Source organism: Sagittula marina, from assembly GCF_014196795.1.
Classification (GTDB): domain Bacteria; phylum Pseudomonadota; class Alphaproteobacteria; order Rhodobacterales; family Rhodobacteraceae; genus Sagittula; species Sagittula marina.
Genome location: NZ_JACIEJ010000009.1, coordinates 55,100 through 111,888, shown reverse-complemented (window position 1 = coordinate 111,888; position 56,789 = coordinate 55,100). Strand labels below are relative to the sequence as shown.

Here is a 56,789-nt window from a genome sequence, read left to right as displayed (position 1 = left end):
CTGGGATCGTACAGCATCATGGCACGCGGGTGCTGGTCGACGCGATCCAGAAACATCTCAAAGGTCGCGCCGTCATGCAGGTCCTCGCCGGGATGGATCTCGTAACACAGGTGGATCCCATGCGCGTCCGCCATGTCCAAAAGCGGCCGCCAGCGCTTTGCCAACTCATCGAAGGCCATCTCGACCAGCCCTTCGGGGCGTTGCGGCCACGGGTAGATGTAAGGCCACGCCAGCGCGCCGGAAAATGTCGGCAGCGCGGTCAGGCCCAGATGCGCCGACGCCCGGATCGCCTTTTGCATCTGATCGACGGCCCATGCCTGACGCTTGGCAGGATTGCCATGCACCGAAGGCGCGGCAAAGCCGTCAAAGGCGGCATCATAGGCCGGATGCACCGCCACCAGTTGCCCTTGCAAATGTGTCGATAGCTCGGTGACGGCGACGCCATTGTCCCGCGCCTTGCCCGCCCATTCATCACAATAGGTCTTGCTCTCCGCAGCGGTGTCGAGATCGAAAAGCCGGGCATCCCATGATGGCACCTGAACCCCTGCATAGCCACAGTCAGCGGCCCAGCGGGTGATCCCGTCCCAGCTGTTGAAAGGTGCGTCATCGCTCGCGAATTGCGCCAGAAACAGCGCTGGCCCCTTAATTGTCTTCAAGATGTCCTCCTCACGCCAGTCTCCCCACCGGCGACGATGAAATCGTTTACATGGCAGCCTGACAAAGGATGCAATCGTTTACAACAGATTTATTTCGGGCGATGTTAAGCGGCCATTCGAAGGGAAGATGATGGACAGTAAAATCGCCACGATTCAGGACGTTGCGCGTGTCGCTGGCGTATCGACTGCAACCGTCAGTCGTACGATTTCCAAACCCGATGTCGTGGCCAAGGCCACGCGTGAGGCCGTTTTGAGCGCCGTTGCGGAGACGGGATATCGCGTCAACACCACGGCGTCGAATCTGCGACGGCAGCGCACCGGCACCGTTCTTGTGCTCTTGCCCAACATCGCAAACCCGTTTTTCTCTCAGATCCTCGCCGGGCTGGCATCCGTTCTGACGCCTGCGGAATACAGCATGCTCATTGCAGACACGCAGACCGGGCCCGATGCCGATCAACGCCTGACGCACTACCTCACCTCCGGGCAGGCCGATGGGCTTGTCGTTCTGGACGGCACCCTGTCGCCAGAGACGTTGTCAGGCCCGCTGGTCCCCCCGGCCGTGCTGGTGTGTGAATGGATGGGAAGCACCCTGCCATCGGTCCGCGTGGAAAACGCCCGCGGCGCGGCGCTGGCCGTCAATCATCTTGCAGACCTCGGACACCGCAAGATTGGCCATGTCACCGGCCCCCCGGGCAACGTCCTGACAGAAACCCGGCGCGATGGGTTCTGCCGCGCTCTTGCCGACCGTGGTTTGCCCGTCCACGACGACTGGATTCTCGAAGGCGATTTCACCATGGATTCCGGCGCCGCCGCGGCCCGGGCATGGTGTCACCTCGAAGACCGCCCCACCGCTTTGTTCCTGTCATCGGACGAGATGGCGATTGGCTGCATGGGCGCGCTTCAAAGCCGTGGCATCCGTGTGCCGGAAGACGTCTCCATCGTGGGTTTCGACAATATCGAAATCGCCCAGCATCTGTCCCCCGGCCTTACCACCATCCGTCAGCCGCGCACGGATATTGGCGTCCGGGCCGCCGAAATATTGATGGACATGATCGCCAGCAAAACCAAGGACGGACAGTCTGAAATCATCACCGTGCACCTCATTCCGCGTGGCAGCACCGGCCCCGCTCCTGAATAGGTCGCGACCGTCGGGCTGCCTCAACAAGGTTGCGCGTTAAATTACAATGTCAGCCCGGCAATACGCCCGGTGTTGCGAATGTGCGCGCGCATGGCATCTGCGGCGTCGGACGCGCAGCCTGCCTGCAAGGCAGAATAGATGTCCCGATGCTCCGCGATGGAGGCTTCCATGCGATCAACTTCTGTTCGCGGAATGGGCGCGCGCTGGCTCTCGGTCAGCATGTCGGTGATGGACTGGTAAAAAGCGCGCAACATGCCATTTGGGCAGGCTTCGGCGATCTGCGCATGAAAGGCCAGGTCCGCTGCCACGTGGCTCACCAGATCGCCGGAACGCCACGCCTCTTCAAAGCGCGTCGCCGCAGCGTTCAATCGGGCCAACTGGTCATCGGTCATCTGCGGCGCAGCCAGCCGACACAGCTCCACTTCGACCACCAGCCGGGTCTGGAACACCTCGAGCAGCGAAAAGCTATTGCCAAACCGCCACGCCATCGGGGCTTTGGTATCCTTCTCGCCAACCACGAAGGTTCCGCGCGCGGGCAATGTCCGGATCAAGCCGAGGGTTTCGAGCGTCAACAAAGCCTCGCGCAAGGACGGGCGTGAGACGCCCAGCCGGTCAGCCAGAACGCGCTGCGACGGAAGCTTGGCATCCGGCGGGAACTCCCCGCTTCGAATCATTTCCTGGATCCGCCGGGTGATGACCTCGGTCACCGGCAGTTTCCCGTAGTCTTGCTGCATCGGCCTTGTCCAATCTTTGTGCAGTTGTCGGAGCGTCGTGCGCTTTCTTTCATTTCTTCATTGCATATCGCATGGACTCACGCCAGCGTGTCCTTACCGGTAAGACTGGTCTGACCAGTTTAAGCGCCAAAATAAGGTGCACTATCGCAATCAGGGAGATAAAATGTTCAAGACCATCATAAGCACAAGCCTGCTGACACTCGGCCTTGCGTCCACAGCGCTGGCCCAGGACGCGCTGGAAATCGGCGCGAACATCGGCAACGTCCCGTGGGAATTCCAGGACGAGGCCGGCAATTTCACGGGGTTCGAAGTCGACCTTGCCAACACCGTTGCCGAAAAGCTGGGCCGCGACGTTGAAATCGTGAACATCCCGTTCAACGGCCTGTTCTCTGCCGTGCAGTCGGGCCGCATCGACATGGCGATGTCATCCATCACCATCACCGACGAACGCCTGCAATCGGTTAGCTTTGCACAGCCCTATTACGACAGCGATCAATCCTTGACCGTGGCGACAGGCGGACCTGCCTCGCTGGACGAGATGGGCGACAAGATCGTTGGCGTCGACACCGGATCGACGGGCGACATGTGGGCCACCGAACACGCCGAGGACTATGGCTTTGCCGACATCCGCCGCTACGAAGGCCTGGCCCCCGCCATGCTGGACCTGCAAGCGGGCCGGATCGACGGCTACATCTCGGACATTCCGGCGTTGCAATACTACGTCAAGGACAAGCCCGGCCTTGACGTCGTGCAACGCATCGCCACCGGTGAAAAGTACTCCTTCATGTTTGCCAAGGACGCGGAGCTGGCCTCCGACGTCAATGCCCTGCTGACCGACCTCAAGGAGGACGGCACGCTGGCCGATCTGCACGAAAAATGGTTCGGGGCTGCGCCCGAGGCCGAAACCTCGACCGTGACCGTGCTCGACATGCCTGCCGCGAAATAACCCTTGCGGGCCCGGCGACTGTCCGGGCCCCAGACAAAGGACCGACATGGACCTCTTTGAAACCTTTCTGAATTTCGATGTGCTGGCACGCACCTGGCCAATGTTGGTCAAGGGGTTGTGGCTGACGCTGAAGCTTGGCGTGGCGAGCATCCTCGCCGGTCTGGTGCTGGGGCTGATCCTGTGTCTGACGCGGCTGTATGCCATCGCGCCGCTTCGCTGGTTGACCCGAGCCTACATCGACATCTTTCGCTCCATCCCCCTTCTGGTTCTGCTGATCGTTGTCTACTACGCCCTGCCCTTCGTCGGTGTGCGCCTGTCGGCCTTCGTCTCTGCGATGGCCGCGCTGACATTGGTGTCGGGCGCCTACACCGCCGAGATCTTCCGCGCCGGAATCGAAGCCGTGCCAAAAGGTCAGTTCGAAGCCTCTGCCGCACTGGGCCTCAACCATCGCCAGACGATGACCGATGTGATCCTGCCACAGTCGATCCGCGTTGTGATCCCGCCGCTGACCAACAACTCTATCAACGTGATCAAGGACACCGCCTTGGCGTCGGTGGTCGCCATGCCTGACCTTCTCAAGCAGGCGACGCAGGCGCAGGCCCTGACGGCGAACCCGACGCCGCTGATTGGTGCTGCTGCGATTTACCTCGCGTTTCTGCTGCCGGCTGTGCTGCTGGTGTCCCGGCTCGAACGCCGAATGAACCGGGGACAGGTGTAATGGCCGGATACATTAGCATAAAAAACCTGCAGAAATACTATGGCACCTTCCACGCGCTCAAGGGCATCGACCTCGAAATCGCCCAAGGCGAAGTCGTCTGCGTGATCGGTCCGTCAGGGTCTGGGAAATCCACCCTGATCCGCTGCATCAACCGGCTTGAACCCTTTTCGAACGACAGCGCGATCACCGTGGATGGCGTGCCCGTTGTGCCCGGTCGCAGCCTCGCCAAGGTCAGGGCCGAGGTCGGCATGGTCTTTCAGAACTTCAACCTGTTCCCGCATCTGACCGTGCGCGAAAACATCATGCTCGCCCCACGCCGGGTGCGCGGCACCCCTCGGGCCGAAGCGCAGGGGCTTGCGGATCGGCTTCTGGCGCGCGTTGGCCTGTCCGAGCAGGGCGACAAGTACCCCAGCGGCCTGTCCGGCGGACAGCAACAGCGTGTGGCGATCGCGCGCGCGCTGGCAATGGAACCGCAGGTGCTGCTCTTTGACGAGCCCACGTCCGCCCTCGACCCCGAAATGGTGGGCGAAGTCCTGGACGTGATGCGCGACCTCGCGCGCACCGGTGTCACCATGGTCGTCGTCACGCACGAGATGGGGTTTGCCCGTCAGGTTGCCGACCGCGTCATCTTCATGGACGGAGGCGCCGTCGTCGAAGCCGCCCCGCCCGAAACGCTATTTTCCGCCCCTGTCGAACAGCGGACGCGGAATTTCCTGCACGCCGTGCTGGACCACTAATACAAAGGACCCTCCCATGCCCCAAGATCATCTGGATATGGCCCATGTCAGAGGCCAATTCCCCGCGCTGGCCAAGGACTGGGCATTTTTCGACAATGCCGGTGGCTCGCAGACCCTTCAGACGGTGATTGACCGCATCACCGAATTCCTGACCCATCGCGATGTGCAGATCGGTGGCAGCTACGAAATCTCGCGCGCCGCCGCCGAGGCGTTGATGGACGGCCGCCGCGCCGCGCAGACGCTGGTGAATGCCACCCGCCCCGAAGAGATCGTCTTTGGCCCCTCCACCACCGTGCTGATGCAGACCCTTGTCGCCGCCATGCGCAGCCAGTTCCAACCCGGCGACGAAGTCATCGTGACCCACGCGGACCATGAATCCAACATCGGTCCCTGGCTGCGGCTGGAAGAATTCGGCGTCAAGATCGTCGTCTGGCCCTTCGATACCGCCAGCGGCAGCCTGCGCCTTGAGGATCTGGAGCCGCTGATGACTGAGCGGACCAGGCTGGTCTGCGTGCATCACGTCTCCAACATCCTCGGCCAGATCAACGACGTGGCCGCGATTGCCGAGGCCGTGCATTGCCATGGCGCCAAGATCGTCGTGGACGGGGTCGCCTACGCGCCGCACCGCGCCATCGACGTGACCGGATGGGACGTGGATTACTACATCTTCAGCCTTTACAAGTGCTACGGTCCACACACCGCGATCATGTACGGGAAATACGACCTGCTGGCGTCTCTCGACGGGCTGTATCACTACTTCTACGGCAAGGACAAAGTCCCCGGCAAACTCGAACCCGGCAATCCGAACTATGAACTGGCCTATTCGACAACCGCCGTGGTCGCGTATCTGTCTGCCTTGGGCGGCGGAGAGGACCGCGAGGCGCTGGAACGTGGTTTCGAGGCCGTGGCCTTGCAGGAACAGGTCCTCACCGATCACCTGTTGGCATGGCTACGCGGGCGCAACGACTGTCAGATCATTGGCGCGGCGACCAACCCCGACAACAGCCGCGTGCCGACCATTGCCTTCCGCTTTGACGGATTGAATTCAGAGGCAATCTGCCGTGCGATGGACGCCCATCGCGTCGCGATCCGGCATGGCGATTTCCATTCGCGCAGATTGGCTGAGATGCTCGGCGAAACGCACGACGGCGGTGTGCTGCGCGTCTCCATGGTTCATTACAACACGGTGGCCGAAATTGACCGACTGACTGCCGCGCTCGATCAGATTGTGCGCGAAATGTCGAAGCAGACCGCGTAAGGACCGGACCAGCCGCACCGTCATAGCGGCGGCAAATGCCTGACGGGGCGGGCTTATCGCCGGTTGCACAAGCCCGCCACCGCTTCGACGTCGGCATCGTTTTCCCGGCCTAGACCCCGCCCACAAGGCGCGCCGCATCAAGGATGGAAAAGACCGGCCTGGCGGTGGCCGCCCGAATGGCCTCGGCGTAGGGCGGCAGGTTGCCGCATTCCAGAACGATGGCCGCGATTTCCGGACTGGCCCGCAGCAAGGCCAGGGCGCTCTCACAGACCTCCCGCTGCATCTCTGCCGTATCAAAGGTCGCGCGCTGACTGGTCTTTGGGGCCAAAAACGTGCCTGTAAACAACGGACTGTCCTGCATTCCCGCGATGCGCACGTCATCAGGCGTGACGCCCGCGGCGCGGATCGCGTCCGGCCCCAGTGCCGTGGCGGAGGCGGTCAGCACCCCCACCGGACGCCCGCCAACCATCTGGCGCACCGTGGGCAGCAGGCTAAGCCCCGACAGCAGCACCGGCACGGGAAGGCTTGCCGCGATGTCGCGCTGCACCGTGATGAGGAACCCGCAGGTGGAGGTGATGAGGCAAGCGCCCTCGTCCACCAGTGCGTGCGCGGCATCACGAAAACCTGCGACCAGCTCCGGCGCGGGTCGCCCGTCCTTGACGATGTCAGGGCTGCCCGCCCCCGGCACCACGCGCACGCGGGCCGGCAGATGGTAGCTTTCGACGTTGCCCGCGTCCCCGACGATGCGGGGAAATCGGGTGTCGAGACTGAGAATCCCGATAAAACGGGCCATGAAACACCTATCAGACAGCGTGACGCGCACCCGGCCGGTGCGCGCCCCGCCGTGTTATTGCCGTGCCTGTACGGTCTCGGGCAGCCAGGTGGCAAGCCCCGGAAAGGCAACCAGAATGCCCACCATCACGACCATGATCAGAAACATCGGAATGGCCGTGCGGGCGATGTAGCTCATGTCGTGCCGGGTCATGCCTTGCAGAACAAAGAGGTTAAAGCCAACCGGCGGCGTGATCTGCGCCATCTCAACCACGACAACGATGAAAATTCCGAACCAGATCAGGTCAATGCCCGCGGCCCGGATCATCGGCTCGATGATCGCCATGGTCAGCACCACCGCAGAGATCCCGTCAAGGAACATGCCGATGATGATGTAGAAAACGGTCAGGGCTGCGATCAGCGCCACCGGGGACAGGTTCCACGCACTGATCACCTCTGCCAGGGCGCGCGGCACGCCGGTAAAGCCCATCGCCAGCGTCAGAAAGCTCGCCCCCATCAGGATCAGCGCAATCATGGCAGAGGTCCGCGTGGCGCCGGTCAGGCTTTGGCGGAAGGCCTCCCAATCCAGCGACCCTTGCATCGCGGCCAGAACCAGCGCGCCAATGACGCCAAAGGCCGCCGCTTCGGTCGCCGTGGCAATACCAAGGTACATCGAGCCGATGACAATCGCGATCAGGGCAATGACCGGGATCAGCAGGGTCGAGGTGCGCAGCTTTTCGGTGAAGGTGGTGTCCGGTTCCGGATCGGGGGCCTGATCCTTGCGGATCATCGACCAGATGGCGATGTAGGCCATGAACATGGTTGCCAGCACGATGCCCGGAATGACCCCGGCCATGAACAGGCTGGTGACGCTTTGCTGCACGGTGACCCCATAGACGATCAGCGTCAGCGAGGGCGGGATCATCAGGCCCAGCGTCGCCGCCCCGGCCAGGGTCCCCACGATCATGAATTCCGGGTAGCCACGTTTGCGCAGCTCCGGGATCGACATCTTGCCCACGGTGGTCAGCGTCGCCGCCGAGGACCCGGACACCGCCGCAAAGACCGTGCAGCCCACCACGTTGGAATGCAGCAGGCCGCCGGGAAAGCGCGCCAGCCACGGCGCGAGCCCCTTGAACATGTCTTCGGACAGCCGGGTGCGGTACAGGATTTCGCCCATCCAGATGAACAGCGGCAGTGAGGTCAGCGTCCAGCTCGAAGCAGAGGTCCAGACCGTGATGCTCATGGAGCTGCCGGGATTGCGCGGGGTGAAACCGATCATGCCCATATAGGCGACACCCATCAGCGCCAGCCCCACCCAAAGCCCCGACCCAAGCAGAAAGAACAGCACGAACAGAAAGACGCCGATCTTCAGCCCCACGGCGTCACGGTCAAAGCCGGTCATCAGTGTGACGGCGGCGTAGATCACCAAGGCGCTCAGCGCAAAGAGCATCAGACGCGGCTTTATGGATTTCAGCGCGTCTTGCAGCATCGGCTTGGTCGGCGCGTCGACGCCAAGCCCGTCGCGAAAGAGAATGGACAGCAGGCTGTCGAGCATGGCGATGGCCAGCAACACGGCCCCGGCCGCCATGGCAAGCTGCGGAATCCACAGGGGCGTGCCGTCCTGACCCTGGCTGACGTCATTGATCTTGTGGCTTAAAAAGGGTGTCTCAACCGCATACCACGCAAAAAACAAGGCGATCACGGCACCGACGGTGTAGCACCAGATCTCAAAGCCCCTGCGCCAGCGACCACTGCGCTCGATCACCATGCCAACGCGAATGTGTTCGTTGTGGCGAAACGTGTCCGCGAGCGCCAGAAACGACGCCGCCGCCATGGCATATCCCGCGTAATTGGCCCCACCGGGAAACAGGACGCCCAGCCAGCGACTGACCATCTGCGCCACCACAAGGCACAGGATCGCGATGAGCGACAGCGAGGCTCCGAGGCGGGACAGGGTGTAAATACGGTCGAAGGTTTGGCGCATGAGCAACCTTTACGTGTCGGACCCCGGTGGAACGGCGATCGCATGTGTCATGGAATGTCACACCGAAGCGAAGCCCGCCAAGGGAGGCTCCGCCCCGGTGTCGCGCCGGATCAGTCAGCCTTGTAGGCGTCGATGATCGTCTGGCCTTTCTCGCCGGTGGTTTCGAGCCACTCCGATGTCATGGTCTCACCGATCTCCTTGAGCTTGGCCGTCACCGCGTCGCTGGGCGGGTTCACGTCCATACCATTGGAGGCGAGCGTGTCCACGAAACCGCCTGCAAGCTCCGCCGCCTTTTCGGTGCCACGGGCCTGCGCCTTTTCGGCTTCGTCGGTCAGGCAGGTGCGCACCTCGTCTGACAGGCCCTCAAAAGCGTCCTTGCTGGCGAACACCGTGTTGCGCGGCAGCCAGGCCTTGACGTCGTAGAAGTTGGTCATGTCTTCCCAGACGCTTTCGTCCACACCGGTGGAGCCGGAGGAAATCATCGAGGACACAACGCCCGTGGCCAGCGCCTGTTTCAGGTCGGCGGCTTCGATCTGGGTCGGAACCATGCCGGACAGCTCTGCCACCCGTGCGGTGATCGAGTTGTAGGCGCGGAACTTCACACCCTCCATTTCCGACGGCTCGGAAACGGGCTTGGAGAAATACAGACCCTGCGGCGGCCACGGCACGGAATACAGCGGTACGATGTTCTGATCGGCCAGGACCTCGCTCAGGGTGGGCAGCGCCGCCTCGCGCAGCTTCTCGGACGCCTCGAAGGACGTGGCCAGAAACGGCACGGAATCATAGGCAAAGATCGCGTCTTCGTTGGCGTGAGCGGACAGCAGGCGCTCGCCGATCTGGGCCTCTCCCAGCTGAACGGCGCGCTTGATCTCGTCGCCCTTGAACAGCGAGCCGCCAGCGTGGATCACGATTTCCAGCTCACCGCCCGTGCACTCTGCGACCGCGTCAGCAAAGGTCTGCGCGTTCTCGGTGTGGTAGTTGGAGGCCGGGTAAGCCATCGGCATGTCCCATGTCTCGGCGGTGGCAGCACCGGCCAGGACGGTGGTCGCGGCGAGGATGGAAAGTGATGTGAATTTCATGGCGGGTCTCTCTGTTGTTGTTTTGGTGGTCGGGCACGCCTTGTCGACGCTTTCCCTGTTGTTTTGGCACTTCACAGTCGGGGTTTGGCAGATCGGCGCCTCACGCGACATATGAAACGTGTCGACCACCATGACATGACAGGATGCGAGATCAACCCGGTGCGATCTAATCGGGCAGCCTGACGGGCGCGCGTTCTGGATACAGATCGCCCGGCCCGGGGTTTTGCGCGGACGTCTGGCCGCCGAAATGAGTCATTATGCCCCAAACCGCGTTCAAACCGGTCTGAACCGCCCCCTCGACCCAGGCGGGCGTCCAGCTGACCCCGTCGCCCGCCAGAAAAAGCCCCTTTTCCTGATCCGGCAGCGCGTCTTGCATGAAATGCCCGTAAATGCGGCGATTGTACCGATAGTGTCCGGGCAAAGCGCCCTTGAAGGCTCCGAGGAAGTTCTCGTCGGCCTCCCAGCTGACGCAGATCGGCGCGCCCCGAATGTGCCGTGCGATATCGACGCCGGGGTAGATCTTGGCCAAAGCCTTCAGCGCCAGATCGACACGCTTTTCGTCCGACAGCGGCAGGACCTTCAGCGCATCGGTCATCCACGAATAACTCAGGCAGATGACGCTGGGCTGATCCGGCCCGTTGTCAAAGAAATAGGTGCCCCGCGTGTGGCGGTCGGTCAGCGTCATGGACATGAGAGGACGCCCCGTGGCCGGGTCGATGTCGTTCCAGAAGGGACGGTCCACCATGACGAATGTCTTGGCCGACTGCATGTAGCGCGTGCGGTCGAGCGCCATCCAGATCTTCTGCGCGAACAGCGCCTCTTCGACGTCGATAGCGGTGGTCAGCAAGTGGGTCTGACAGGTGGCCAGCACGGCGGCATAGCTGTCCTCGTTGCCCCATTGGTCGCTGACTCGGATCATGTCACCCGCGCGGCTGAGCGCGGTTGCGCGGCTGCGCGTCGCCCCACCGTTGAGCTGCGCAAGCGTCGTGCCCTGGGGCCAATGGGCGCAATCGGGGGCGGTGTGCCACAGCTTGTGCAGCATCTGTTCGACGCCGCCAACGACGTAGCGCTGCTCATCATCCAGCCCCAGCAGGTTGACCCGCAGGATTTCCAGCATGGAATTCGGGAAGTCGCTGTCCCAGCCGCCAGTGCCAAAGCCCACCTGGCCAAAGACTTCACGATGCTGGAAATCCAGCTTCTGGAAGGCGTCGGAATGGGCAACGAAATCATAAAAGGTCCGCTCATCCCAGTCCGCCACCAGCGGATCCCAGATCGACTTGATCGCGGCGATATCCTTGGCCTTGATCGCCGCCTGCAACTCGGGGAACGCCGCCTGATTGGCGAGCGCCTCGTCATACGCGGCGGCAATGTCGCGGTAGAGCGGGGGCAGATCCTGCAATGTTCGCGCGAAATGCGTCTCGCCCTCCAGATCGATCACGGTCGATCCCGACGCGGGGGTCAGCGGGTTGGGAAAGGGCCGCGTCTCGCATCCTGTCAGGTCGAGGTAATGGTAAAACCCCTTGGACGACACCGGGAAGCGCATTCCGCCCAGTTCCGCGATGACGCCATTGGTGCCCTCGAACGGCTTGGAGCGCAGCCGCCCCCCGAACCGCGCGGATTCGTAGAACACCGGGCGCAGGCCCATTTTCATCAGCTCGAAGCCTGCAATCACCCCGGCCGCACCCGCGCCAATGATCGCCACAGGTTCGCCAAGCGCATCCTTCGGGATCGTGCCCGTCCCGGCGGGATGGGTGATCCAATCCTCGTAGGAAAAGGGAAAATCCGGCCCAAAGGCAGTGAGCGGCGCATTGGTCATGGTCGGTGTCCTCGTTCTGCGGCGCGCGTCTTACCGCGCGATCTCCGTGATCTGTGTGAAGGGTCAGCCGCGCTGCATCTCGTCAAGGTCCTGCGCCTGTATCGACAGCACATCTTGCGGATAGTCCCCGATCTGCGGCAGCTCGCCGATCAGCAAGGCAGGGGCCTGCCCGGCGGCCATGATCGTCTCGCCATCCGGCCCGGCCAGCAAGGATCGCCCCGAGTACGTCATACCGTTTTCCGTGCCGCAAAAGTTTGCATATGCCACAAAGGCGCGGTTTTCATTGGCGCGGGCGGGCAGCAGGATGCGCTGCACATGCTCGAACCCGGCGGGGTTGGCGGTGGGCACCAGCATCACCTCTGCCCCACTGCGGGCCAGATCACGCGCAAGCTCGGGAAACTCGATCTCGTAGCAAATCAGCAGACCAAAGCGGCGACCGCGATAGTCGAACCGACACGGCGCACCCGTCCCCCGTGCAAAGCCCGCCCGTTCCATATCCCCGAACAACATGCATTTGCGGTGATGCGCGAGCACCGCGCCCTCTGCGCTGATGGCAGTGGCGACGTTATACAGCGTGTCGCCGTCACGCTCGACCCAGCCGGTCACCACCCCGCATCCCGATGCGGACGCCATGCGCGCCAGATCGGTGCACATCTCATCAAAGCTGCGGGCCTCTCGGGCATGGGTTTCCGGGCAATTGTATCCGGGCAGCATCAGCTCTGGCGCAAGCAGCAGGTCACAGCCCGCTTGTCCGGCGGCGGTCAGCGCCTCTGTCAGGCGGGCCTCTGCGGCGCTCCGGTCACCACCAGCTGCGGGACATTGCAATATGGCGAGCCTCATGCGCGCCGCGCTTTGGCTTGGGGTGTCGTGACCATCGGGTCTGTCCTCTCTGCTGGCGGCATTGTGGTGACGTGTTCGTGGCGCCATCACCCGCATACCATAAACCATGCAGATCGGCAGCGGCGCCAGCAGGAACGTCGCGACACCCGGTCCGCGTCACCGTCTGCGGGCGACAACGCGCTCCCGTTCAGGAACAGATCGTCCGGGCGCATGGAAAAGCAGCGTTCAAGGTTCAGCCCCCACCGAGGCGTCGCAACTCGCCACCAATTTGCCGTCTGCACAGCGTTTTCCGTCAGGTTCCGGCGCGAAAGCCAAGCAGCCTCACCTGACACCGAGCACGCCGCTCACGAAAACACCGCTCCTCTGCGCGCAGGATCCCGCCGGGATCACGACGCGACGCGCAGCCCGGCGATCAGGGTATGCAGGACATCGCGCAGCCGGGTCTCGACCTCATCTGACGGCGTGTCCAGATCATCGAGCACCAACCGGGGGTGGTTGAAGCCGTACAGCGCCGATTGCACCAGCCGCGCGGCATGTGTGGGGTCTTTGATGTCGGGGATGGCCTGAACGATCAGCACGGCGATCTGGTCGCGCCAAAGCATCTTGTGCCGTTGAACCACGTCGCGCATCCGATCCGACGCGTGGCAATAGGCCTCGTACAATTCCGGGTCCTTCACCGCGGCTTCGCGTTTCAGCCGCAGCCGCTGGATCAGCCAGTTTTCCAGGCGTTCCTCAGGCGTCCCCCGGCCAGACACAGCCGCGCGCAGATCCTCTTGCGACACGTCGAGCCAATGGCCCACAACCGCGTCCAAAAGATCGGCCTTGCCTGAAAAATGGGCATAGAGCGCGGCATGGCTCACATCCAGTTCCGCGGCCACATCCGTGACCCGCAACTTGGCGTAGCCGACAGTTTTGATGCGATGGATGGCCGCCTCGATTGCACGACGTCTAAGCTCTTTCGGGGCGAGACCTGTGCGCGGCATCGTTTCGACCTTCTCCGTCCTGCTTGAAGCTTGTATGTGATTTTCTTACAAGTTACATACTTTGTAAATTGTAATCTCCTCTCTCACTGCAGGTGTCTCTTATGGGGTCTCTTCTCAAGGACCGTCGCGCGGTCGCGTTGCTATTGGCGGCGACACTGACAGTCATGTCCAATGCGATCATCAGCCCCGGACTGCCGGGCATCGGGGAATACTTTGCCGCGACGCCGAACGCCGATCTTCTGACGCGCCTTCTGATCACCGCGCCCTCGCTGACGGTGGCCCTCATCGCGCCCTTCGCGGGGTTGCTGGTGGACCGCGTTGGCCGCAAAAAGATGCTGATGATCGGCAGCGGCCTGTTCGGCGTCGCGGGCAGCGCGGGCCTGTGGGCCCCGTCGCTGGAAGTCCTGCTGGCGACACGGCTGCTGCTGGGCATGGGCGTCGCGATGCTGATGACCGCAATGACGGCACTGGTGGCGCAATATTTCCGCGGGCCAGAGCGCGGCAGGTTCATGGGCCTGCAAATGACCTTCATCAACTTCGGCGGGCTGGTCTTCATCGCGGTGGCGGGGTTTCTGGCGAACCATTCGTCCTTTTATCCCTTCGCGCTCTATCTGGTGGGGCTGATCTATCTTCCGATCCTGTACCTGTGTCTGGATGAGCCCAAAAGCCAGTCCGACACCGACGGCAGCCATCCGTCCGACGCGGGACAGGACGGCTGGCCGATGGTGCTGGGCCTCGGCCTGCTGCTGATGGTGTTGTCGTTTTCGACCTTCTACATTCTGCCGACGCAAATCGCCTTCTATCTGGCAGAGCTGGGCCATACCGACCCCAGCACCGCTGCCCTGATGATGGTCTGCGTGACTTTTGCTGCCGGCACCATTGCCATGGTCTACCCGAAGCTGCGTCGGGCGCTTGGCCGCGGCGGCGTGCTTGGTGCGGGCTTCGTGTTGCTGGCAACAGGCTTTTTCACGTTGGGCTACGTTGAAATTGTGCCGCTGATTGCGGTGGCCTCACTGCTGGTGGGCATGGGGCCGGGGCTGATCGTGCCGACGCTGCTCAACTCGACCCTCGACGCGGTGCCGATGCGCCATCACGGCGTGGCGTCCGGGGCGCTGACCTTCAGCCTCTTCATCGGACAGTTCATCTCTCCGATCCTGTCGCAGCCGTTGATCAAGGCAGGCGGATACCACATGGCCTTCATGGTCTTTGCCGCGGCCGCGCTTGTGGGCGCCATCCTCGCGGTCGTGGTTTTCCGGGAGCGCAGAACGGGCTTTGCCTGCGCCTGAACGAAACACGGACCCGCGTTCAATATGACAGAAAGCGGGTCTGTTCATCAGCGACGGGCGTTTCGCTGAAATCCTCCTCATCAGGTATTCGACCAAACGCGATTTTGGCGCCGATGTAGCCGCCGGGCATGTCCTCCTGCAGCCCGTAGGAAATCGCTTTCGCCCCGTGCGACCGGCGCAGATCATCCAGCAGCTCGCTGACCTTTTCCCACTTCGCACGCGTGGCATCGTTTTCGCCCGCGCCGTGCGGATCGACCGACCCGCCAAAAAGATCCCCCGTCAACTCCGTCTCGTCCTTCAATCCATGGATCACCACGCTGACGGAACGTGGCGCAAATCGCGCCGATTGCCCCGCCTGCGCCAGCCCCTCGGCCAGCGCGCGCAAAAAGGTCCGATCATCGCGGGCGGGCGGAAAGACGCTTTCCCAGCTCCAGCCGCCATCGCGCGCGCCGCGTCCGCGCGGCCCTTCACCGCTCAAAGACACGGTCAGCCGCGTGGCGCGCCCGCCTTCGCGGCGCAACCGGCGCGCGGCGCTCAGGGTCAGTTGCCGCGCACAGGCGGCCACCCGTTCGGGGGTGCGCCAGCCTTGCGGCAGGTTCCTGCTATGGCCATACATGCTCTTTTTGGTCGCGGGCCGCTCCGAATGGTAACCGTGCAACCCGTTCCAGAACCGCTCCCCTTCCACGTTGCCCCAGATCGCGCGCGCCTGTTTGGGCGCAAGCGACCAGAGCGCGGTGAAATCCGCAACGCCCGCCGCCGCCAGCCGGGCCTCTATCCCCTTCGAGATGCCGGGCAGATCGGTGATCTCCATATCGGCCAGCTTGTCCGGCAAATCGGTGCTGTGGATCAGCGCGAACCCGTCCGGCTTGTTCATCTCTGCGCCGATCTTGGCCAGAAGCTCTGTCGGCGCCATGCCGATGGAACAGGTCAACTGCGGGCTGAAGGCCTCCGCCAGCGCGCTCTTGATCGTTGCGGACAGGGCTGCGCCTTGCTCCGCCTCTTCGGGCAATAGATTGCAGACCAGCTCATCGATGGACCGGACCTTCCCGACGGGCAGGATCGCATCAACGACCGTCAGGATGCGCTTGTGCAGCCGCACATAGACGTCGTGGCGCGCGATGACAAAAATCATGTCGGGGATGACCTGTCGCGCGGCCTTGATCGAGCACCCGGATTTCACCCCGCGCGCCTTCGCCTCGCGGCTGACAGCGATGCAACTGGTGTTCGGGGAATCCAGCGGCACGACGCCCAAGGGCTTGCCCCTGAGCGACGGATTGAAATGCTGCTCGGCGGACGCAAAGAAGCTGTCGAAGTCAAGATACAGGCGCTCAATTCCGCGCGCGTCTCCGTCAGTCTCTGCGATCACAGCGGTTCTCCACTCGCGGCCTGTCTTCGGGATGGTAGACCCTACGCTCCCGGATGCCCGCTTTTCGAACACAAGGTAAGTGGCCGCATGAAGCGATCCAACACCTGCGTTGCCTCCGGAGCGATGTGACCCTGCGCCAGTGAAGGTTTGTAACATTTATTGTGTTGCTTTGTTATGTATTGATGGTATTTCTTGTTCCAAGAAGCGGGAGGATACGCAGCCATGACCCAGATTCGCGTCGGCACCAGCTGGAAGATGAACAAAACACTGGCCGAGGCCCGTGACTGGGCAGACGGCCTGGCGCAGGCCGATCTCGACCCGCGCATCCAGTCCTTCGTCATCCCGCCCTTCACCGCCGTGCGCGAGGTGGCCACCATGCTCGCCTCCAGCCCGGCCAAGGTCGGCGCCCAGAACATGCATTGGGCCGAGGCAGGCGCCTGGACCGGCGAAGTCTCTGCGCCGATGCTGGTGGACTGCGGCCTCGATATCGTCGAGCTCGGCCACTCCGAACGGCGCGCGCATTTCGGCGAAACCAACGAAACCGTCGGTCTCAAGGTCGAATCCGCCGTGCGCCACGGCCTTATCCCCCTGATTTGCATCGGTGAAACGCTGGACGATCGCGAAGCGGGCCGCGCCACCGAAGTGTTGGGGCACGAAGTCCGCAGCGCCCTTGGCAACCTGTCGGGCGACCAGAAAGACGCGGAGATCTGGCTTGCCTATGAACCCGTCTGGGCCATTGGCGAAAACGGCATCCCCGCGACCTCGGACTATGCCGACGCCAGGCAGGCAGAGATCATCGCCACCGCCGAGGACATTCTAGGGCGTCGCGTACCCTGCCTGTATGGCGGCTCGGTCAACCCCGACAATTGCGCCGAACTCATCGCCTGCGCCCATATCGACGGCCTCTTTATCGGTCGCTCCGCATGGGATATCGCAGGGTATCTCGACATCCTGTCCCGCGTCTCCGCGACGCTGGACAAAATGTGATAAATCACAAACTTTCGGAGGAACGCCACATGAAGATCGCAGTGGCCGGCGACAGCGCCGGCGAACCCCTCGCAAAAGCCCTCGCAGACCACCTGTCGCAGAACGCCAACTACCAGGTGACAGAGGCCTCCCGCGTCGGGGCGGAGCTGGACGATTACTACGCCAACCTCAGCGACCGCGTCTGCGCGGGCCTGCTTGATGGCACCTATGACAAGGCCATCCTGTGCTGCGGCACCGGGATCGGCGTCTGCCTGAGCGCCAACAAGGTGCCCGGCATCCGTGCGGCGCAGACCCACGACACCTATTCCGCGGGCAAGGCAGCCACCTCCAACAACGCGCAGGTCATCACCATGGGCGCGCGCGTGGTCGGCGTCGAACTGGCCAAGGACATCGCCGATGCATTCCTTGGCGCGGCCTTTGACCCGGAGGGCAAATCTGCCAACAACGTGCGCGCCATCGACGCGCTCGATGCGAAATATCACGTCTCCTCTTAAAACGCGTGATATCCGGCGGCGCGGCGGATCCTCCTCTTTCCCGCCGCGCCACCAACGGAGCTTCCCATGCTGACCCTGCCCAACGACGCCCTGAGCCATGCGCCGATCCTGCCCGCCTGCCTGCCAGAGGACGGCACCGGCCGGATCATCAACGCCCTGGCCCACGCCCTGCCCGCCATTGCAGCACGGCTCGCGGCGGGCAAACTGCCGGGCGACCCGGCCGCCCTTGTGGGCACCAACGACAGCGGCGATGCGCAAAAGGCGCTGGACGTCGGCGCGCACGATCACATCCTCGCGGAGATGCGCGGCTGTGGGGTAAAGCACTTTCTCTCCGAAGAGGCCGAAGCGGTCGAAACGATTGATCCCAACGGCGCCTATGACATCGCCATCGACCCGATTGACGGCTCCGGCTCCATCGGGATCGGCGCGCCTTTGGGGATGCTGTTCGTGATCTACCCCACCGGCCCGGCGGATTTCGCCCGACCCGGATCGGAGGCCATCGCCGCGGGCTACGCATCCTTCGGCCATTCGCTCGACTTTGGCTACACGCTCGGCCCCATTCCAAACGGCGGCATCCAGATTTTCACCTTCGACGGGCAGGACTTCCGCCAGGCAGCCCGCGACGTGATGCTGAAGCCCACTGCCTCCACCCTTGCCTACAACGCCTCCAACGAGCGCCACTGGCCCGAGGGACTGCAGGCCTGGGCGCGCGATCTGCGGCTGGGCACCGACGGTCCGCGCGGGCGCGATTTCAACATGCGCTGGCTTGCCGCCGCAGTGGGGGAATTGCATCGCATCATCCTGACGGGCGGCGCGTTTCTGTACCCCGCTGATCGTCGCAAAGGCTACGAAAATGGCCGCCTGCGCCTCGCCTACGAGGCCGTTCCCGTCGCCTTTCTCATGGAAGCCGCCGGCGGCAAGGCCACCGATGGCACCCGCCGCATCCTCGACCTGATCCCCGCCGACCCGCATGCCAATGTCGCCCTGATCTTTGGCGCGGCGGAGGAGGTCGACACCATCGCCCGATATCTACAGGAGACCTGAATGGCCCGTATCACCCTGCGCCAGTTGCTCGACCACGCCGCCGAGCATGGCTACGCCGTGCCCGCCTTCAACATCTCCAACATGGAGATGGGGCTCGCCATCATGACCGCCGCGCGCGAGGCCAATGCGCCGGTGATCCTGGCGGCCTCGCGCGGCGCGCGCAGCTACGCGGGGGACAGGCTGCTGGCGCGGCTGATCGACGGTCTGGTGGAAACCTTCCCGGAGGTGCCCGTCTGCATGCACCTCGACCACGGCAACGACCTGCCCACCTGCGCCACGGCAATCCAGCACGGGTTTACCTCCGTGATGATGGATGGCTCCTTGCAGGCCGATGGCACCACGCCGGCCGACTATGCCTACAACATGAACATCACCCGGCGCGTGACGGAGATGGCCCATGCCTGTGGCGTCTCCGTCGAGGGGGAGCTGGGCGTGCTCGGCTCACTGGAAACCGGCATGGGCGATCAGGAGGACGGCCACGGCGCCACCGAAAAGCTGTCCGACGCCCAGCTTCTGACCGACCCCGCCGAGGCGGAACAATTCGTCAAGGACACCGGCGTCGACGCGCTGGCCGTCGCCATGGGCACCAGCCACGGCGCGTATAAATTCACCCGCAAGCCGGACGGCGACATCCTCGCCATGACCGTCATCGAAGAGATCAACCGCCGTCTGCCCAACACCCATCTGGTGATGCACGGCTCGTCCTCGGTGCCCGAGGATCTGCAACAGATCATCAACAGTTACGGCGGCGACATTCGTCCCACCTGGGGCGTTCCGGTCGAAGAAATCCAGCGCGGCATCCGCTCCGGCGTGCGCAAGGTGAACATCGACACCGACAACCGCATGGCCATGACGGCAGGTGTGCGTCGCGTGCTGTCCGAAAACCCCGGCGAGTTCGATCCCCGCAAGTATCTCAAAGAAGGCCTGTCCTTGATGAAAGACCTCTGCCGCGCCCGGTTCGAGGCCTTCGGCACCGCAGGTCATGCGAACAAGATCACGCCGCTGGCACTGGATGCTATGGCCCGGCGGTACTGACGCGGGCTAGCGGCCGCCGGTCGGGCACCACTCGCCCGAACTTCCGCCGCTCGGCATCCTGTCAACGGCACTCGCTCCGGTCCAGACCGCGCGCGGTTTTGAGACCTCAAGACACGCCGGAAAACCAAACCACGCAAGACGAAAAAGGGGGCCAGACGGCCCCCTTTCCCATAGCATTTCAGAAAGTCTTACTGCTCCAGCGTGAAGGCCGCAGTGTAGTTGTCGACGTTGGATTCATCGATCAGCATGCAGTCGAACAGCTGTTTTTCTTCAGCCACTTTCAGCTCGCCGGTGGTGATGAAGTGATCCGCCTGACGCACCGCGTCCTCGGCAAACACAGCAACCGGCTGAAGCACGGTGTAGGTCAGCTCGCCCGCCTTGATCGCGTCCACTGAATCAGGGGAGCCGTCAAAGCCGCCGACGACCATACCGTCCATCTTGCCCGCTTCCTTCAGCGCCGCAATCGCGCCAAGCGCCATCTCGTCGTTGCCAGAGATCACGCCCTTGATGTCGGGGTTCGCCTGAAGCATGGACTGCATCTTGGTGTAGCCCTGCGTGCGGTCCCAGTTGGCCACTTCCTGCGCTTTCTTCTCCAGATCGGGATACTGCGACAGCACGGTTTCAAAGCCATTGGACCGGGTCTGCGCATTGTTGTCGGACGGTGCGCCGAACAGCTCGACAAAGGAACCCTCGCCGCCGATCGCATCGACCCATGCCATTGCCCCCAGCGCCGCGCCCTGGGCGTTGTTGGACACCAGCTGTGCCTTGGCCAGGCCGCTTTCGTTGATCTCGGCGTTCACGATGAAGACCGGGATGCCCGCCTCAACCGCCTTTTTGACCGCACCGACAGAGCCGTCAGCATTCGCCGGGTCAAGGATGATCGCCTTGGCCTGGTTGGTGATCGCGGTGTCGACCAGCGTGGATTCCGCGTTGGTGTCGCCCTTGTGCGCCGCGACGTTGGCCTCGTAGCCCAGCTCTTCGGCGGTGGCCTTCGCCACTTCGCCTTCGGTGAACCAGTAGGGGTTCGCCGGGTCGTTCACGATGATCGAGATCAGGCCATCCGCCCAGGCAGAGCCCGCCATCAGCGGCAGGGTGGCGACGGCAGCAAGCAGAGCGCGTTTCGTGAGTTTCATGGATAGTTCCTCCCTTTAAGTGTTGGTTGCCCGGTGCCCCGGGCGGTCTTTCCGTGCCCGTCTTCCGGGCAACCTTTCCTTGTCCGCGAGCCTTTGCGGCCCGCGATGCAAGCGAAATTCCTGAATAGATCAGCGCTTCTTGCCGCCGTACTGGAGGCTGTTGAGCAACACGGCGAGCACGATCACCGCACCGGTGAACACCGTCTGCCAATAGGCCGACACGCCGATGATCACGAGGCCGTCGGACAAAAAGCCGATGACAAAGGCACCCAGCATGGTGCCGCGCACCGTGCCCCGGCCGCCGGTCAGCGCCGCACCCCCGATCACCACCGCCGCGATGGCCGTCAGCTCATAGGTGGTGCCAGCGGTCGGCCCGGCAGAGGTCAGCTGCGAGGACAGGACAAGCCCGGCAATCGCCGCGCACATGCCCGACAGGACATAGACGCTGATCTGCACCATCTTGGTCGGCACGCCGGACAGCTCCGCCGCCCGCTCGTTCCCGCCCGAGGCATAAAGCCAGCGACCGAACGCCGTGCGCGCCAGGGTCACGCCAACCACCACGGCCACCACCGCCAGCACGATCACGCCAATCGGGACCCCGCCGATACGGTTGAAGCCCAGCCAGTCAAAGCCCGTGTTTCCCAGCGCCTCGGATCCCGAAAGGTTGTTGAATGTCAGACCGTTGGTCATCAGAAGCGCCACACCGCGCGCCACGTACAGCATCCCCAGCGTCGCAACGAACGCCGGCACGCGAAAGAACGCGATCAGCACGCCGTTGATCGCCCCGACAAACGCCCCGAGGCACAGCGTCAAAACGACCACCGCCCAGACCGGCGGGTACAGGATCACGCCCGCCGCAGGGATTTCCACCCCTTGCATCAGCGCGCCCGCAACCACCCCGGACAGACCCAGGGTAGAGCCGACCGACAGGTCGATGCCGCCGTTCAGGATCACCAGCAGCATCCCGATCGCCAGCAGGCCAAAGATCGCGACGTGGCTCGACATGATCAGGAAGTTGCCCACCGAGAAATAGACCGGCGACAGGATGGAAAACACGATGATGATCGCCACAAGGGCAAAGAACGCGCGGCCTTCCAACAGGATCTTGCCAATGTTCATTCCGCCCGACCCCGTGCTTGTAGATGTGATGTCCGCCATGACGGCCCCTCCCTTAATGGTGCACGGCTTCGCCAGAGGCGGCCATGATGTCTTCTTTTGAAACGGTGTGGTCGAACTCCGCCGAAATCCGGCCACGGCGCATGACGATGATGCGATGCGCGACGGACAGGCACTCGCCCACCTCCGAAGTGGTGTAGACCACAGCCAGACCACGCTCCTGGGCGGTCCTGGCCAGCAGCTTGAACACCTCTGCCTTGGCCCCGACGTCGATCCCGCGCGACGGCTCGTCGAGCAGGATCACGTCCGGCTGCGTTGCCAGCATCTTGCCGATAACGACCTTTTGCTGGTTGCCGCCTGACAGCGACCCGATCATCGCGTCCCCGCCGTCGGTTTTCACGGTGACTTCCTTGATCGAGGTGTCGATGACCGTCTGCTCATCCCCGCGCGAGGTGAAGAGCCCGCGCGTAAACGCCCCGATGGAGGCCAGCGACAGGTTCTGCCCCACGCTCATGGTCTGCACCAACCCGTCGCGCTGACGGTCCTCGGGCACCAGCACCAGCCCGGCCTCGATCCGCTGTGCGATGCTCAGCCGGGACACGTCCGCGCCCATCAGCCTTACCGCGCCCGACGACGCTTTCAGGCGTCCCGCCACGCATTCCATCAGCTCCGTGCGGCCCGCGCCCATCAGCCCGTAAATGCAGACGATCTCCCCCGCCTTGACCGACAGATCCAGATGATCCACCGCGTTCCCCTGCCCCGACCGATCGGGCACACACAGATCGTCAATCACCAACGCGGGCGCGCCCATCTCGGACTCCGGCGGCGACCCAAGGTCAAAGTTCTCGCCGACCATGTTGCGCACAATCCATTCCAGATTGATCTCGGACCGGGGGGCGTTGGCCGTCATCATGCCATCGCGCAGCACCACCGCGTGATGCGTCACGGTCAGCGCCTCCTCCAGGTGGTGAGAGATATAGACGATGCTCACGCCCTTGGCGGTCAGATCGCGAATGACTTTGAACAGCACCTCCACTTCGGAGGCAGACAGGGCAGAGGTCGGCTCGTCCATGATGAGGATGCGCGAATTGGCCTGAAGCGCCCGCGCGATCTCCACGATCTGCTGCTGGCCCAGACGCAGATCCTCGACCGGGGTCAGCGGGTCGATGTCCTCTTCCAGCTCTGCCATCAGCTCGCGGGTGATGCGCGACTCCTCGGCAAAATTCACGCCGGTCGCGGTGCGGATTTCCCGCCCCATAAAGATATTGTCGCGCACGTTCAGGTTCGGCGCCAGCGCCAGCTCCTGGTGGATGATGGAAATGCCCTGCGCCAATGCATCGGTGGCGTTGGCAAACACCACCGGCTTGCCATCAAGGATGATCTCCCCATGCGTCGGCGTCACGATGCCGGACAGGATCTTCATCAAGGTGGATTTGCCAGCGCCGTTTTCGCCGAACAGCGTCGTGACCTGCCCGCGATGGATGTCAAAGTTCACACCCTTCAGTGCCTGAACCGCGCCGTAGTGCTTGGCCACGTCGCGGGCAGACATCACGACGTCGCCAATGCGCCCCGCGGCGGGCTGGAGGCTGCCCTGCACCGTCATTGCACCGACACCTCGACCGGCGTGACCAGCCACATCTTGGGGTTCAGCAGTTTGAAAACGCCGGTCACCTCGATGGTCTTGCCCGGCAGGCTGTCCCGGTCGATCCCGTCAAGCACGGCGGCCTTCATCGCGCGGTTGATACCGCTGCCCGCGTCCTGATATTCGATCTGGTTCTTGAACTGGCCAAAGGCGATATCGCCCGGCGCATCGCGCAGATCCGTGCCGTTGACCGCCGGGCCGGTCTGCACGCGGATGCGCACGCCCTCAGCCTCCGGCACGGCCACGTCATACACGCCGCCCTTTCCTTCGCCAACCACGCCGGAAAACGTCACCGGGATCACCGGCATCATCCCGCCAGAGCCATATTGCTCCCCTGCGGCGGACTTGTCCTGGGCTATGGCGGCGACCAGCGTGCCGGCCTCCACCGCGTTCTCGGTCACGAACGAGCGCACGCGGGGGAATGTCTCGGCCCCAAAGGCATCGGGCGAAAACCCGTCGGCGCGCGCATCCTGCTCGGACCCGATGCGCACAACGGTGGTGTCCAGCGCCATCGCGGCCAGCACCGCCACAGCCACGCCGCCGATGAGCATGGACCGCTTCGAGACGCGCGGTCTCTTGATGATCTCTGTCGCCGTCATGTTCCCTCCCTCGCGCCCCAAAGGCCGCTGCATTGTCTGACTAAGAGGGGGATGCCACCGCCGCAAAGCGGTACAGAACGACCGTGCAGATGCCGGACCGGCGCCGCTGTCATCCGTCGAGGGCCGACTTTCGCCGGCGCCTCTCCCTCCCTTGATTCGCACCCCGGAACATGTGTCACGGGCCTACCTTGAGATCAAAAAACCCATATCAGGCTTGGGGTTATCCTCCGAATGCCCCGTGCCGGTCCTTGATCCGTTAAGGCCACCTTATCTGAAATATTTTTCGAGTGAAGAAAAAAATTACACTAGACGTGGCCGGATCCTCCGATATGCTTTTGGCGACCGGCACGGGTTCACGCCCGTCGTCGACCCCGTGGCTGGAGGAGCTTCGGGCACAGGACAAGGGAGGACGTCGCATGGCTTTTTGCCCCTGCGCTGCCTGGTATGCCCCCTGCGGGGCGCGACATGGCTGATCGCGACATCATCATCGGAATCGACGCCGGAACCTCGGTGATCAAGGCTGTGGCCTTCACGCTGAACGGCACCCAAGTGGGCACCAGCGCCGTGCTCAACAGCTATGACACGGCGCCCGACGGTGCGGCGACACAGGACATGGCCCGCACCTGGGCGGACTGCGCCCGCGCCTTGCGGGGCCTGCAGGACAAGGTCGATGACCTGTCCGCACGGGTCGCGGCGCTCGCGGTGACGGGCCAGGGCGACGGCACCTGGCTGGTGGGGGCGGACAATCGCCCCGTGACCGATGCGTGGCTCTGGCTCGATGCCCGCGCCGCCCGCACAACCACCGACCTCGCCGCGAAACCGCAAAACGCCGCGCGCTTTGCCGCCACGGGCACCGCGCTGAACACCTGCCAGATGGGCGCGCAGATGGCGCATATGGACCAGCACTGCCCCGATCTGCTCGACCGTGCCGAGGCCGCCCTGCATTGCAAGGACTGGCTCTATCTCAACCTCACCGGGGAACGTGCCACCGACCCCTCGGAAGCCAGCTTTACCTTCGGTGATTTCCGCACCCGTCAGTACGACGACGACGTGATTGCCGCGCTTGGCCTGACCCACCGCCGCGCCCTGCTGCCGCAGATCATCGACGGCACCCGCGTCACGCACCCGCTGTCTGCCAAAGCGGCCGGGGAAACCGGCCTGCCCGAAGGCACGCCGGTCAGCCTTGGCTACGTCGACATGGTGATGACCGCCCTCGGCGCAGGGGTCCATACCGGCGACGCGGGCACCGCTTGCTCCACCATCGGATCGACCGGCGTGCACATGCGCGCCGTGACCTCCGACGATGTGCATCTGACAGACGGCGCACAAAGCGGCTACGTCATCTGCCTGCCTGCCCCGAACATGGTGACGCAGGTCCAGACCAACATGGCCGCGACGCTCAACATCGACTGGGCGCTGCGCATGGCCGCCGACCTGATGAGCGAGACCGGCCACCCGCACGACTACGCCGACCTCGTGGGCCGCATCGACGGCTGGATGGGCCGCTCCACCCCCGGCGCGCTGCTGTATCAACCCTATGTCTCCGAGGCAGGGGAACGCGGCCCGATGGTCAATCCGAACGCCCGCGCGGGCTTTATCGGGCTGGCCGCACATCACCGCTTTGCCGACCTGATGCGCGGCGTGGTCGAGGGGCTGGGCATGGCCGCCCGCGATTGCTACGCCGCCATGAACACCGGCTCGGGGGGCGACATGCCCTCGGAACTGCGCATCACCGGCGGGGCCGCGCGCTCCCCCGCTCTGCGCGCCGTGCTGGCCGCCTGCGTCGAGGCCCCCGTGCGCGTGTCCACCCGCGAAGAAGCCGGGGCCGCTGGCTGCGCCATGATGGCCGCTGTCGCCATTGGCGCCTACCCCGACATGGACGCCTGCATCGCCGAATGGGTGACGCCCCTGCTGGGCGACGCAGAGCAGCCCGACCCGCTGCTGACCGAAACCTACGCCGGACTGTATCCCGCCTATGCCGCCGCGCGGGACGCGCTGACACCGGTCTGGGACCAGCTCGCGGAGCATCGCCGTGCCAGCCACGAGCGCCAGCTTGAAACCAATGAACGTTCGCTTGACGCCGGTCCCGTGACCGCGTCCACGAAAGGATCCTGACATGACCCAAGAGGTAGACCTGTTCGTCATCGGCGGCGGCATCAATGGCGCTGGCGTGGCACGAGACGCCGCCGGGCGCGGCCTGTCCGTCGTGCTGTGTGAAAAGGACGATCTCGCGGAGGGCACGTCCTCGCGCTCCGGCAAGCTGGTGCATGGCGGGCTGCGCTATCTGGAATATTACGAATTCCGGCTGGTGCGCGAGGCGTTGATCGAACGCGAAGTGCTGATGAACGCCGCGCCTCATATCATCTGGCCGCTGCGCTTCGTTCTGCCGCACAGCCCGCAGGACCGTCCCGCATGGCTCGTGCGCCTTGGCCTGTTCCTCTATGACAACCTCGGCGGCCGCAAAAAGCTGCCCGGCACGCGCACGCTGAACCTGCATCGCGACCCCGAAGGCGCGCCCATTCTCGACCAGTACAAGCGCGGCTTTGAATACTCTGACTGCTGGGTGGACGATGCCCGCCTTGTGATCCTCAACGCGCTGGACGCAAAGGCCAAGGGCGCGACCATCCTGACCCGCTCCCCCGCTGTCACCGCGCGCCGCGAGGATGGCAAATGGCACGTCACCACGCAGAATACCCTGACCGGGGAAAAGCGCGAATTCCTCGCCAAATGCCTCGTCAACGCCGCCGGACCTTGGGTGACGGATGTGCTGACCCGCGTGGCCGGGGCCAATTCCACCCGCAACGTGCGGCTGGTCAAAGGCTCTCACATCATCGTGCCGAAGTTCTGGGAAGGGCCGCACAGCTATCTGGTGCAAAACCACGACAAGCGCGTCATCTTCATCAACGCGTACGAGGGCGACAAGGCGCTGATCGGCACCACAGACATCGCCTACGAGGGCCGCGCCGAGGATGTGACCATCGACGACGCGGAGGTCAGCTACCTGCTCGACTGCGTGAACCGCTATTTCAAGGAAAAGCTCCGCCCCGAGGACATTCTCGAAACCTTCTCCGGTGTGCGCCCGCTGTTCGACGATGGGCAGGGCAACCCCTCCGCCGTGACTCGCGATTACGTTTTTGACCTTGATGAGACCGCTGGCGCGCCGCTGCTGAACATCTTTGGCGGCAAGATCACCACCTTCCGCGAACTGGCGGAACGCGGCATGCACCAGCTGGACAGGATCTTCCCCAGGATGGGCAAGGACTGGACCGAAACCGCCCCGCTGCCCGGCGGCGACATGCCGGATGCCGACTTCGACGCCTTCCGCGAAACGCTCAAGGCCGACTACCCCTGGCTCAGCCGCGAGATGCGCGAATATTACGGGCGGCGCTATGGCACGCTGACACGCGACATCATCGGTACGGCGACCTCCGTCGACGGCCTCGGGCAGCATTTCGGCGCCTGCCTGTACGAGGCAGAAGTCACCTATCTCGTTGAAAACGAATGGGCCCAGACGCCGGAGGACGTGATCTGGCGGCGCACCAAGAACCGCCTCGACATGACGGACGCGGAAATTGCGCGCTTCACCCAATGGTTCAACGACGCCCATGCGGAGGCCGCCTGATGCCCCTGACGCTGAGCCTCAACACCAACCCGCTGGTGAACCGCTTTGCCGATCCCGACGACCTGATCGACACCGTGGCACGCGACCTGAAGATCAGGGACCTGCAACTGACGCATGAGTTCATCAACCCCAGCTGGCCCGCCCCGGTGATCCGTCGCCTGACCCGCCAGATGGGCGCGGCGCTGGACCGCACCGGCGTCCGCGTGACCTCCGGCATGACCGGGCCATACGGGCGGCTGAACCACTTCGGCCATCCGGACCGCGACGTGCGCCGCTACTACGTGGACTGGTTCAAGACCTTCGCAGACATCACCGCCGACCTTGGCGGGACCTCCGTCGGCACGCAGTTCGCCATCCTCACCTACCGTGAACAGGATGATCCCGCCCGCCGCGAAGAGATGATAAAGATCGCCATGGACTGTTGGGCCGAGGTCGCAGAACACGGCAAATCGGCCGGCCTCGACTCCGTCTTCTGGGAACCCATGAGCATCGCCCGCGAATTTGGCGAAACCATCGCGGAGTGCATGGCGCTCCAAGGCCGGCTGACGGCTGCGAACATGGCAATTCCCATGTGGATGATGGCCGACATCGACCACGGTGATGTCACCAGCACGGACCCCGACGATTACGACCCCTACGCCTGGGCGCGCGCCGTGCCAAAGGTCTCCCCCATCATTCACATCAAGCAAAGCCTGATGGACAAGGGCGGCCACCGCCCCTTCACCGCCGCCTTCAACGCCAAGGGGAAGATCCAGCCAGACCCGCTTCTGGCCGCCTTTGCCGAGGGCGGCGCGCAGGACAACGAGATCTGCCTCGAACTCAGCTTCAAGGAACGCGAGCCCAACGACCGCGAGGTGATCCCCCAGATCGCCGAATCCATCGCCTTCTGGGCGCCGCACATCGACACGGGTGAGCAGCACCTGAACATCTAAAATCGTGGCAGGGCTTTCCACCGGCACGCCCTGCCCCTACCCTGCCCCACCGGTAGAGCTCAGGACCACACAGCGCCCATGACCGAAGATGAGAAAAGCCTCGCCATCCGCGCCGCATGGTTGCACTACATCGGCGGGCTGACGCAGGCCAAGGTGGCGAAACGGCTGGGCCTGCCTTCGGTCAAGACGCACCGCCTGATTGCCCGCGCCGTGGCCGATGGCAACGTCAAGGTCTCCATCGAGGGCGACATCGTCGAATGCGTCGCGCTGGAGGCCGCGCTCTATGAACGCTACGATCTGAAACTCTGCGAAGTGGCTCCCGACGTCGGCGAAGAAGGGCTGCCTTTGCGCACCCTCGCCCTGGCCGGGGCCGCCTACCTCAGGCGCCAGTTCGAAACCGCCGAGCATACCATCATCGGTCTGGGCCACGGGCGCACCCTCGCCGAAGCCACCCGCGCCCTGCCGCGCATGGATGCCACCGGGCTGCACTTCGTCTCGCTGCTGGGGGGGCTGACCCGCAACTTTGCCGCCAACCCGCATGACGTCATGCACCGTATCTCGGAAAAAACCGGCGCGCGCGCCTATGTCATGCCGGTGCCCTTCTTTGCCAACACTCCGCAGGACCGCGAAGTCCTGCTGAACCAGCGGGGCGTGGACGAGGTTTTCCGCATGGCCCAGTCCGCCACGCTCAAGGTGGTGGGCATCGGCACGGTGGACGCCGACGCCCAGCTTGTCACCAGCCGCATGATAGAGCCGTCCGAGATCGAGCAGATCGCCCGCGCCGGGGCGCAGGGGGAAATGCTGGGGGATTTCTTTGACGCCGACGGCCATGTCGTGGAAACCACGCTTTCCGCCAGAACGCTTGCCGTGGGCTACGATCCTGCGCGCGAAGAGGATATCGTCGCCATCGCGGGCGGGCCGGAAAAGGTCGCGGCGATCCGCTCTGTCCTGCGGTCGGGCCGCGTGGCCGGGCTGATCACTGACGAGTTGACAGCGCGCGCCCTTCTCGACTGAGGATAGCTGATGAAACGCGACGACCGCCGCCAGCGGATTATCGACACTCTCGTCCAGGACGGGCAGGTGCAGCTCGACCATCTGGCCGAAACCTTCGGCGTGTCGAAAATGACCATTCACCGCGATCTCGACGATCTCGAATCCGAAGGGCTGCTGCGCAAGATCCGCGGCGGTGCCACGATCGAGGCCGGGACCCAGTTCGAAAGCGACTTCAGGTTTCGCCAGTTGCAGGGCCACGAGGTCAAGGCCCGCATGGCCGCCGCCGCTCTGAAGCTGGTGGAACCGGGCATGACGGTCATGGTCAATGACGGCTCCACCGCCACCACGCTTGGTACCGCCCTGGTGGACCGTCGCCCGCTGAGCGTGATCACCAACAACGACGCGGTGGCCCAAGCGTTAAAGGCAGAGCCGGGCATGACGGTCATCGCCCTTGGCGGACGTTATTCCGCGAAATACAACGCATGGGTCGGGCGCGTGACGGAGACCGCGCTCGAAGGGCTGCGCGCCGACCTCGCCTTCATCTCCACCCCCGCCGTGGCCGCCGGTCAGGTCTTTCACATGGACGATGATATCACGCGGGTCAAACGGCTGATGATGGACGCCGCGCAACGCCGCGTGTTGATGGTCAACCACAGCCGCCTCGGCCACACCGCGTTGAACGTGCTGGCGGGCCTGAGCGAATTTCACACCGTCATCACCGACGCCCAGCCTGATCCCGACCACAGCCGCATGATCGCCGACAGCGGCGCGCATTTGGTCGTCGCGCGCTAGCGCATATCGGCAGCTTCGCAAAGACAGCCCCGCCTCGGCTCGCCAAAAAGCACGCGCCCCGTCAGGACCGGTGTGCGACCGACGAGCCGGAGGCCGCCGCGGCAAATGGGCCGACACTTGCCACGGCAGGGATAAATTTGCAGGCGACAGTCCCGGCCAAACCCTTTTCGGTGTGCGCGCTGTCGCCCCCAGCGCCGCGCGCACCCGCCAGACCCTAACGCAGCTCGATCACCGCATCCACTTCGACCAGCGCGTTGGCGGGCAGGGACGACACGTTGACCGCCGTGCGCGCATGGCGGCCCCTGTCGCCATAGAGGTCGATCAACAGCTGAGACGCACCGTTGACGATCATCGGGCCGTCACCGAACTCCGGCGGCGCGGCGACAAAGCCGCCCAACCGCACGACCTCCGCCACCGCGTCCAGCGATCCGGCCAACTGCTTGATGCAGAACAACAGGTTCAGCGCGCACATCCGCGCCGCCGCCTGCCCTTCGGCCATGTCAAACACCTCCGGCACCGGGCCGAAATACTGCGGCACGCCTTCCCATTCGCAAATCTGCCCCGACAGGAACAACAGGTTGCCGGTGATCTTGCCCGGCAGAAACAACGCACGCGACGGCGCAGACGGCGGCAGCGCCAGACCCATCTCCGCCAGCTTGGCCTCAATCGGACAGCTCATGCGACCACCGCCTGCGGCAAACCCGCCGCGATTTGCACGGCCAGCCGGATCAGCGACAGATCCGATCCGCGCGGTCCGATCAGCGACACCCCATAAGGCGCACCGTCCACCCGCCCCGCAGGCATCACCACCTGCGGCAAGCCCGCCATCCCCGCGACACACAGCAACCGCATGGCCTGATGGCGGTAGTCGTCGAACACCTCCACCGGTGCATCCAGCCTGAAGGGCGCGTCGTGAACAACCGGGGCCAGCAGCACGCCGTCGCGTCCCAGCACCGCGTCCACATGGGCGCGGAACGCCTCCCGCGCCGCCTGGCCGTCGGCCGCCTGCGCGTCGGTCAACGCCTCGGCCGCCGCCGCGCGACCGTCGATCCCGCGCACCATCGGCATCCCGGACGAGCGGATAAACGGCACCACATCGCGCTTCGCATCCGCGCTCATGGTGGTGAGAAAGCTCTGGTACACCGCGTCGATCCCACCGGGATACAGCCCCTCCAAGGGCGCGGCCTCCACCCCGGCAAAGGCCTCCTCCAGAACCGTCCGCTGCGCCTCCCCGAGGAAATCCCACATCTCCAATGGCTTGAGGAAACGCGGCTCTGCCACCTCCACATCCTCGACCAGCAGCACCGACATGGCCCGCAGCAGCATCGCGCCGTCGCGGGCAAAGACGCCCGCCGTGTCATAGCTGCGCCCCAAGGGCTGCGTCAGGTCCAGCGACACCCGCCCATGCGTGGGCCGCATCCCCCAGATGCCGCAGAAGCTCGCAGGCGCGCGCACCGACCCGCCGGTGTCCGTGCCAAGCGCGATGTCGCACAGGCCCCCGGCCACCGCCACCGCCGACCCAGAGGACGACCCGCCCGGAATGCGGTCCGGCGCGGCGGGGTTCACCGGCGTGCCGAAATGCGCGTTCATGCCGTACAGCGACCAGGCCAGCTCATCGGTATGGGTCTTGCCCACGAACCGCGCGCCCGCGTCGAGCAAAGCCTGCACCGCCGGGGCGCTCTCGGTCTTCACCTCCGACATGGCCAGCGCGGTGGGGCAGCCAGACCCGGTGCGATAGCCCGCCACGTCATAGAGGTCTTTCACCGCCAGCGTCAGCCCGTCCAACGGACCTGCGCCAGAGGGCACCTCCACCCCCGGATAGGGCATGAAACAACGATAGGGGTCATTTTCGATCAGCATACATCCATCCTATTCAGCAGCCACAACAGCATCGGCGTGCAGGCACGCCACGCGGCGGCGGCCTTCGGTCGTGACCATCGGCGGCAGCGCCGCGCGACAGGCCGGCATCACATGGGAACAGCGCGGGGCAAAGGGACACGCGTCCGGCTTGACCTCCAGCGCGGGTGGCGCGCCGGGAATGGCGTTCAGCCGCGCCCCGCGCGCCACGTCATGCAGGTTCGCCGCCAACAGCCCTTGCGTATAGGGGTGCCGCCCGTCGCGGATGATCTCGCGCGTGGTGCCCTCTTCGACGATCTGTCCGGCATACATCACCGCGACCCGCTCCGAGATTTCCACCGCCACGCCAATGTCATGGGTGACAAAGATCACGCCCATGCCGAACTCTTTCTGCAACTCGCGCAGCAGCAGCAGGATCTGGATCTGCACCGTGGCATCGAGCGCCGTTGTCGGCTCATCCGCCAGCAACAGGCGCGGACGACAGGCCAGCGCCAGCGCGATCATCACCCGTTGCCGCATCCCGCCCGACAGCTCATGCGGATAGCTGTGCAGCCGGCGATTGGCCGACGGAATGCGCACCCGGTCGAGCATGTCCAGAGCGGTGGACAGGGCGTCGGCCTTGCTCACCCCCTTGTGGCGCATCACCGATTCCGCGATCTGGTGGCCCACGGTGTACACCGGGTCCAGCGCCAGCGCCGGTTCCTGGAACACCATCGACACCTCCGCCCCGCGATAGCGTTGCAGCGCCTTGCCCGACAGCGACAGCACATCCGTGCCGTTCACGTGGATGCTGCCCTCCACCGAGGACCGTTTCGGCGGCAAAAGACCCAGCAGCGCCTTCAGCGTCACCGATTTGCCAGAGCCGCTTTCGCCCAGCAGCGCCAGCGTCTCCCCCTGCTCCATCGACAGGGACACGTTGTTGATCGCATGTACCGTCCGCTTGCCGGAAAAGCGCACGGTGAGGTCGTTGATCTCCAGAAGCTTGGTCATGTTCCCTCCTGAGGGTCAGGGGCCGGGGCGGTCCAGAACGGCGCGCGACAGGGTTTGGCAGGACGCGACAGGATCATGCCGGCACCCCCTGCCCCGCCTTCGGATGCCCCGAGGCCGCATCGTGCAAATGGCAGGCCACAAGGTGATCTGCGTTGCCGCTCAGCCCCGCCAGTTTCGGCACCTTGGTCTTGCACGCCTCCGCGGCAAAGCGGCAGCGCGTGTGAAACCGGCAGCCCTTCGGCGGATTGATCGGGTTCGGCGGATCGCCCACCAGCGGCGGCTCCTTGGTGCGGTCGTCCGGGTCCATCGACGGCATCGCGGAAAACAGCGAGCGCGTGTAGGGATGCGCCTGCTCCGCCCAGATGCTGTCCACCGGCGCGACCTCCACCACCTCACCCAGATACATCACCAGAATCCGGTCCGAGATAAACCGCACCACGTTCAGATCGTGAGAGATGAAGATATAGGTCAGCCCGAACTCGGCGCGCAGATCGCCCAGCAGGTTCAGCACCTGCGCCTCCACCGATTTGTCCAGCGCCGACACGGCCTCGTCCAGCACCACAAGGCGCGGCGACATGGCCAGCGCCCGCGCGATGTTCACCCGCTGCCGCTGCCCGCCGGAGAGCTCATGCGGGTAGCGATGGGCAAAGCGGTTGGGGTCCAGCCCCACGCGGTCCATCATCTTGCGCGCCAGACACTTCGGATCGGCAAGCCCCTGCACCTGCGCGCCAAAAGCCACGGAATCGAGGATCGTCAGGCGCGGGTTCAGCGTGGCGTAGCTGTCCTGGAACACCATCTGCACGCCGCGGCGCAGATCCTTCAGCGACAGTCGTTCACCCAGCGCATGACCGTCAAAGATGATCTCGCCTCTGTCCTTTTCCGTCAGGCCGATCAACAGCTTGGCGGTGGTGGACTTGCCACAGCCGCTTTCGCCGACGATGCCCAAGGTCTCGCCCTTCTTCACCGAAAAGGACACCCGGTCGACCGCCTGCACCTTGGCCTGCGTGCGGCCCAGCAGGCCACCGCTCACCGGAAAATGTTTCTGCAAGTCCCGCACGATCAGCAGGGGCTGGCCGGGGCCGCCGGTGTCGGCGCTCGGGGCGTAGGTTTCAGTCACGGACATTCATTGCACTCCTCAGGCCATCGCTCAGCAGGTTCAGACACAGCGAGGTGATGAAGATCATCACGCCGGGCAGCGCCGACAGCCACGGGTTGACGTAAATCGCCGACCGCAGCGTGTTGAGCATCAGCCCCCACTCCGGTTCCGGCGGGCGCACACCGATGCCAAGGAACGACAGACCGGCGGCCAAGATCATGCACACGCTCGTCAGCGAGGTGGCATAGACAAAGATCGGCGACAGCACGTTGCCGATCACATGCACGCGGATCACCGTCCAGGCGTTGGCGCCGGTCGCCCGCGCCGCGTCGATGTAATCCAGCGCCCGCACGCCACTTGTCACGGCCTCCGCGACGCGGGTGATCGGCGGGATGAACACGATGGTCAGCGAGACCAGCGAATTGACGATCCCCGCCCCCAGCGCCCCGGATATGGCAATCGCCAGCAGCACCGAGGGGAAGGCAAAGAACACGTCGACCGTGCGCATGATGATGGTGTTGGTCAGCCCCCCCACATAGCCTGCGGTGATCCCCAGCGCCGAGCCGATAAAGAACGCCAGCACCACCGGCATCAGGCCAATGAACAGCGTCAGCCGCCCGCCGTAGATCAACCGGGCCAGCATATCGCGCCCCTGCTCATCGGTGCCAAGGATATGGCCTTCGGTGCCCAGCGGTTTCAGGCGCGCGATCATCGACCCTTTATACGGGTCGGCAAGGCCCAGCAGCGGCGCAAAGACAGCCGCCAAAATCAACGCCAGCACGACGCCCGCACAGATCATCGTCAACGGGTCGCGCACCAGACGCGCGCCCACGCCGGACCAATAGCCTTGGGGCTTTTCGATGGGCGCGGGCTCGACCGCCTGTCCGCCCGTGGTGTCAGTCAGGGCCATGGGTCAGGTCCTCTGGATGCGGGGGTCGATGGCGGCCTGCGCCACATCGACAATCAGGTTCATCGCGACAAAGAACAGCGCCAGCACAAGGATCGTGCCCTGCAACAGCGGCAGATCGCGCTGGAAAATCGCGTTCGACAACAAAAAGCCGGAGCCGGGCCAGTTGAACACCGTCTCGATCAGGATCGACCCGCCCAGCAGGTAGCCAAGTTGCAGCCCCATCACCGACAGCGCCGTGGCGGCCGCGTTGCGCGCCACGTGGCGCAGCACGTCCACGCGGCTCATCCCCTTGGCATAAAGCGCATCGACGAAATCCTGGCTCAGGATATCGCCGGCCAGCGCGCGCACCGTGCGCGCCACGATGCCGATGGGCACCACGGCCAGCGTCACGGCGGGCAGCACCAGATGGCGCATGTGCTCCCAGTTCCACTGCCACTCGGACGATCCGCCCGGACCGGCGCCCATGGATGGCAACCACCCAAGATTGACCGAGAATATGATGACCAGAACGATGCCCAGCCAGTAGTTCGGCACCGACACACCGGCGATGGAAATGGCCGTGACGCCCCGATCCACCAGCGTGTCGCGGAAATAGCCCGCAAGGAACCCCAGCGCGGTCCCGATGGGAAAGGCGATGACCGCCGCGGACACCGCCAGCAGCAGCGAATTCTGCACCGCGCCGAACACCTCTCCGGCGACGGGACGTCCGGTGGCGATGGACTTGCCCATGTCGCCCTGGACAAGGTTGCCGATCCAGATGGCGTATTGGATTGGCAGCGGTTTATCGAGGCCATAGGCCGCGCGCATGGCGTCCTGTTCCTCGGCGGTGGCATCCACCGGCATGATGGCGGTCAGCGGATCACCGGGCGCGATCTGCACCAGCAGAAAGCAGATGACCGACACGCCAAAGGCCACCGGAAGCACAAGGATAAGACGTCGGATGAGATAGGTCAGCAAGGGATCGCGCCTTCCACAAAAGTCGTGATCCCCCGCCCGCACCCCACGGCACGGGCGGGGGCTTTGGTCTTAGTCCGCCATCGTGATGGAGGAGAAGTTCTGATACCAGTTCTGCGCCTGCACAAAGCCTTCGACCTTGGGCGACAGCGCGCGCGGCGCCACGTCATGCGTCACGAACAAAAACAGCGCGTCGTTGACGTATTTCTCGTGCGTTTCCTGCAGAACGGCTTCCTGCTCTTCGGGATCAAAGGTGGTTTTGATCTTCTCGAACAGCGCCTGCATTTCCGGGTCGCAATAGTGGCCCCAGTTGGTGCCATTCGGCGCGATAAGATCGCAATCGAGGTGACGGATCAGGCCGGTGAACGGGTCCTGGATGAAGTAGGTAAAGTTGATGGACTGTGCGCCATCCACCGCCTCATCCTCGGCGCCTGCACGCCACAGGTTGATCATCTGGTTCCATTCCACGACGGAGAATTCCACGTCGATCCACGCCTCTGCGAGGCTTTGCTGAACGAACTCGTTCATCGGCAGCGGCAGCATCTGGCCCGACCCCGACGGAGAAATCAGCGCCTTGACCTCCAGGTGGTTATCCGGACCGTAGCCGGCCTCTTCCATCAGTGCCCGGGCAGCTTCGAGGTCGTAGGACGGGTCGAATTCCGGTTCGCCGAACCAGTTGGACGACGGCGGCAAGAAGCCCTTCGCCGGGATCATCAAACCGCCCAGCAGCGGCATCATGGACTCGCGGTCAATCGCCATGTTGGCGGCCTTGCGCACCTTGATATCGTTCCAGGGCGAGCCTTCGACACGGCTCAGGTGCCAGGTCCAGTTGTGCGGATAGGCGTTGGACGAAATCTTGAATCCGTTGGCTTCCATCGCGGGGATGGTGTCGGGCGCGGGGGCCTCGATCCAGTCGACCTGACCGGACATCAGCGCGGCGGCGCGGGCATTCGGCTCCGGCAGCGGGATCAGGATCATCTCGTCAAGCTGCGGGATGCGGCTTTCGTCCCAGTAGTCCTCGAACGGCACCAGCACGGCACGTTCCCGCGGCACGAACTCGGTCAGCTTCCAAGGACCGGTGCCAGAGGGCGACATGGCGACCTTTTCCCAATCCTTGTCCATGGCTTCCCAGTTGGCCTTGGACGACATCACGATCCACGCCAGCTGGTAGGGCAGCGTCGCGTCGGGTTCGTTGGTCGTGATGGTCAGCGTCAGATCGTCGACCACCTCGTAGGACGCCACAGCCGGGATGCGGGATTTGCCCTGCGCGGCCTGACGGCTGTCATATTGCTCCGACGTGTCATCGAGCAGCTTGTCCAGGTTCCAGACCACGACCTCGGCGGTCAGCGGCGATCCATCGTGGAACGTCACGCCATCGCGCAGCTTGAACGTCCAGGTCAGCTCATCCTCGCCCACCGACCATTCTGTCGCCAGACCGGGGATCAGGGTCGAGGCCTTGTCCGCGCTCGTCAGGTCCCATTCGATCAACGAGTCGTAGACCGTGTAGCCCATGAACCGCATGCCTTCGCCGCCTTGGTCGGTCTGGCCCGTGGTCAGCGGAATATCCGCCGCGGTCATGCCGATCCGCAGCGTGCCCTCAGCCTGTGCGACAGTGCCGCCGGCCAAGACCACGGCGGTCGCCAGGGCGGTGAACCCCTTTCCAAAAATTGACATATGTACCTCTCCGTTGCGTGCCGCACATCTGGGCGCGGTCCCTTTGTTTGCCGTCAGTCGAACCTGACGCGGCCCGTCTGTGCGCAAACCGTGGCAACGCGGCGTTCCTCCTGACCAGCGAAGAAACGTGTCAAGCGGGGATGATTGTCGACAATCTCGACCCATCCGCATAGATGTTGTGCACAATCACGCTGCACTGCCGCATTAATAAGCAGGCAGCAGGCGTTTGACGCCAGAATCAAGCAGTGGTTGGTCGGTCAACCGTCCGTCAGGCGGTTTTCGAGATGCTGCGCCGCCGCACGAATGGGCGAGATCAGCGGCACGGAAACCTGCGCTGACAGGCGCTCTGCCGCCTCCCCCAAAGGGCCACCGCCGATGATCACAGCCTCGGCCCCAGCCGCGACCGCACGCTCTGCCGCGACACGCAAAGCCGCGTCCAACCGCTCCGGCTCCGCCATCAAGTCCAACGGATCGCCTTCTGTCAGAAAGCAGCCCAGATACCCCTCCTGCGCCGACATCAAAGCGTCGATCCGCCCGCGCAGCCCCGGCGTCGTCGTTGCCACCGCAAACGCCCCGTGCGCTGCCGCCGCCACAGCCGCCGCACCCCCGATGCCCACCACCGGGCAGGACAAGCGCCGCGCCAGCGCCCCCTGCCCCGGATCCCCAAAGGCCGAGACGATCACCCCGCGCACCGCAGGCAGATCCGCTCCGGCCACCAGCTCCGCCGCCGCGTCCAACGCCGCAGCGTCCACGATCATCGGCGGGCCGCTCGGTGCGGTCCATCCCTGCGCATCGGGTAGAATCGTCCGGGCAATCCGCACCATCGCCGCCGTGGTGGCGGCATTGCTGTTCGGGTTCATCAAAAGGATCCGGGCCATCGACCTACCTGTTTTCAAGGGTTTGCCCAGTGTCCTCCGCCGCCACGCCCCTGTCCAGCACAGACCGCGCCCGACAGAGAGCATCGCTTTCGCCCGATTCAACACCGCGCCCCGTCTTCACATTCTGCGCAATTTGTATCCAAACCGATTTACTTTGGCGGCTTTTGTATACAAAGTGAGGCAAAGACCGCTCGCTGCGTCGACGCAGTCTGGCCCACCCCCGTTTCTGCAGGAACCTGCCCCCATGACACCGATCACCGAAAGGATCTGACATGGACCGCCGCACGTTCCTCACGACCTCTGCCACCCTCGGCACCGGCGCCCTTGCCGCGCCCGCCGTGGCCCGCGCCCAATCCACCTTCAACTGGAAGATGACCAACGCCTACGGCCCCGGCTCGCCCTTCTACGTCGAAGGCCCCGGCAGCCCCACCGACTTCTGCAAAAAGGTCGAGGCCATGTCCGATGGCCGCCTCAAGATCCAGCACTTCGCCGCAGGCGAGCTGATCCCCGCGCTCGAAGGCTTCGACGCCGTGCGCTCCGGCGCGATCGAAATGAACGCCGCCAACGCCTACTTCTGGGCGGGCAAGATCCCGGCGGCGCAGTATTTCACCACCGTCCCCTTCGGCATGAACTTCCAGGGAATGAACGCCTGGCTCTACCATGGCGGCGGGATGGAGCTGTGGGACGAACTCTACGAACCGCTCGGCCTGAAGGCGCTGCCCATGGGCAACACCGGCGTTCAGATGACCGGCTGGTTCCGCGAACCCATCGAATCCGTCGCGGACTTCCAGAACCTGAAGATGCGCATCCCCGGCCTTGCGGGCAAAGTCTACGCCACCCTTGGCGTCGATGTGAAACTGCTGCCGGGTGGCGAGATCTTCCCCGCGCTGGAACGCGGCGTGATCGACGCGGCGGAATTTGTCGGCCCCTATCAGGACCGTCGCCTCGGCCTGCAAAACGCTGCGAAATACTACTACACCACCGGCTGGCATGAACCGTCGAACGTCACCGAACTGCTGATGTCCACGCAGGCGTGGAACAGCTTGCCCGCCGACCTTCAGGAAATCGTCAAGGTCGCCGCCATGGCCTGCAACCTCGAAAGCCACACATGGTGCGAGGCCAACAACGCCGAGGCGCTCAAGGATCTGGTCGAAAACGATGGCGTCATTGCCCAGACCCTGCCCGACGATGTTGTGGCCGAACTGAAGACCGCGACCGACACCGTGCTGGCCGACTTCGCCGCACAGGACGCGCAGGTTAAAAAGGTCCACGACGCCTTCACCGCCTTCAAGACCGAGCACGCCGCCTGGGCCGCCGTGTCCGAAAAGCCGCTCTACGGCTTGCCGGGCTGACGCGCATGATCGCAACGCTCGAAAAACTGACGAACGGTGCCCATGGCATCGTTCGCATCACCGGCCAGATCGCAGCATGGAGCGGTCTGGCCCTTGTCCTTCTGGTCGCGTTCAACGTGCTCTCGCGCTACCTGTTTTCCTACGGCTCCGTCGCCTTGCAAGAGGCCGAGTGGCATCTCATGGCTGTTGGCGCGCTGTTTGGCATGGCCTACGGTCTGAACCAGGGCGGCGAAGTCCGCGTCGACATCGCCTATGCCAAGTTTCCGCCCCGCGTGCAGGCTGCCATCGACGTCGTCAGCGCGGTGCTGATGACCGCCGTGGCCCTGCTGATCGCCTACCTCAGCCTCGCCTATGTCGATGCAAGCTATTCCATCAACGAAGGGTCCCCCGATCCCGGCGGCCTTGGCTACCGCTACCTGCTGAAAGCCTGCCTGCCCGTGGCCTTCATCCTGCTCGCCATCCAAAGCCTCGCCATGACCGGCCATGCACTGCTGACGCTGCTGCGTCCCAAAGGGGTCCGCTGACATGCCCTATACCGAAATTCTGGCGCTGGTGATGATCGGCGCATTCTTCCTGATGCTGCTGGCGGGCGTGCCCGTCGCGGTCTGCCTTGGCGTCACCGGCTTTGTCTTTGGCTACGCCGGGTTTGGCTCGTTCCTGTTCACCCTGCTGCCCGCACGCATCTTTGGCGTCATCACCAATTACACGCTGCTCGCGCTGCCCTTGTTCATCTTCATGGGCATCATGCTGGAGAAATCCAGGATCGCCGAAGAGCTGTTGGACGTGATCGGCTTTGCCATGGGCGGCCTGCGCGGTGGCATGGCGCTGGCGATCATCCTCGTGGGCGTCCTGATGGGCGCGGCCTCCGGCGTTGTCGGCGCGACCGTCGTCACCATGGGCCTGATCGCCCTAGGGCCCGTCCTGAACCGAGGCTATGACACCGGCGTCGCCTGCGGCGTGATCTGCGCCTCCGGCACGCTGGGCCAGATCATCCCGCCCTCGCTGGTGCTGATCCTGCTGGCTGACATCATGGGCGAATCCGTCGGCACGCTGTTTGCCGCCGCGCTGTTCCCCGGCTTGCTGCTCTCGGGGTTGTTCGTCGCTTACGTCCTGATCCTGGGGTTCTTCAAACCCCTCGCCCTGCCCGCCATCCCCGCCGAGGAACGCGCCGCCCTGTCGCGCGCCGACCTGGGCAAAAAGCTGTTGCGCGTCGTCCTGCCGCCCATCGCCCTGATCATCGCCGTTCTGGGGTCGATCATCGGTGGCATCGCCGCCCCGACAGAGGCCGCCTCCATGGGCGCGCTCGGCTCCATCGTCCTGGCGGCGATGTCGGGCAAACTGTCCTTTGGCGTGATGCGCGACGCGGTGCGCGGCGCGTTTGTCACGTCGGCCATGGTCTTCCTGATCCTGATCTTCGCGCAGCCCTTCGGCCTTGCGTTCCGGGGCCTGGGTGGCGAAAACCTCGTGCATGATGCCTTTGCCATGGTGCCGGGCGGGATCAACGGGCAGATCTTCTTCTTGATGGTGCTGCTGTTTGTGCTGGGGTTCTTCCTCGAATGGATCGAGATTTCCTACATCGCCCTGCCGCTTTTCCTGCCGATCTTCATGAACGCGGGCGTGGACATGGCGTGGATCGCGATTCTCGTGGCGGTGAACCTGCAAACCTCGTTCCTGACGCCGCCCTTCGGCTGGGCGCTGTTCTTTCTCAAGGGCGTCGCCCCGCCGCAGGTCAAGACGTGGGACATCTACAAAGGCGTCCTGCCCTTCATCGGTCTTCAGCTGGTCGGGCTGGCGCTGGTCTTCTCTTTCCCCGGGCTCGCCACATGGCTGCCCCAAGCAATCGGATGGTAAATCATGCTGCACTCTGCACTCGGGTATAGGGGGGCGGTGTCTGCCCCCCATCGCGCTGCGGCCCTCGCGGGACAGGAGATCCTCGCCCGAGGCGGCACCGCGATCGAGGCGATGGTCGCCAGCGCCAGCACCATCGCGGTCACCTATCCGCATATGAACGGCATCGGCGGTGACGGCTTCTGGATCATCTCGCGCCCCGGCGAGGCCCCCATCGGCATTTCCGCCTGCGGTCACGCCGCCGCGCTGGCCACCCCACAATGGTACGCCGATCAGGGCCACACCACCCTGCCGACCCGTGGCGGTGCCGCTGCCCTCACCGTGCCGGGCACCATCGGCGGGTGGGAAGCCGCGCTGTCGCTCGTCCCCGAAACCCGCCGCCTGCCGTTGTCGGACCTGCTGGCCAGCGCCATTGCCTACGCCCGCGACGGCATCGCCGTCACCGGCAACCAGTCCCGCACCACGACGGACAAGCTCGACGGGCTGCGCGATGTGACCGGCTTTGCCGAGACCTTCCTCGTCGACGGCCAGCCCCCCGCCCCCGGCCACCTGATGCGCCAACCGGCGCTGGCCGACACCCTGCAATCGCTGGCAGATCACGGCCTGTCCAGCTTCTACACCGGCGACATCGCCAAAACCCACGCCGCCTTCCTCGAGGCCAACGGCAGCCCGCTGCGCGCCGCCGACTTTGCCAGCCAGACCGCCGAACAGGTCACGCCCCTCAGCGTCGAAACCTCGCACGGCACACTTTATAACATGATCGCACCGACCCAGGGCATCTCCTCGCTGATGATCCTCGCGCTGTTCGACCGCCTCGGTGTCAGCACCGGCGAAGGGTTCGACCACCTGCACGGGCTGATCGAGGCCACGAAACAAGCTTTCCTCCAGCGCAACGCCGAATTGGGCGACCCCCGCGCCATGGCCACCCCGGCGCAGGACTGGCTGACCGGCGACCGCCTCGACCAGCTCGCCGCCAGGATCGACCCGCAAACCGCCCAGCCCTGGCCGCATGAGCCAAAGGACGGCGACACCATCTGGATGGGCGCAGCCGACGCCGACGGCACGGTGGTCAGCTTCATCCAGAGCGTTTACTGGGAGTTCGGCTCCGGCCTCACCTGCCCCGACACCGGCGTCTTCTTTCAAAACCGAGGCGCGGGGTTCAGCCTGACCCCCGGCCCCAACCAACTCAAACCCGGTCACAAACCGTTCCACACGCTCAACCCGGCGCTGGCCCGGCTGACCGATGGCCGTGTCATGGCCTATGGCACCATGGGCGGCGAAGGCCAGCCGCAGACCCAGGCCGCCGTCTTCACCCGCCACGTCGCCTTTGGCATGGACCTGCAACAGTCTGTCACCGCGCCGCGCTGGCTGCTGGGCAAGACATGGGGCGACGACACCACATCGCTCAAACTCGAAGACCGCTTTGACACCGCCTTGATTGATGCGCTGACCAAAGCAGGCCACAAGGTTGAGATGATCCCGCCCTACTCCGACCTCGCAGGGCACGCCGGCGCCGTGGTGCGCCATGACACCGGCCTGATAGAGGCCGCCTCCGACCCGCGCGCCGACGGCGCCGCCCTTGTATTCTAACGAAAGACCCAAGACATGCTGGACCTCGTGCCGATCATCGCAGGCGTCATCGCCGCAGCCATCCTCGCCGGTATCATGGCGGGCCTTCTGGGCGTGGGCGGCGGCATCGTCCTCGTGCCTGTGCTGTTCTGGATTCTGACCTTCATCCAGTTCCCCGCAGAGCTGTCGATGCATATGGCCGTTGCGACCTCGCTTGCGACGATCATCTTCACCTCCATCTCCTCGGCGCGCGCGCACCACAAACGCGGCGCGGTGGATGTGGACCTGATGAAACGCTGGGGGCCGGGTCTGATGATCGGCGCCCTGGCAGGCGGGCTGGGGGCGCGTTTCATCGACCCCGCCGGGCTGAAAATCCTGTTCGGCAGTATCGCCATCCTGGTCGCGATCAACATGTCCACGCCGAAAACGCTGGTCATCGCCGATCAGCTGCCCAAAAGCCGCGCCGCAAACGGGGCCATGTCGCTGGTGATCGGCCTGATTTCCGCGCTCATGGGCATTGGCGGCGGCACGCTCTCTGTCCCCACCCTGTCAGCCTTTTCCTTTGAAATCCGTCGCGCGGTGGGCACCGCCAGTGCCTTTGGCATCCTGATTGCCCTGCCCGCCATGGCCGGGTTCATCATCTCCGGCTGGGGCCTGCCGGATCGTCCGCCGCTGTCGCTGGGCTACGTCAGCCTGCCAGCCGCCCTGTTGATCCTGCCCTTCACCGTGGGCTTTGCCCCCTTGGGCGCAAAACTGGCGCACAGCCTCGACGGCATCTGGATCAAGCGCGCCTTTGCCGTCTTCCTCGCCATCACGGCGGTACGGATGCTGATGGCGGCCTTCAGCTGACCCCTCAGGTCATCCGGGTCAAAACCTCGCGCGCGGCACTCATCAGGTGCCGCCGCAATGCCTTTTCGGTGCGTTTGGGATCACGGTCCAACAGCGCCTGCACGATCTCTTCATGTTCCGCGTGCGACCGCTCCATGCGCAGACCGCTTTGCAGCTGGAACTTGCGGAACGGCGCCAGTTTCAGCCGCAGCGTATTCGCCAGGCCGGTCAGATCCACGTTGCGCGTCCCGTCAAAGATCAGCTGGTGAAACCGCGTGTTCGCCGCGTCATAGTCGTCCTGCGCGCCTGATTGCGACAGGCGCTCCATCGTGGCGTGCAGCTCTTCCAGAGCGACCCGCTCGCCCATGGTCATGCGTTCTGCCGCAAAACGGCCGCAGAGCGCCTCCACCTCGGCCATCGCCTCGAACATCTGCTCCACCCGCTCGCGCGAGATATCGGCCACGATCACGCCCTTGTACGGCTGTCGATCTGCCAGCGACCGCGCCACCAGCTCGTGCAGCGCCTCCCGGATCGGGGTCCGCGACACACCAAACCGTTTGGTCAGCGATTGCTCATCCAGCTTTTCCCCGGCGGCATAGGTGCCGGCGACGATCTCCGCCTCCAGCGTGGCCGCGATGCTGGCACTGTGCAAAGGCCGGGGCGCATCCTTGCCCGTCTCATCAGACTGTGTCGCGCCACTCATGGCCCTGCCCCTCACCTTAACGCTACGTCGGCTCAGGCGTGCCCGCACCGGACCTCATTCATAGCACGCCCCGATCGCACAACGCCACGGCCAAGCCCATGAAATCGCATCCGCCCAGGGGCACACGCCTGTGGATAACCTTCGGGATAACGATTCGTACGCCCTCCGCCCGGTCACCGGCACGACCACCGCGTTGCCCGTATCCGTGCATCAGCCCGAGAAAAATCCACCACCTGCCAAATATTTAATTTACCATTAATTATCAGACGCTTACCCATGCCTCTGCACGCATAACATGAACGAAGCCTCGGAAAACTTCCCCCGCACCGGCCTCCCACCTCCAAGAAACAGTTGCCAAGACCCCTCTCCCTTTCGTAAAGAAACGGAAAACAAAGCGTTGGCGGAAAACAGCGTTCCAGACGAAGGGGCCCCGAAAAAGCCTCAGTCACGGGACCAACGCCAAAAGCAACGAGGCGGACAGACGATGGCAGTGACCCAGCCCATCACCATCAATACCCGTATTCGGGAGAACGCGCAAAACCTTGCGGGCGCGCTGGAGCAGCATTTGCTGAAAAGCTTTGCCCCCGATGCGCGCAAGGAGCTGCGGCTCTTCTCTGCGGGCGAAGCCGCCGACCTGCTGGGCATCTCCGCCTCCTTCCTGCGCAAGCTGCACTTCGAGGAACGCGTGCCGGACGTGCACACCACCGCCGGAGGCCGCCGCCATTACTCCGCACAGGACGTGCTGAATATCCGCCATATCCTTGAAGACAAAGCCAAAACCAAGGGCGCCTACCTCAAGGGCCGCGCCGAGGGCGAGAAGGTTCAGGTCCTCTCCTTTCTCAACTTCAAGGGCGGCTCGGGCAAGACCACCTCCTCGATCCACGCCGCCCAGCGGTTTGCGCTCAAGGGCTATCGCGTTCTCGCCGTGGACATCGACCCGCAGGCCTCGCTCACCTCGCTGTTCGGCTATCAGCCCGAATACGACTTCCTGCATTCGGGCAGCATTTACGACGCGATCCGCTACGATGACCCCCTGCCCTTCTCCGAGATCATTCAGGAAACCTACTTCCCGAACCTGCACCTCGCCCCCGGCGGCCTGATCCTGCAAGAGTTCGAGCACGAGACCCCGACCGCGCTGCGCAACAACGTCCAGCCGCCGTTCTACGCCCGCATGGCCGCCGCATTGCAAGAGGTCGAGGATCAGTACGACATCATCATCTTCGACTGTCCGCCGCAGCTGGGCTACCTGACCATGTCAGCGCTGTGTGCCTCGACGGGCGTGCTGATCACCGTTGTGCCCAACATGCTTGACGTAGCGTCAATGTCACAGTTCCTCCAGATGTCAGCCGACCTGCTCGACGTGGTCTCGAACGCTGGCGCGCGCATGGAATTCGACTTTTTGCGTTTCCTCATAAACCGTTACGAGCCCTCCGACGGGCCGCAGCAACAGGTGGTGGCCTTCCTGCGCCAGCTCTTCGGGGAGGAGGTCATGACCTCTCCCATGCTGAAATCCACCGCGATCTCCGACGCCGGGCTGACTCAGCAAACCATTTACGAGGTGGAACGCTCCGCCTTTCACCGATCCACCTATGACCGCGCGATGGAATCCCTGAACGCGGTCAACGACGAGATCGAAATGCTTCTGCAACAGGCCTGGGGCCGCTGAGGAGGACGCTGATGGCACGTAAAGGAATTCTGAGCACAGGCACCTCTGACAGCCCGACCACCAGCCGGCGCGCGCCCGCCGGCCCCCGTGGCGCGGTCGGTGCGCTGCAAAGCTCGCTCACCAAGCTACAGGAAAACGCGGTCCAGGATCTCGCCCCCGATCTGATCCACGACGCGGGCGTCACCGACCGCCTGGGCACCGATGCAGAGGCCGACCAAACGCTTCAGGACAGCCTGCGCCAATACGGCCAGCAGGTGCCCGTTCTGGTGCGTCCCCACCACGCCAAACCCGGCGAGTATGAAATCGTCTATGGCCGCCGCCGTCTGCGCGCGCTCAAGGCGCTTGGTATGCCGGTCAAGGCGATGGTGCGTCACCTCGACGACCACGCGCTCGTGCTGGCCCAGGGTCAGGAAAACACCGCGCGCCGCGACCTGTCCTTCATCGAAAAGGCCAGCTTTGCCGCGCAACTCGAATCGCTTGGCTATGAACGGCAGACAATCGCCGCGGCCCTGTCGATCGACATGCCCATGGTCAGCCGGATGCTGCGCACGGGCCGCGCCTTCGAAATCGACTTTCTCAAACAGATCGGCTCCGCCCCCGGCATTGGCCGCGACCGCTGGCTCAAGCTGGCCGAGGCGATGGAAGTCCCCGCCAACCGCGACCGCGCCCTTGACCGCCTGCCCGCGTTGGACGGCATCAACGACAGCGACGTGCGGTTCGAGCAGGTGCTTTCCTGGGCCACCCATGCGCCCGCGCCAAAGGCGGTCAAACCCGCCCTGCCCCGCGCGCGCAAAGTGCTCAGCCCGCATGGCTTTGCCCTCGCCAAGGTCAAGCGCAGTGAAAACGCGCTGACCCTCACAATCCCCGCCTCGGACGGTGCCGGTTTCGCAGACTGGATGAACGCCAACGCGGAAGAGGTGATGCTCAACCTTCATGCCCGCTGGATGTCCGAGCAGGCAGAAGACCCCGAAACCTGAACCCCAAGGAGGCACGACAACAGGACAAAAGAAAAGCCCCCCAGGACTGGTCCCGGAGAGCTCTCTCATTTCTCGCACTCTTGAGATAGCCCGTATCCCCTGATCCTGTCAACGCTACCGATTCGGTGGACGGTCTTTTTTTGTCTTTCGTGAACTAAAAAATGACAAAACTGTCTCGCATTGATGCTGGACAGCCCGTTTTGCTGCGCCCAGAGGCCAGGGATTTCCCGGCTGACAAATGGGCGCTGCTGGATGCGCTGACCCAGGCGGCCGAGAATTTCGGCCTCACCCACCGCAGCCTGAATGTGCTGCGCGCTCTGCTCAGCTTCTTTCCCGACCGTGACCTGCCGCGCACTGCCGGTGCCGGGGTGGTCTATCCCTCGAACCGGGTTCTCAGCGACAGGCTCAACGGCATGCCCGAAAGCACGCTTCGGCGCCACCTGTCCACCTTGGTGAAGTCCGGCCTCGTGGTCCGTCATGACAGTGCCAACCGCAAACGCTTTGCCCGGTTTGGCGGCGTGGCGTTCGGGTTCGATCTCAGCCCGCTGGCCCGCTCTGCCGCCGAGGTGTTCGACGCCGCAGAAGAGGCTGTGCAACGACGTGCCCATGTCTCTGCCCTGCGCGCCCGCATCGCCGCAGCCCGGCAGCGCCTGCTTGATGACGGTTGCCCCAGCGACGATCCAATGATCGAAAACGCGCGCCTTTCCTTGCGCCGGAAACTCAGCACCGACAGCTTGGAAACACTCGCTGACGCTGTGGAAGACCGGCTGACAATCGTCGCACCCGCCAAAGAAATGAGCGCCACGCCCCACCAAAATGAGCGGCACATACAGGATACAGATAAATCCATATCTGTATCTAAGAACGCTCCCGTAACGGTTTCTCAACCTTCCGAAGCCCCTGCCCTATCCGACGTGCTGGACAGTTGCCATGAATACCAGGCGCTCTTCCCAACGCCTGCGCCCGACTGGCCAGCGCTTCACACTGTGGCAAGCCGCCTGCATGGTATGATGGGCATCGACCAACAGGTCTACGTGGATGCAAAGCGTCGTATGGGCGCTGAAAGAGCCACCACAGCGGTCCTTTGCATTCTTGAGATGCTCGGCAGCGTCAAATCCCCGGGAGCCTACCTCCGCGCCCTCTCCGCCCGTTCCGAGAGTGGCCTGTTCAACATGCAAGGAATGCTTAAGGCGGCGAAAACTGCAAAATTGTCAGCTGACAATTTTGTCTGAATCGAGCGTGCGCATGGTTAACCTCGCGCCAAGTCAAAAGTCCGATAATTGTCAGCTGACAATTTTTTCACTTTGCGGCTTCGGGCACAAAAAAACGTCGCCCCACTTTCGGGAACGGCGCTTGGATCACGGCTAATCGTCGGAATTGTCAGCTGACAATTTTCCCACTTTTCGGATTCAGGCAAGATAAAACGCCGCCCCACTTTTGGGAACGGCGTTCGGATCAGAGCTAATCGTTAGAATTGTCAGCTGACAATTTTGACAGTTTGACACGCGTGCCTTTGCAAATACGCCAATGTCTCAGGCAGGCTCACCACGTCTGCGTACTTGGCGTTCATATCAAACAGGTTCGCCTCATGTGGCGCGCTATGTCGATCTCCACAGGCCTCAGCTACGACCAGCGTCCGAAACCCGTGGCTCATGGCATCGACGCAGCTCGCCCGGACACACCCCGATGTGGTCAAGCCTGTCAGCAGCACGCTGTCGCACCCCATGGAGGTCAGCATCGGCGCGAGGGATGTTCCAAAAAACGCCGAAGGGTACTGCTTGGTCACGATGACCTCATCCGTCTCAGGTGTCAGTCCGTCCGCAAACTCCGCTGTGGATCGTCCCGGTAGAAACGCTTCCAGCGGTGCGGCTTTCTCGAAGAAGCGGCCTCCGTCGACACCGGTTGGATGATAGCTCACCCGCGTGAGGATCACAGGAACACCCGCCGCGCGAGCCGCCCGCCGGAGCTCCAGTCCGGCTGACAATGCGTTTGCACATCCATCTCCGCCGTACAATGGGCACTCCGGATCGAAATAGGCTTGCGCGAAGTCCACCATGAGCAATGCGGGTCGCTCGCCAAAGCCGACGCTTCGGTCATAGACGCCAGCGTAGTTGCTGTCTCTGTCCGACATGTCAGGCGGTCTCCATCTGCGGCAGGGCTGTGAACTTTCCGTCGTGCCAGATCAGCGGATCACAGTCCGTTTGCCAGTCGGTTAACGATACGATCTCTCCGATAAACACCGAATGGGTTCCAAAGGAAGTCAGTCCCACGCGCTTGCAGTCGAAGCTGACCTGAGCCCCGACCAAGGCGGGTGCCCCGGTATCGAGCGTCATCCATTCTCCCACGTCGAAACGGCTCTCCCGGTTCTTGGGTGTGGCAAAGCGTTGGGCGATGGCTTGTTGATCCTGTGACAGGACATTCACACAAAAGCTTTCGGCGTCTGCCAGATGCGCGTGAATGGACGCGGTCTGGTTCACACAGATCAGCAGGCTTGGCGGTTCGGCACACAGCGATGTCACCGCTGTCGCGATCAGCCCGTGTCGCGCCGTGCCAGTGTCTACGGTGATCAGGCTGACGCCCGCGGTGAGGCGACGCATGCCTTGTTTGAAATCGATAGGGATCATGTCTTGGCTTTCCGGTTGGCAAAGAGTGGAATGCAAACGGGCCGCTGTCCTGCCAGCGGCCCGAAGGTGCGGCGCAAAATCATGCGCCAGAAAAGGGCAGGGGATCAGGCCGCGGCCTGCACCTGTGCGCGAGACGACATCAGCGGCTGGATCTTCTGACCGAACTTGTCGAGCCCTTCGAGGAAGTCGTCGAACACCATCATGATACCGGCCACACCCTGCATCTCTGCGGCTTCGTCGAGCATGGCGGCCACTGTCTCGTAAGAGCCGACCAACGTGCCCATGTTGAAGTTAACAGCGCCTTCAGGAAGGTTGATGTGTTTCGCGGTGGAGCTCGCATCGGCAGCGTTGTCCTTGCTGCCCTGGTCGGCCATCCAGGCGAGGGCATCGGCGTCCACGTGGTCTTTGTACTTTTGCCACTTGGCTTGTGCTGCCTCGTCGGTGTCTTCTGCGATGATCATGTAGAGGCAATAGGCACCCACGTCGCGGCCGCTCTCGGTGGCGGCGGTTGCCAGCCGGTCACAGATCTCGGACACAGCGGTCGGTGTGTTCACCCCCTGGCCCATGATGAAGTTATAATCGGCGTAGTCGGCGGCGAATTTCATGCCCTTGGGGGACTGACCCGCAGCGACGATTTCCACCTTGCCCTCGGGCGCGGGGGAGAGCTTGCAGTCGGTCATCTTGAAGTGCTCGCCTTTGAAATCGGACGATCCCTTTGACCAGAGTTCCTTCATGACATTGACGTATTCTGCGGCGTAATTGTAGCGGTAGCCAAAGTAGGCATCGCCGGGCCACATGTCCATCTGGCTGTATTCGGCCTCGGCCCAGCCGGTCACGATGTTCACGCCAAAGCGGCCCGGCGCGATGTTGGATACCGTGCTGGCCATCCGGGCGACAATCGCCGGGGGCAGGGTGAGGATCGCGCTGGAGGCAAATAGCTTGATCTTGGTGGTGACCGCAGCGAGGCCCGCCATCAAGGTGAAGCTTTCAAGATTGTGGTCCCAGAACTCTGTCTTACCGCCAAAGCCGCGCAGCTTGATCATCGAGAGCGCGAATTCCAGACCGTAGCCTTCGGCCTTTTGCACGATCTGTTTGTTAAGCTCAAAGCTTGGCTTGTACTGCGGTGCAGCCTCGGAAATCAGCCAGCCGTTGTTTCCGATCGGGATGAAGACGCCCATGTCCATGAGAAAGACCTCCTGTTGGTGTGTTCGATAAGTCCGAACTTAACAGGGCGTTTTCTGAGCCGGTCTAGAGAAAGGTTCTGAAATAAGTCCGTACTAATGTCGAAAACTGACGTCTTGCACAAAAGACGGGCAAATGTGCGGGTCAGGTCGCTTTTACATGCGTGCGATAGGCAAAGCTGTCTGCCGGGGAGGTCTGGATGGCAAATTCCATCAGGCGTCCGCCGGAGGCCAGATAGCGGCGCGTGATTCGCAGCCCGATGGTGCCCTCGGGTTGGCCGATCTGCTCGCAGATGTCCGGGCGAATGGTGACGGCGCGGATCTCTTGCTGGATGTCGACGATGCGTTCGCCGGTGTGGGCCTCGATCAGGTGAAAGAGCGAGGAGCGTTGCACCTCCATGTCCTTGATCACCGGTTCGGCAATGGGATCCAGATAGACCTCGTTCCAGCAAAACGGCAGCGGTTCGTTGATAAAGTGGCGCGGACCCTCCATATAAATAAGGGTTTTACCGGGGCGCACGCCCAGTTCGGCGGCTTCTTTGCCGCGCAGGCCACGGCGTTCCTTTGTTCGGATGAACATCTCGCTTTCGCTTGCGAATTCGAACAGATCATCGCGGTTGTTGTCGCGAAACCTGTCGCGCCATTGCGGGCGGGCGTTTTCGACACGCGTGCCGACGCCTTTGCGCGCCGACAGCATCCCGCGTTGGCGCAGTTGAGCGATGGCCTGGCGCATGGTGTGGCGGCTGACACCCAGCTGCACGGCCAATTCCGCCTCTGGCGGGAGCAAGGTGCCCACCGCGCGCTCGCCAGAGACGATCTGGCGTTCCAGCTTATGCGCCACACGCAGGTACAGCGGTGTGTTTGTGCTCTCTGATTGATCGATCTCGTCGTCTTTCATGCTCGGCTCTCCTCCCGATTCAGTTTCGGTATTGTTTATAAGTACGTACTTTTGTTATTGCTTCGACGCGGCGCGCTGGTGTTTGATCAGCGAAAGCGTTGAATGAGTACGGACATAATACCAATGAATGAATATGTGTCGAGCCAGCCCGAGGTGTCAGGGCGCCCCGAGTGGGTCAAAGCCCTGATCTTGATGACCTGCGTGCAGGTCGCCGCCACGCTCAGCACATTGGCGCTGACCGCATTGGCCCCGGAGGTCGCGGCCTCGCTGGGGATCGGCGCGCATTGGATCGGCTACCAGATCAGCTTGATTTACTTTGCCGGGGTGTTTGCCTCTGCGGTGGCGGGCAGCGTGGTGGAGACGTTCCACGCCGAGCGGGTCGTGGTGTTCGAGATGGGCGCCTTTGCCGTGGGGCTGTTGTTGCTGGCCAGCGCGCAGCCGGTTCTGATGGTGCTGGGGTCGGCGCTGTTTGGCATTTGTTACGGGCTGAACAATCCGGCCTCGTCGGAGATCCTGAACCGCACGGCGCGGGGCGGGCGACATTCGCTGATCTTTTCCATCAAGCAGACCGGCGTGCCGCTGGGTGCGGTGCTGGCGTCCGTGACGCTGCCGTCGCTGGCGGTGCTGTTTCACGGCGCGCAGGACGGTTGGCGGCTGGCACTGGTGGCGGCGGCGCTGGTGCCGTTGAGCCTGATGGTGTGGTCGTGGACGAGGTTCAGCTTTGCCCCGGTGCGGCGCGGGGCCGGGCGGGGCAACCCGTTCCGGCGCGCGGCGCAGGATCAGGCAGAGCTGTATCGCAACGACCGGCTGCGGACGCTGGCGGTTCTGGGCGGTCTGTATTCTGCGCTGCAACTGGTGGCGACGGCGTTCACTGTGGTGATGCTGGTGGAGCACGGCTGGTCGCTGGTGGCGGCTGGTGCGGTGGCGGCGGGGTTGCAACTGGCGGGGGCCGTCGGGCGCATCAGCTGGGGCGTCGCGGCGGATCGGCTGGGCGGGTTCCGCACGTTGGGGGTGATCGGCGTGCTGGCGGGGGCCATCATGTTCAGCCTGGGCTGGATCGCGGTGATGCCGGGCTGGGCGCAGGCGGTGCTGCTGGTGGCGCTGGGATCGGTGGCGACGGGGTGGAACGGCGTGTTCCTGGCAGCGGCGGCCCGCACGGCGCCCGAAGGCAAGGTGGGCGCGAACACCGGGGCGCTGCTGGTCTACACCTTCATCGGGGTGATCATCGGGCCGTCGGTCTTTGCCTTGGTCTACAATGTGGTGGGAACATATGAGCAGTGCTTCATGCTGTTCTCCGCGATCGGTCTGGTGGGGGCGGTGCTGTCGTTCCGTCAGGCGGCGCGCGGCCGAATCGAAAAATGAGTACGGACTTGTTTTAGCGTGAATGGGCCGAAGGTTTGCTTAAAGGTTAATCTTTGGCGCGAAGAGTTTCCGTAAATACGAGGGTCCTTGCAGAAAATCCCTTTTGATATGTGCAAAAGTACGGACAATCAAACCCAAGCGAAGAGGCGCAAGATCTGCTTCGCGTTTGGCAACAGGGGATTGATGATGACCACGCAGAAATTGACTTTGACCGCTGCGGCGCTGATGGCCGCGCCCGCGCTATTGCCCAGCTCCGCCGTGGCGGATGCCATGTCCGACGCACTGGCGGTGATCGAGGCGCACCGTGAAATTCCCACGTTCGAGGCGCAGGGCGCACCCTTCGATGCCAAAGCCTGCATGGCGGACAAAAGCGTCTTCTCCATCCCTGTGTCCATGGCGATCCCGTTCAATGTGGAGCTGCAAAAGGCGATGAAACGCGCCGCCGCCGACGTGGGCTTTACCTACACCACCTGGGAAAACCAGGGCGCGTCGGACACCTGGATCCAAGGGGTCAACCAGGCGATTGCGCAAGGCTACGATCTGGTGGACGTGGCCGGGGGGCTGAACCCGGAGATGCTGGGACCGCAACTGCGCGAGGCAAGCGAGGCGGGGCTGAAAGTCACCACCTCGCATCTGTATGACGAAAGCCAGGAGCAGGCGGACTTCGTGGACGGATCGGCCAAGGTGGACTTTCGCGGGGCAGGGGAACTGCTGGCGGCCTGGGCCTTTGTCGAGACGGAGGGCAAGCCCAACGTGCTGATCATCGGGTCGGACGATGTGTTGCCCACCGGGCCATTCGTCGAGCAGATCCAGAAGAGCCTGTCGGAATACTGCCCGGACTGTAAACAGGAATACCTGAACGTGCCGGTGAACGAATGGGCCACGCGCATTCAGTCGGGCACACAATCGGCGTTGCTGTCTGATCCGGGCCTCAATTACATCCTGCCGATCTACGATTCCATGACGCAGTTCGTGACACCGGCACTGCGCATTGCGGGCGCGACCGATGTGGGCATGGCGTCCTTCAACGGCACCCCCTTCGTTCTGGACATGGTGCGCGAGGGCACGGTGCAGATGAACATCGGCGAGAGCCTTGGCTGGGCCGGGTATGCGGCGGTGGACGCCCAGATGCGCACGCTGTGCGGGCTGGAGGTGCCGGAAACGCTGGGTATTCCGTTGCTGGTTTTTGATGCGGAAAATGTCGAGACGGCGGGCGTTCCGGCGGACTTCGACTCTGGCTACGGCGACACCCATCTGGCGGGCTTTCGCAAGCTTTGGGGCCTCGAAGACTGATGAATGTCGCGCCCCTCACATCGCCTGTCAGCCAGCATGAGGCCGACGTTCTGCGCATGGCCGACGTGCGGATGAAATTCGGCCCGGTCGAGGTGCTCAAGGGCGTGTCGATCCACCTCAAGCGGGCCGAGATCCTTGGCCTGCTTGGGCAAAACGGGTCGGGCAAGTCCACGTTGATCAAGGTTCTGGCGGGATTCAACTCGCCAGAGCCGGGCAGCAAGGTCACGCTGTGGGGCGAGACGCTGCCCCTGCCTCTCGACCCCGCTCGCATCCGGGGGATGGGCGTGTCCTTTGTCCATCAGCATCTGGCGCTGATCCCGTCGCTGAGCGTGGCGGACAACATGCTGGTGGCGGATGACGCCCGCCCGCGCCCCTTTGGCATCCGCTGGCGGCAGGAACGCGCGGCCATGCGGAAGCTGTTCGAGGAGTTCGGCTTGCAGATCGAGCCCTCCGATACGGTGGAGCAGCTGTCGCCGGTGGAGCGCGCCTACGTGGCAATCCTGCGCGCCTTGGCAGAGCTGCGGCGGTCAGAGGCCGGGCGGTCTGGCGAGGGCATTCTGGTGCTGGATGAGCCGACGCCGTTCCTGTCGGCGGAGGACGTGGACAAGCTGTTCACCCTGCTGCGCCAGATCAAGAAAACCGGGGCCAGCGTCATCATCGTCACCCATGATATCGACGAGGTGCTGGCGATCACCGACCGCGTGGCGATCATGCGCGACGGGCGTGTCGGCGCGGTGATGACCACGGCAGAGACCTCCCGTCAGAAGGTACTGGATACCATCGTGGGGCGCGCTATTGCACCCTATGAACGCGCGCCGCGCACAGCCAGCGAGGATGTCGTCGCCCGGATCGAGGGGCTGTCCGGCGGGCGATTGGCCGGGTTCGATGCCAGCTTGCACCGCAGCGAAGTCGTGGGGGTCACGGGGCTGATCGGCTCGGGCTTTGCCGAGGTGCCGTATCTGTTGTTCGGCGCGATGGCGGGGCAGGGGCGTCTGAGCCTTGGCGATCAAACCCCGGTGGAGATCAAGCGCCATTCGCCCGATCGTGCCATTCGGGCGGGCCTTGGTTTGATCCCCGGCGACCGGATGCACCAAAGCTGCATCGGCGGGCTGACGGTGGAGGAAAATGCCACGTTCCTTGGGCTGGGGCGGATGCGTGGGCGGCTGGGTCTGCGGCGCACCGCGCTGACCGAAAGCACCGCGGATCTGATCCGCACCTATGACGTGCGGCCCGCGCGGACCGAGGTCAACCTGTCGACGCTGTCGGGGGGCAATCAGCAAAAGGTCATCATGGGCAAGTGGTTGGCCGAAGCGCCCAAGTTGTTGTTGCTGGATGAGCCGACGCAGGGCGTGGATTACGGCGCGCGGCAACAGATCTTTGCCGCGCTCGATCAGGCGGTGGGGCAGGGGACGACGATCCTGTGCGCTT

52 protein-coding genes and 1 pseudogene (2 of these 53 running past the window's edge) are annotated in these 56,789 nt (G+C 63.8%); 26 read left to right on the top strand and 27 right to left on the bottom strand.

Translation table 11 applies throughout. The annotated features are described in order from the left end of the window. On the bottom strand, positions 1-656 hold the 5' portion of the coding sequence (locus tag GGQ68_RS17125) for a sugar phosphate isomerase/epimerase family protein (RefSeq protein ID WP_183968165.1). It extends 403 nt beyond the left edge of the window; only the first 656 of its 1,059 coding nucleotides appear in the window; its start codon is at positions 654-656; the stop codon falls past the left edge of the window. Positions 657-783: 127 nt separating this feature from the next. Between GGQ68_RS17125 and GGQ68_RS17120 the strand changes: the two genes are divergently transcribed. Further along, positions 784-1,794, top strand: a complete 1,011-nt coding sequence (locus GGQ68_RS17120; protein ID WP_343055971.1) for a LacI family DNA-binding transcriptional regulator — start codon at positions 784-786, stop codon at positions 1,792-1,794. Positions 1,795-1,835: 41 nt separating this feature from the next. Here the strand turns inward: GGQ68_RS17120 and GGQ68_RS24620 are convergent, their stop codons facing one another. Continuing rightward, positions 1,836-2,528, bottom strand: a complete 693-nt coding sequence (locus tag GGQ68_RS24620; protein ID WP_183968163.1) for a FadR/GntR family transcriptional regulator — start codon at positions 2,526-2,528, stop codon at positions 1,836-1,838. Positions 2,529-2,691: 163 nt separating this feature from the next. On the opposite strand from GGQ68_RS24620, the gene GGQ68_RS17110 reads away from it, so the two are divergent. The 4 genes from GGQ68_RS17110 to GGQ68_RS17095 are packed head-to-tail and all read left to right on the top strand — an operon-like array spanning position 2,692 to position 6,187. After that, entirely contained in the window at positions 2,692-3,474 is a 783-nt protein-coding gene (locus GGQ68_RS17110; RefSeq protein WP_183968161.1) for a transporter substrate-binding domain-containing protein, read from the top strand. Positions 3,475-3,520: 46 nt separating this feature from the next. Beyond that, positions 3,521-4,192 (top strand): amino acid ABC transporter permease, encoded by a 672-nt coding sequence (locus GGQ68_RS17105; RefSeq protein WP_183968158.1) that lies wholly within the window; start codon positions 3,521-3,523, stop codon positions 4,190-4,192. Beyond that, positions 4,192-4,929, top strand: a complete 738-nt coding sequence (locus GGQ68_RS17100; RefSeq protein WP_183968156.1) for an amino acid ABC transporter ATP-binding protein — start codon at positions 4,192-4,194, stop codon at positions 4,927-4,929. Before GGQ68_RS17105 ends, GGQ68_RS17100 begins: the two co-directional genes overlap by 1 nt. Positions 4,930-4,945: 16 nt before the next feature. Then, positions 4,946-6,187: a cysteine desulfurase-like protein gene (locus GGQ68_RS17095; protein ID WP_246429405.1), complete on the top strand. Its 1,242-nt coding sequence runs from the start codon at positions 4,946-4,948 to the stop codon at positions 6,185-6,187. Positions 6,188-6,296: 109 nt separating this feature from the next. Here the strand turns inward: GGQ68_RS17095 and GGQ68_RS17090 are convergent, their stop codons facing one another. From GGQ68_RS17090 to GGQ68_RS17065, 7 genes and pseudogenes are all read right to left on the bottom strand, one after another. Beyond that, positions 6,297-6,980: an aspartate/glutamate racemase family protein gene (locus GGQ68_RS17090; protein ID WP_183968154.1), complete on the bottom strand. Its 684-nt coding sequence runs from the start codon at positions 6,978-6,980 to the stop codon at positions 6,297-6,299. Between the two features lie 54 nt (positions 6,981-7,034). Beyond that, positions 7,035-8,360 (bottom strand): TRAP transporter large permease, encoded by a 1,326-nt coding sequence (locus GGQ68_RS17085; RefSeq protein ID WP_246429412.1) that lies wholly within the window; start codon positions 8,358-8,360, stop codon positions 7,035-7,037. A 138-nt stretch (positions 8,361-8,498) separates the two neighbouring features. Beyond that, positions 8,499-8,942, bottom strand: a pseudogene (locus GGQ68_RS24340) (TRAP transporter small permease); the annotation flags it as partial. A 110-nt stretch (positions 8,943-9,052) separates the two neighbouring features. After that, positions 9,053-10,021 (bottom strand): TRAP transporter substrate-binding protein, encoded by a 969-nt coding sequence (locus tag GGQ68_RS17080; RefSeq protein ID WP_183968150.1) that lies wholly within the window; start codon positions 10,019-10,021, stop codon positions 9,053-9,055. A 166-nt stretch (positions 10,022-10,187) separates the two neighbouring features. Continuing rightward, entirely contained in the window at positions 10,188-11,837 is a 1,650-nt protein-coding gene (locus GGQ68_RS17075) for a flavin monoamine oxidase family protein (RefSeq protein WP_183968148.1), read from the bottom strand. Between the two features lie 63 nt (positions 11,838-11,900). Then, positions 11,901-12,677 (bottom strand): carbon-nitrogen hydrolase family protein, encoded by a 777-nt coding sequence (locus tag GGQ68_RS17070; RefSeq protein ID WP_183968146.1) that lies wholly within the window; start codon positions 12,675-12,677, stop codon positions 11,901-11,903. 386 nt (positions 12,678-13,063) lie between these two features. Then, positions 13,064-13,660: a TetR/AcrR family transcriptional regulator gene (locus GGQ68_RS17065; protein WP_183968144.1), complete on the bottom strand. Its 597-nt coding sequence runs from the start codon at positions 13,658-13,660 to the stop codon at positions 13,064-13,066. A gap of 101 nt (positions 13,661-13,761) precedes the next feature. Here GGQ68_RS17065 and GGQ68_RS17060 point away from each other — a divergent pair, with 101 nt between their 5' ends. After that, positions 13,762-14,946 carry an MFS transporter gene (locus GGQ68_RS17060; protein WP_183968142.1) on the top strand — a complete coding sequence of 395 codons (1,185 nt, stop codon included), beginning with the start codon at positions 13,762-13,764 and terminating at the stop codon, positions 14,944-14,946. A 19-nt stretch (positions 14,947-14,965) separates the two neighbouring features. On the opposite strand, the gene GGQ68_RS17055 is transcribed toward GGQ68_RS17060, so the two are convergent. Next, positions 14,966-16,312 (bottom strand): Y-family DNA polymerase, encoded by a 1,347-nt coding sequence (locus GGQ68_RS17055; RefSeq protein ID WP_343055970.1) that lies wholly within the window; start codon positions 16,310-16,312, stop codon positions 14,966-14,968. A 222-nt stretch (positions 16,313-16,534) separates the two neighbouring features. Here GGQ68_RS17055 and GGQ68_RS17050 point away from each other — a divergent pair, with 222 nt between their 5' ends. From GGQ68_RS17050 to fba, 4 genes are all read left to right on the top strand, one after another. Then, positions 16,535-17,299 (top strand): triose-phosphate isomerase, encoded by a 765-nt coding sequence (locus GGQ68_RS17050; protein ID WP_183968138.1) that lies wholly within the window; start codon positions 16,535-16,537, stop codon positions 17,297-17,299. Positions 17,300-17,328: 29 nt separating this feature from the next. Further along, the gene (derI, locus tag GGQ68_RS17045) at positions 17,329-17,793 is read left to right on the top strand and encodes a D-erythrulose-4-phosphate isomerase (RefSeq protein WP_183968136.1); all 465 of its coding nucleotides are present in this window, start codon (positions 17,329-17,331) and stop codon (positions 17,791-17,793) included. Between the two features lie 66 nt (positions 17,794-17,859). Continuing rightward, the gene (locus tag GGQ68_RS17040; RefSeq protein ID WP_183968134.1) at positions 17,860-18,837 is read left to right on the top strand and encodes a class 1 fructose-bisphosphatase; all 978 of its coding nucleotides are present in this window, start codon (positions 17,860-17,862) and stop codon (positions 18,835-18,837) included. Further along, on the top strand, positions 18,838-19,872 hold the full coding sequence (gene fba, locus GGQ68_RS17035) for a class II fructose-bisphosphate aldolase (RefSeq protein WP_183968132.1): 1,035 nt from the start codon (positions 18,838-18,840) through the stop codon (positions 19,870-19,872). It abuts the gene before it with no gap. Between the two features lie 188 nt (positions 19,873-20,060). Here fba and GGQ68_RS17030 read toward each other — a convergent pair whose 3' ends face one another. The 4 genes from GGQ68_RS17030 to GGQ68_RS17015 form a co-directional block, all read right to left on the bottom strand. Further along, on the bottom strand, positions 20,061-21,005 hold the full coding sequence (locus GGQ68_RS17030) for a D-ribose ABC transporter substrate-binding protein (protein ID WP_183968130.1): 945 nt from the start codon (positions 21,003-21,005) through the stop codon (positions 20,061-20,063). A gap of 129 nt (positions 21,006-21,134) precedes the next feature. Beyond that, the gene (locus GGQ68_RS17025) at positions 21,135-22,163 is read right to left on the bottom strand and encodes an ABC transporter permease (RefSeq protein ID WP_183968128.1); all 1,029 of its coding nucleotides are present in this window, start codon (positions 22,161-22,163) and stop codon (positions 21,135-21,137) included. Positions 22,164-22,176: 13 nt separating this feature from the next. Further along, positions 22,177-23,724, bottom strand: coding sequence for a sugar ABC transporter ATP-binding protein (locus GGQ68_RS17020; protein WP_183968126.1), 1,548 nt, complete (start codon positions 23,722-23,724; stop codon positions 22,177-22,179). Next, a complete protein-coding gene (locus GGQ68_RS17015) occupies positions 23,721-24,362 on the bottom strand; it encodes a DUF2291 family protein (RefSeq protein WP_183968123.1) in 642 nt (213 codons plus the stop codon). Before GGQ68_RS17015 ends, GGQ68_RS17020 begins: the two co-directional genes overlap by 4 nt. Positions 24,363-24,827: 465 nt before the next feature. Here GGQ68_RS17015 and GGQ68_RS17010 point away from each other — a divergent pair, with 465 nt between their 5' ends. The 5 genes from GGQ68_RS17010 (at position 24,828) to GGQ68_RS16990 (ending at position 30,701) form a co-directional block, all read left to right on the top strand. Continuing rightward, positions 24,828-26,477 carry an FGGY-family carbohydrate kinase gene (locus GGQ68_RS17010; protein ID WP_183968121.1) on the top strand — a complete coding sequence of 550 codons (1,650 nt, stop codon included), beginning with the start codon at positions 24,828-24,830 and terminating at the stop codon, positions 26,475-26,477. Position 26,478: 1 nt separating this feature from the next. Further along, positions 26,479-27,984 (top strand): glycerol-3-phosphate dehydrogenase, encoded by a 1,506-nt coding sequence (locus GGQ68_RS17005; RefSeq protein WP_183968119.1) that lies wholly within the window; start codon positions 26,479-26,481, stop codon positions 27,982-27,984. Then, positions 27,984-28,916, top strand: coding sequence for a sugar phosphate isomerase/epimerase family protein (locus GGQ68_RS17000; protein WP_183968118.1), 933 nt, complete (start codon positions 27,984-27,986; stop codon positions 28,914-28,916). Before GGQ68_RS17005 ends, GGQ68_RS17000 begins: the two co-directional genes overlap by 1 nt. Positions 28,917-28,994: 78 nt before the next feature. Beyond that, positions 28,995-29,930, top strand: coding sequence for a sugar-binding transcriptional regulator (locus tag GGQ68_RS16995; protein WP_183968115.1), 936 nt, complete (start codon positions 28,995-28,997; stop codon positions 29,928-29,930). Positions 29,931-29,939: 9 nt separating this feature from the next. Beyond that, positions 29,940-30,701, top strand: coding sequence for a DeoR/GlpR family DNA-binding transcription regulator (locus tag GGQ68_RS16990; RefSeq protein WP_183968114.1), 762 nt, complete (start codon positions 29,940-29,942; stop codon positions 30,699-30,701). A gap of 214 nt (positions 30,702-30,915) precedes the next feature. Here GGQ68_RS16990 and GGQ68_RS16985 read toward each other — a convergent pair whose 3' ends face one another. The 8 genes from GGQ68_RS16985 to GGQ68_RS16950 all read right to left on the bottom strand — a co-directional run bounded on the left by GGQ68_RS16985 (position 30,916) and on the right by GGQ68_RS16950 (position 39,060). Continuing rightward, positions 30,916-31,380 (bottom strand): RidA family protein, encoded by a 465-nt coding sequence (locus GGQ68_RS16985; RefSeq protein ID WP_183968111.1) that lies wholly within the window; start codon positions 31,378-31,380, stop codon positions 30,916-30,918. Further along, on the bottom strand, positions 31,377-32,561 hold the full coding sequence (locus tag GGQ68_RS16980; protein WP_183968109.1) for an amidase: 1,185 nt from the start codon (positions 32,559-32,561) through the stop codon (positions 31,377-31,379). Before GGQ68_RS16980 ends, GGQ68_RS16985 begins: the two co-directional genes overlap by 4 nt. Positions 32,562-32,570: 9 nt before the next feature. Beyond that, a complete protein-coding gene (locus GGQ68_RS16975; RefSeq protein ID WP_183968107.1) occupies positions 32,571-33,548 on the bottom strand; it encodes an ABC transporter ATP-binding protein in 978 nt (325 codons plus the stop codon). 73 nt (positions 33,549-33,621) lie between these two features. Next, positions 33,622-34,671, bottom strand: coding sequence for an ABC transporter ATP-binding protein (locus tag GGQ68_RS16970; RefSeq protein WP_183968105.1), 1,050 nt, complete (start codon positions 34,669-34,671; stop codon positions 33,622-33,624). Further along, positions 34,658-35,554, bottom strand: coding sequence for an ABC transporter permease (locus GGQ68_RS16965; protein WP_183968103.1), 897 nt, complete (start codon positions 35,552-35,554; stop codon positions 34,658-34,660). The genes GGQ68_RS16970 and GGQ68_RS16965 overlap by 14 nt, the downstream gene beginning before the upstream one ends. A gap of 3 nt (positions 35,555-35,557) precedes the next feature. Then, complete coding sequence (locus GGQ68_RS16960) at positions 35,558-36,511, bottom strand: ABC transporter permease (RefSeq protein ID WP_183968101.1); 954 nt, start codon at positions 36,509-36,511, stop codon at positions 35,558-35,560. A gap of 69 nt (positions 36,512-36,580) precedes the next feature. Beyond that, positions 36,581-38,182 (bottom strand): ABC transporter substrate-binding protein, encoded by a 1,602-nt coding sequence (locus GGQ68_RS16955; RefSeq protein ID WP_183968099.1) that lies wholly within the window; start codon positions 38,180-38,182, stop codon positions 36,581-36,583. Between the two features lie 257 nt (positions 38,183-38,439). Then, a complete protein-coding gene (locus GGQ68_RS16950) occupies positions 38,440-39,060 on the bottom strand; it encodes an aspartate/glutamate racemase family protein (protein ID WP_183968097.1) in 621 nt (206 codons plus the stop codon). Positions 39,061-39,332: 272 nt separating this feature from the next. On the opposite strand from GGQ68_RS16950, the gene GGQ68_RS16945 reads away from it, so the two are divergent. From GGQ68_RS16945 to GGQ68_RS16925, 5 genes are read left to right on the top strand one after another with little or no spacing between them, the layout of a single operon-like run. Next, positions 39,333-40,412 (top strand): TRAP transporter substrate-binding protein, encoded by a 1,080-nt coding sequence (locus GGQ68_RS16945; protein WP_183968095.1) that lies wholly within the window; start codon positions 39,333-39,335, stop codon positions 40,410-40,412. 5 nt (positions 40,413-40,417) lie between these two features. Then, a complete protein-coding gene (locus GGQ68_RS16940) occupies positions 40,418-40,936 on the top strand; it encodes a TRAP transporter small permease subunit (RefSeq protein WP_183968093.1) in 519 nt (172 codons plus the stop codon). A gap of 1 nt (position 40,937) precedes the next feature. Continuing rightward, entirely contained in the window at positions 40,938-42,263 is a 1,326-nt protein-coding gene (locus GGQ68_RS16935) for a TRAP transporter large permease (RefSeq protein ID WP_183968091.1), read from the top strand. A 3-nt stretch (positions 42,264-42,266) separates the two neighbouring features. After that, positions 42,267-43,850 (top strand): gamma-glutamyltransferase family protein, encoded by a 1,584-nt coding sequence (locus GGQ68_RS16930; protein ID WP_183968089.1) that lies wholly within the window; start codon positions 42,267-42,269, stop codon positions 43,848-43,850. A gap of 15 nt (positions 43,851-43,865) precedes the next feature. Next, on the top strand, positions 43,866-44,678 hold the full coding sequence (locus GGQ68_RS16925) for a sulfite exporter TauE/SafE family protein (protein ID WP_183968087.1): 813 nt from the start codon (positions 43,866-43,868) through the stop codon (positions 44,676-44,678). A gap of 4 nt (positions 44,679-44,682) precedes the next feature. On the opposite strand, the gene GGQ68_RS16920 is transcribed toward GGQ68_RS16925, so the two are convergent. Beyond that, positions 44,683-45,360: a GntR family transcriptional regulator gene (locus tag GGQ68_RS16920; protein ID WP_183968085.1), complete on the bottom strand. Its 678-nt coding sequence runs from the start codon at positions 45,358-45,360 to the stop codon at positions 44,683-44,685. Between the two features lie 484 nt (positions 45,361-45,844). Between GGQ68_RS16920 and repA the strand changes: the two genes are divergently transcribed. The 3 genes from repA (at position 45,845) to repC (ending at position 49,235) form a co-directional block, all read left to right on the top strand. After that, positions 45,845-47,026 (top strand): plasmid partitioning protein RepA, encoded by a 1,182-nt coding sequence (gene repA, locus GGQ68_RS16915; RefSeq protein ID WP_183968083.1) that lies wholly within the window; start codon positions 45,845-45,847, stop codon positions 47,024-47,026. 11 nt (positions 47,027-47,037) lie between these two features. Continuing rightward, positions 47,038-48,003 carry a plasmid partitioning protein RepB gene (gene repB / locus GGQ68_RS16910; protein WP_183968081.1) on the top strand — a complete coding sequence of 322 codons (966 nt, stop codon included), beginning with the start codon at positions 47,038-47,040 and terminating at the stop codon, positions 48,001-48,003. A gap of 161 nt (positions 48,004-48,164) precedes the next feature. After that, positions 48,165-49,235 carry a plasmid replication protein RepC gene (gene repC, locus GGQ68_RS16905; protein ID WP_183968080.1) on the top strand — a complete coding sequence of 357 codons (1,071 nt, stop codon included), beginning with the start codon at positions 48,165-48,167 and terminating at the stop codon, positions 49,233-49,235. 245 nt (positions 49,236-49,480) lie between these two features. Here the strand turns inward: repC and GGQ68_RS16900 are convergent, their stop codons facing one another. The 4 genes from GGQ68_RS16900 to GGQ68_RS16885 all read right to left on the bottom strand — a co-directional run bounded on the left by GGQ68_RS16900 (position 49,481) and on the right by GGQ68_RS16885 (position 52,706). Next, positions 49,481-50,134, bottom strand: coding sequence for an isochorismatase family protein (locus GGQ68_RS16900; protein ID WP_183968078.1), 654 nt, complete (start codon positions 50,132-50,134; stop codon positions 49,481-49,483). A 1-nt stretch (position 50,135) separates the two neighbouring features. Next, a complete protein-coding gene (locus tag GGQ68_RS16895; RefSeq protein ID WP_183968076.1) occupies positions 50,136-50,627 on the bottom strand; it encodes a flavin reductase family protein in 492 nt (163 codons plus the stop codon). 104 nt (positions 50,628-50,731) lie between these two features. Then, positions 50,732-51,811, bottom strand: a complete 1,080-nt coding sequence (rutA, locus tag GGQ68_RS16890) for a pyrimidine utilization protein A (protein WP_183968074.1) — start codon at positions 51,809-51,811, stop codon at positions 50,732-50,734. Positions 51,812-51,953: 142 nt separating this feature from the next. Then, on the bottom strand, positions 51,954-52,706 hold the full coding sequence (locus GGQ68_RS16885; RefSeq protein ID WP_183968072.1) for a GntR family transcriptional regulator: 753 nt from the start codon (positions 52,704-52,706) through the stop codon (positions 51,954-51,956). A 123-nt stretch (positions 52,707-52,829) separates the two neighbouring features. Between GGQ68_RS16885 and GGQ68_RS16880 the strand changes: the two genes are divergently transcribed. From GGQ68_RS16880 to GGQ68_RS16870, 3 genes are all read left to right on the top strand, one after another. Then, entirely contained in the window at positions 52,830-54,068 is a 1,239-nt protein-coding gene (locus GGQ68_RS16880; protein WP_183968070.1) for an MFS transporter, read from the top strand. A gap of 186 nt (positions 54,069-54,254) precedes the next feature. Further along, a complete protein-coding gene (locus GGQ68_RS16875) occupies positions 54,255-55,361 on the top strand; it encodes a sugar ABC transporter substrate-binding protein (RefSeq protein WP_183968068.1) in 1,107 nt (368 codons plus the stop codon). Next, positions 55,361-56,789: the 5' portion of a sugar ABC transporter ATP-binding protein gene (locus GGQ68_RS16870; protein WP_183968067.1), read on the top strand. The gene runs 173 nt beyond the window's last position; the window shows 1,429 of its 1,602 coding nt (coding positions 1-1,429); the start codon lies at positions 55,361-55,363; the stop codon falls past the right edge of the window. Before GGQ68_RS16875 ends, GGQ68_RS16870 begins: the two co-directional genes overlap by 1 nt.

Bases quoted from the DNA above. Each gene is read 5' to 3' on its own strand.
- GGQ68_RS17120 (WP_343055971.1), top strand. From the start codon at position 784: ATGATGGACAGTAAAATCGCCACGATTCAGGACGTTGCGCGTGTCGCT.
- GGQ68_RS24620 (WP_183968163.1), bottom strand. From the start codon at position 2,528: ATGCAGCAAGACTACGGGAAACTGCCGGTGACCGAGGTCATCACCCGG.
- GGQ68_RS17110 (WP_183968161.1), top strand. From the start codon at position 2,692: ATGTTCAAGACCATCATAAGCACAAGCCTGCTGACACTCGGCCTTGCG.
- GGQ68_RS17105 (WP_183968158.1), top strand. From the start codon at position 3,521: ATGGACCTCTTTGAAACCTTTCTGAATTTCGATGTGCTGGCACGCACC.
- GGQ68_RS17100 (WP_183968156.1), top strand. From the start codon at position 4,192: ATGGCCGGATACATTAGCATAAAAAACCTGCAGAAATACTATGGCACC.
- GGQ68_RS17095 (WP_246429405.1), top strand. From the start codon at position 4,946: ATGCCCCAAGATCATCTGGATATGGCCCATGTCAGAGGCCAATTCCCC.
- GGQ68_RS17090 (WP_183968154.1), bottom strand. From the start codon at position 6,980: ATGGCCCGTTTTATCGGGATTCTCAGTCTCGACACCCGATTTCCCCGC.
- GGQ68_RS17085 (WP_246429412.1), bottom strand. From the start codon at position 8,360: ATGACCGGCTTTGACCGTGACGCCGTGGGGCTGAAGATCGGCGTCTTT.
- GGQ68_RS17080 (WP_183968150.1), bottom strand. From the start codon at position 10,021: ATGAAATTCACATCACTTTCCATCCTCGCCGCGACCACCGTCCTGGCC.
- GGQ68_RS17075 (WP_183968148.1), bottom strand. From the start codon at position 11,837: ATGACCAATGCGCCGCTCACTGCCTTTGGGCCGGATTTTCCCTTTTCC.
- GGQ68_RS17070 (WP_183968146.1), bottom strand. From the start codon at position 12,677: ATGAGGCTCGCCATATTGCAATGTCCCGCAGCTGGTGGTGACCGGAGC.
- GGQ68_RS17065 (WP_183968144.1), bottom strand. From the start codon at position 13,660: ATGCCGCGCACAGGTCTCGCCCCGAAAGAGCTTAGACGTCGTGCAATC.
- GGQ68_RS17060 (WP_183968142.1), top strand. From the start codon at position 13,762: ATGGGGTCTCTTCTCAAGGACCGTCGCGCGGTCGCGTTGCTATTGGCG.
- GGQ68_RS17050 (WP_183968138.1), top strand. From the start codon at position 16,535: ATGACCCAGATTCGCGTCGGCACCAGCTGGAAGATGAACAAAACACTG.
- derI (WP_183968136.1), top strand. From the start codon at position 17,329: ATGAAGATCGCAGTGGCCGGCGACAGCGCCGGCGAACCCCTCGCAAAA.
- GGQ68_RS17040 (WP_183968134.1), top strand. From the start codon at position 17,860: ATGCTGACCCTGCCCAACGACGCCCTGAGCCATGCGCCGATCCTGCCC.
- fba (WP_183968132.1), top strand. From the start codon at position 18,838: ATGGCCCGTATCACCCTGCGCCAGTTGCTCGACCACGCCGCCGAGCAT.
- GGQ68_RS17030 (WP_183968130.1), bottom strand. From the start codon at position 21,005: ATGAAACTCACGAAACGCGCTCTGCTTGCTGCCGTCGCCACCCTGCCG.
- GGQ68_RS17025 (WP_183968128.1), bottom strand. From the start codon at position 22,163: ATGGCGGACATCACATCTACAAGCACGGGGTCGGGCGGAATGAACATT.
- GGQ68_RS17020 (WP_183968126.1), bottom strand. From the start codon at position 23,724: ATGACGGTGCAGGGCAGCCTCCAGCCCGCCGCGGGGCGCATTGGCGAC.
- GGQ68_RS17015 (WP_183968123.1), bottom strand. From the start codon at position 24,362: ATGACGGCGACAGAGATCATCAAGAGACCGCGCGTCTCGAAGCGGTCC.
- GGQ68_RS17010 (WP_183968121.1), top strand. From the start codon at position 24,828: ATGGCTGATCGCGACATCATCATCGGAATCGACGCCGGAACCTCGGTG.
- GGQ68_RS17005 (WP_183968119.1), top strand. From the start codon at position 26,479: ATGACCCAAGAGGTAGACCTGTTCGTCATCGGCGGCGGCATCAATGGC.
- GGQ68_RS17000 (WP_183968118.1), top strand. From the start codon at position 27,984: ATGCCCCTGACGCTGAGCCTCAACACCAACCCGCTGGTGAACCGCTTT.
- GGQ68_RS16995 (WP_183968115.1), top strand. From the start codon at position 28,995: ATGACCGAAGATGAGAAAAGCCTCGCCATCCGCGCCGCATGGTTGCAC.
- GGQ68_RS16990 (WP_183968114.1), top strand. From the start codon at position 29,940: ATGAAACGCGACGACCGCCGCCAGCGGATTATCGACACTCTCGTCCAG.
- GGQ68_RS16985 (WP_183968111.1), bottom strand. From the start codon at position 31,380: ATGAGCTGTCCGATTGAGGCCAAGCTGGCGGAGATGGGTCTGGCGCTG.
- GGQ68_RS16980 (WP_183968109.1), bottom strand. From the start codon at position 32,561: ATGCTGATCGAAAATGACCCCTATCGTTGTTTCATGCCCTATCCGGGG.
- GGQ68_RS16975 (WP_183968107.1), bottom strand. From the start codon at position 33,548: ATGACCAAGCTTCTGGAGATCAACGACCTCACCGTGCGCTTTTCCGGC.
- GGQ68_RS16970 (WP_183968105.1), bottom strand. From the start codon at position 34,671: ATGTCCGTGACTGAAACCTACGCCCCGAGCGCCGACACCGGCGGCCCC.
- GGQ68_RS16965 (WP_183968103.1), bottom strand. From the start codon at position 35,554: ATGGCCCTGACTGACACCACGGGCGGACAGGCGGTCGAGCCCGCGCCC.
- GGQ68_RS16955 (WP_183968099.1), bottom strand. From the start codon at position 38,182: ATGTCAATTTTTGGAAAGGGGTTCACCGCCCTGGCGACCGCCGTGGTC.
- GGQ68_RS16950 (WP_183968097.1), bottom strand. From the start codon at position 39,060: ATGGCCCGGATCCTTTTGATGAACCCGAACAGCAATGCCGCCACCACG.
- GGQ68_RS16945 (WP_183968095.1), top strand. From the start codon at position 39,333: ATGGACCGCCGCACGTTCCTCACGACCTCTGCCACCCTCGGCACCGGC.
- GGQ68_RS16940 (WP_183968093.1), top strand. From the start codon at position 40,418: ATGATCGCAACGCTCGAAAAACTGACGAACGGTGCCCATGGCATCGTT.
- GGQ68_RS16935 (WP_183968091.1), top strand. From the start codon at position 40,938: ATGCCCTATACCGAAATTCTGGCGCTGGTGATGATCGGCGCATTCTTC.
- GGQ68_RS16930 (WP_183968089.1), top strand. From the start codon at position 42,267: ATGCTGCACTCTGCACTCGGGTATAGGGGGGCGGTGTCTGCCCCCCAT.
- GGQ68_RS16925 (WP_183968087.1), top strand. From the start codon at position 43,866: ATGCTGGACCTCGTGCCGATCATCGCAGGCGTCATCGCCGCAGCCATC.
- GGQ68_RS16920 (WP_183968085.1), bottom strand. From the start codon at position 45,360: ATGAGTGGCGCGACACAGTCTGATGAGACGGGCAAGGATGCGCCCCGG.
- repA (WP_183968083.1), top strand. From the start codon at position 45,845: ATGGCAGTGACCCAGCCCATCACCATCAATACCCGTATTCGGGAGAAC.
- repB (WP_183968081.1), top strand. From the start codon at position 47,038: ATGGCACGTAAAGGAATTCTGAGCACAGGCACCTCTGACAGCCCGACC.
- repC (WP_183968080.1), top strand. From the start codon at position 48,165: ATGACAAAACTGTCTCGCATTGATGCTGGACAGCCCGTTTTGCTGCGC.
- GGQ68_RS16900 (WP_183968078.1), bottom strand. From the start codon at position 50,134: ATGTCGGACAGAGACAGCAACTACGCTGGCGTCTATGACCGAAGCGTC.
- GGQ68_RS16895 (WP_183968076.1), bottom strand. From the start codon at position 50,627: ATGATCCCTATCGATTTCAAACAAGGCATGCGTCGCCTCACCGCGGGC.
- rutA (WP_183968074.1), bottom strand. From the start codon at position 51,811: ATGGACATGGGCGTCTTCATCCCGATCGGAAACAACGGCTGGCTGATT.
- GGQ68_RS16885 (WP_183968072.1), bottom strand. From the start codon at position 52,706: ATGAAAGACGACGAGATCGATCAATCAGAGAGCACAAACACACCGCTG.
- GGQ68_RS16880 (WP_183968070.1), top strand. From the start codon at position 52,830: ATGAATGAATATGTGTCGAGCCAGCCCGAGGTGTCAGGGCGCCCCGAG.
- GGQ68_RS16875 (WP_183968068.1), top strand. From the start codon at position 54,255: ATGACCACGCAGAAATTGACTTTGACCGCTGCGGCGCTGATGGCCGCG.